Annotated in this window: 56 protein-coding genes, 1 other RNA gene and 1 pseudogene (1 of these 58 running past the window's edge); 31 read left to right on the top strand and 27 right to left on the bottom strand. The window is 68.4% G+C overall.

The window, feature by feature from the left end; genetic code table 11:
* Nucleotides 1–98: signal recognition particle sRNA small type (gene ffs / locus AC1RR5_RS03085), an RNA gene on the bottom strand.
* A 72-nt stretch (nucleotides 99–170) separates the two neighbouring features.
* On the opposite strand from ffs, the gene nudC reads away from it, so the two are divergent.
* Nucleotides 171–1112: an NAD(+) diphosphatase gene (gene nudC, locus AC1RR5_RS03080; protein WP_492919622.1), complete on the top strand. Its 942-nt coding sequence runs from the start codon at nucleotides 171–173 to the stop codon at nucleotides 1110–1112.
* A gap of 20 nt (nucleotides 1113–1132) precedes the next feature.
* On the opposite strand, the gene AC1RR5_RS03075 is transcribed toward nudC, so the two are convergent.
* Nucleotides 1133–2587: an AMP nucleosidase gene (locus AC1RR5_RS03075; RefSeq protein ID WP_492919621.1), complete on the bottom strand. Its 1455-nt coding sequence runs from the start codon at nucleotides 2585–2587 to the stop codon at nucleotides 1133–1135.
* A 309-nt stretch (nucleotides 2588–2896) separates the two neighbouring features.
* Here AC1RR5_RS03075 and AC1RR5_RS03070 point away from each other — a divergent pair, with 309 nt between their 5' ends.
* Entirely contained in the window at nucleotides 2897–4156 is a 1260-nt protein-coding gene (locus AC1RR5_RS03070; RefSeq protein WP_492919620.1) for a dicarboxylate/amino acid:cation symporter, read from the top strand.
* Between the two features lie 150 nt (nucleotides 4157–4306).
* The gene (locus AC1RR5_RS03065; protein ID WP_492919619.1) at nucleotides 4307–4732 is read left to right on the top strand and encodes a DUF6491 family protein; all 426 of its coding nucleotides are present in this window, start codon (nucleotides 4307–4309) and stop codon (nucleotides 4730–4732) included.
* Between the two features lie 22 nt (nucleotides 4733–4754).
* Here AC1RR5_RS03065 and AC1RR5_RS03060 read toward each other — a convergent pair whose 3' ends face one another.
* Together AC1RR5_RS03060 and AC1RR5_RS03055 are read right to left on the bottom strand one after the other, a co-directional pair.
* Nucleotides 4755–5627, bottom strand: a complete 873-nt coding sequence (locus AC1RR5_RS03060; RefSeq protein WP_492919618.1) for a 2-dehydropantoate 2-reductase — start codon at nucleotides 5625–5627, stop codon at nucleotides 4755–4757.
* Between the two features lie 131 nt (nucleotides 5628–5758).
* Nucleotides 5759–6796 carry a ribonucleotide-diphosphate reductase subunit beta gene (locus AC1RR5_RS03055; RefSeq protein ID WP_492919617.1) on the bottom strand — a complete coding sequence of 346 codons (1038 nt, stop codon included), beginning with the start codon at nucleotides 6794–6796 and terminating at the stop codon, nucleotides 5759–5761.
* Between the two features lie 142 nt (nucleotides 6797–6938).
* Here AC1RR5_RS03055 and AC1RR5_RS03050 point away from each other — a divergent pair, with 142 nt between their 5' ends.
* From AC1RR5_RS03050 to AC1RR5_RS03040, 3 genes are all read left to right on the top strand, one after another.
* Nucleotides 6939–7607 (top strand): glutathione S-transferase family protein, encoded by a 669-nt coding sequence (locus AC1RR5_RS03050; protein ID WP_492919616.1) that lies wholly within the window; start codon nucleotides 6939–6941, stop codon nucleotides 7605–7607.
* A 112-nt stretch (nucleotides 7608–7719) separates the two neighbouring features.
* A complete protein-coding gene (locus tag AC1RR5_RS03045) occupies nucleotides 7720–8052 on the top strand; it encodes a hypothetical protein (protein ID WP_492919615.1) in 333 nt (110 codons plus the stop codon).
* A 285-nt stretch (nucleotides 8053–8337) separates the two neighbouring features.
* Nucleotides 8338–9384 carry an aspartate-semialdehyde dehydrogenase gene (locus tag AC1RR5_RS03040; protein WP_492919614.1) on the top strand — a complete coding sequence of 349 codons (1047 nt, stop codon included), beginning with the start codon at nucleotides 8338–8340 and terminating at the stop codon, nucleotides 9382–9384.
* An 18-nt stretch (nucleotides 9385–9402) separates the two neighbouring features.
* On the opposite strand, the gene AC1RR5_RS03035 is transcribed toward AC1RR5_RS03040, so the two are convergent.
* Nucleotides 9403–10329, bottom strand: coding sequence for a LysR family transcriptional regulator (locus AC1RR5_RS03035; RefSeq protein ID WP_492919613.1), 927 nt, complete (start codon nucleotides 10327–10329; stop codon nucleotides 9403–9405).
* Between the two features lie 68 nt (nucleotides 10330–10397).
* Here AC1RR5_RS03035 and AC1RR5_RS03030 point away from each other — a divergent pair, with 68 nt between their 5' ends.
* A complete protein-coding gene (locus AC1RR5_RS03030) occupies nucleotides 10398–11591 on the top strand; it encodes an MFS transporter (protein WP_492919612.1) in 1194 nt (397 codons plus the stop codon).
* An 11-nt stretch (nucleotides 11592–11602) separates the two neighbouring features.
* Complete coding sequence (locus tag AC1RR5_RS03025) at nucleotides 11603–12616, top strand: aldo/keto reductase (RefSeq protein WP_492919611.1); 1014 nt, start codon at nucleotides 11603–11605, stop codon at nucleotides 12614–12616.
* On the opposite strand, the gene AC1RR5_RS03020 is transcribed toward AC1RR5_RS03025, so the two are convergent.
* Nucleotides 12613–13629: a cupin-like domain-containing protein gene (locus AC1RR5_RS03020; RefSeq protein ID WP_492919610.1), complete on the bottom strand. Its 1017-nt coding sequence runs from the start codon at nucleotides 13627–13629 to the stop codon at nucleotides 12613–12615. The genes AC1RR5_RS03025 and AC1RR5_RS03020 overlap by 4 nt on opposite strands.
* A gap of 139 nt (nucleotides 13630–13768) precedes the next feature.
* Between AC1RR5_RS03020 and AC1RR5_RS03015 the strand changes: the two genes are divergently transcribed.
* From AC1RR5_RS03015 to AC1RR5_RS02990, 6 genes are all read left to right on the top strand, one after another.
* Complete coding sequence (locus tag AC1RR5_RS03015; RefSeq protein ID WP_492919609.1) at nucleotides 13769–14539, top strand: sulfite exporter TauE/SafE family protein; 771 nt, start codon at nucleotides 13769–13771, stop codon at nucleotides 14537–14539.
* Nucleotides 14540–14655: 116 nt separating this feature from the next.
* Complete coding sequence (trhA, locus tag AC1RR5_RS03010; protein WP_492919608.1) at nucleotides 14656–15348, top strand: PAQR family membrane homeostasis protein TrhA; 693 nt, start codon at nucleotides 14656–14658, stop codon at nucleotides 15346–15348.
* Nucleotides 15349–15357: 9 nt separating this feature from the next.
* A complete protein-coding gene (locus AC1RR5_RS03005) occupies nucleotides 15358–16626 on the top strand; it encodes a patatin-like phospholipase family protein (RefSeq protein ID WP_492919607.1) in 1269 nt (422 codons plus the stop codon).
* Nucleotides 16627–16696: 70 nt separating this feature from the next.
* Entirely contained in the window at nucleotides 16697–16879 is a 183-nt protein-coding gene (locus tag AC1RR5_RS03000) for a hypothetical protein (RefSeq protein ID WP_492919606.1), read from the top strand.
* Nucleotides 16880–16980: 101 nt separating this feature from the next.
* Nucleotides 16981–17637 carry a DUF2799 domain-containing protein gene (locus AC1RR5_RS02995; RefSeq protein WP_492919605.1) on the top strand — a complete coding sequence of 219 codons (657 nt, stop codon included), beginning with the start codon at nucleotides 16981–16983 and terminating at the stop codon, nucleotides 17635–17637.
* A gap of 109 nt (nucleotides 17638–17746) precedes the next feature.
* A complete protein-coding gene (locus AC1RR5_RS02990; protein ID WP_492919604.1) occupies nucleotides 17747–17941 on the top strand; it encodes a hypothetical protein in 195 nt (64 codons plus the stop codon).
* On the opposite strand, the gene AC1RR5_RS02985 is transcribed toward AC1RR5_RS02990, so the two are convergent.
* From AC1RR5_RS02985 to AC1RR5_RS02945, 9 genes are all read right to left on the bottom strand, one after another.
* Nucleotides 17938–18279 (bottom strand): hypothetical protein, encoded by a 342-nt coding sequence (locus tag AC1RR5_RS02985; RefSeq protein ID WP_492919603.1) that lies wholly within the window; start codon nucleotides 18277–18279, stop codon nucleotides 17938–17940. The genes AC1RR5_RS02990 and AC1RR5_RS02985 overlap by 4 nt on opposite strands.
* A gap of 99 nt (nucleotides 18280–18378) precedes the next feature.
* Nucleotides 18379–19374 carry a lipid A-modifier LpxR family protein gene (locus tag AC1RR5_RS02980; protein ID WP_492919602.1) on the bottom strand — a complete coding sequence of 332 codons (996 nt, stop codon included), beginning with the start codon at nucleotides 19372–19374 and terminating at the stop codon, nucleotides 18379–18381.
* 225 nt (nucleotides 19375–19599) lie between these two features.
* Nucleotides 19600–21480: a ribonucleoside-diphosphate reductase subunit alpha gene (locus tag AC1RR5_RS02975; RefSeq protein ID WP_492919801.1), complete on the bottom strand. Its 1881-nt coding sequence runs from the start codon at nucleotides 21478–21480 to the stop codon at nucleotides 19600–19602.
* Nucleotides 21481–21999: 519 nt separating this feature from the next.
* Nucleotides 22000–23178 (bottom strand): OmpA family protein, encoded by a 1179-nt coding sequence (locus AC1RR5_RS02970; protein ID WP_492919601.1) that lies wholly within the window; start codon nucleotides 23176–23178, stop codon nucleotides 22000–22002.
* A 347-nt stretch (nucleotides 23179–23525) separates the two neighbouring features.
* Nucleotides 23526–24659 (bottom strand): ABC transporter permease, encoded by a 1134-nt coding sequence (locus AC1RR5_RS02965; RefSeq protein WP_492919600.1) that lies wholly within the window; start codon nucleotides 24657–24659, stop codon nucleotides 23526–23528.
* Nucleotides 24656–25576 carry an ABC transporter ATP-binding protein gene (locus tag AC1RR5_RS02960; protein ID WP_492919599.1) on the bottom strand — a complete coding sequence of 307 codons (921 nt, stop codon included), beginning with the start codon at nucleotides 25574–25576 and terminating at the stop codon, nucleotides 24656–24658. The genes AC1RR5_RS02965 and AC1RR5_RS02960 overlap by 4 nt, the downstream gene beginning before the upstream one ends.
* A complete protein-coding gene (locus tag AC1RR5_RS02955; RefSeq protein WP_492919598.1) occupies nucleotides 25573–26556 on the bottom strand; it encodes an HlyD family secretion protein in 984 nt (327 codons plus the stop codon). Before AC1RR5_RS02955 ends, AC1RR5_RS02960 begins: the two co-directional genes overlap by 4 nt.
* Nucleotides 26553–27194 (bottom strand): TetR/AcrR family transcriptional regulator, encoded by a 642-nt coding sequence (locus AC1RR5_RS02950; RefSeq protein ID WP_492919597.1) that lies wholly within the window; start codon nucleotides 27192–27194, stop codon nucleotides 26553–26555. Before AC1RR5_RS02950 ends, AC1RR5_RS02955 begins: the two co-directional genes overlap by 4 nt.
* 51 nt (nucleotides 27195–27245) lie before the next feature.
* Nucleotides 27246–28079 (bottom strand): class I SAM-dependent methyltransferase, encoded by an 834-nt coding sequence (locus tag AC1RR5_RS02945; protein ID WP_492919596.1) that lies wholly within the window; start codon nucleotides 28077–28079, stop codon nucleotides 27246–27248.
* Between the two features lie 72 nt (nucleotides 28080–28151).
* Between AC1RR5_RS02945 and AC1RR5_RS02940 the strand changes: the two genes are divergently transcribed.
* On the top strand, nucleotides 28152–28577 hold the full coding sequence (locus tag AC1RR5_RS02940; protein ID WP_492919595.1) for a helix-turn-helix domain-containing protein: 426 nt from the start codon (nucleotides 28152–28154) through the stop codon (nucleotides 28575–28577).
* Here AC1RR5_RS02940 and AC1RR5_RS02935 read toward each other — a convergent pair.
* Nucleotides 28574–29434 (bottom strand): DMT family transporter, encoded by an 861-nt coding sequence (locus AC1RR5_RS02935; RefSeq protein ID WP_492919594.1) that lies wholly within the window; start codon nucleotides 29432–29434, stop codon nucleotides 28574–28576. The two genes, AC1RR5_RS02940 and AC1RR5_RS02935, sit on opposite strands and share 4 nt — an antisense overlap.
* 102 nt (nucleotides 29435–29536) lie before the next feature.
* Here AC1RR5_RS02935 and AC1RR5_RS02930 point away from each other — a divergent pair, with 102 nt between their 5' ends.
* Entirely contained in the window at nucleotides 29537–30919 is a 1383-nt protein-coding gene (locus AC1RR5_RS02930) for an aminotransferase-like domain-containing protein (protein WP_492919593.1), read from the top strand.
* On the opposite strand, the gene AC1RR5_RS02925 is transcribed toward AC1RR5_RS02930, so the two are convergent.
* The 5 genes from AC1RR5_RS02925 to AC1RR5_RS02905 all read right to left on the bottom strand — a co-directional run bounded on the left by AC1RR5_RS02925 (nucleotide 30916) and on the right by AC1RR5_RS02905 (nucleotide 34404).
* On the bottom strand, nucleotides 30916–31257 hold the full coding sequence (locus tag AC1RR5_RS02925) for a DUF2200 domain-containing protein (protein WP_492919592.1): 342 nt from the start codon (nucleotides 31255–31257) through the stop codon (nucleotides 30916–30918). The genes AC1RR5_RS02930 and AC1RR5_RS02925 overlap by 4 nt on opposite strands.
* Nucleotides 31254–31904 (bottom strand): glutathione S-transferase family protein, encoded by a 651-nt coding sequence (locus AC1RR5_RS02920; protein WP_492919591.1) that lies wholly within the window; start codon nucleotides 31902–31904, stop codon nucleotides 31254–31256. Before AC1RR5_RS02920 ends, AC1RR5_RS02925 begins: the two co-directional genes overlap by 4 nt.
* A gap of 13 nt (nucleotides 31905–31917) precedes the next feature.
* Entirely contained in the window at nucleotides 31918–32265 is a 348-nt protein-coding gene (locus AC1RR5_RS02915; RefSeq protein WP_492919590.1) for a RidA family protein, read from the bottom strand.
* A gap of 15 nt (nucleotides 32266–32280) precedes the next feature.
* A complete protein-coding gene (locus AC1RR5_RS02910) occupies nucleotides 32281–34080 on the bottom strand; it encodes a cation:proton antiporter domain-containing protein (protein ID WP_492919589.1) in 1800 nt (599 codons plus the stop codon).
* A 75-nt stretch (nucleotides 34081–34155) separates the two neighbouring features.
* Nucleotides 34156–34404 (bottom strand): helix-turn-helix domain-containing protein, encoded by a 249-nt coding sequence (locus AC1RR5_RS02905; RefSeq protein WP_492919800.1) that lies wholly within the window; start codon nucleotides 34402–34404, stop codon nucleotides 34156–34158.
* A 71-nt stretch (nucleotides 34405–34475) separates the two neighbouring features.
* Here AC1RR5_RS02905 and ybaL point away from each other — a divergent pair, with 71 nt between their 5' ends.
* The 3 genes and pseudogenes from ybaL (at nucleotide 34476) to AC1RR5_RS02890 (ending at nucleotide 38559) form a co-directional block, all read left to right on the top strand.
* Nucleotides 34476–36140, top strand: a complete 1665-nt coding sequence (gene ybaL / locus AC1RR5_RS02900) for a YbaL family putative K(+) efflux transporter (RefSeq protein ID WP_492919588.1) — start codon at nucleotides 34476–34478, stop codon at nucleotides 36138–36140.
* A 45-nt stretch (nucleotides 36141–36185) separates the two neighbouring features.
* Nucleotides 36186–36641: a MaoC family dehydratase gene (locus AC1RR5_RS02895; RefSeq protein ID WP_492919587.1), complete on the top strand. Its 456-nt coding sequence runs from the start codon at nucleotides 36186–36188 to the stop codon at nucleotides 36639–36641.
* Nucleotides 36642–36709: 68 nt separating this feature from the next.
* Nucleotides 36710–38559 (top strand): annotated as a pseudogene (locus AC1RR5_RS02890) (M61 family metallopeptidase).
* A gap of 3 nt (nucleotides 38560–38562) precedes the next feature.
* On the opposite strand, the gene AC1RR5_RS02885 reads toward AC1RR5_RS02890, so the two are convergent.
* Nucleotides 38563–39237, bottom strand: a complete 675-nt coding sequence (locus tag AC1RR5_RS02885; protein WP_492919586.1) for a phosphatase PAP2 family protein — start codon at nucleotides 39235–39237, stop codon at nucleotides 38563–38565.
* A gap of 87 nt (nucleotides 39238–39324) precedes the next feature.
* Here AC1RR5_RS02885 and AC1RR5_RS02880 point away from each other — a divergent pair, with 87 nt between their 5' ends.
* Nucleotides 39325–39549, top strand: a complete 225-nt coding sequence (locus AC1RR5_RS02880; RefSeq protein ID WP_454718242.1) for a CsbD family protein — start codon at nucleotides 39325–39327, stop codon at nucleotides 39547–39549.
* A 54-nt stretch (nucleotides 39550–39603) separates the two neighbouring features.
* On the opposite strand, the gene AC1RR5_RS02875 is transcribed toward AC1RR5_RS02880, so the two are convergent.
* Together AC1RR5_RS02875 and rsgA are read right to left on the bottom strand one after the other, a co-directional pair.
* Nucleotides 39604–39936, bottom strand: a complete 333-nt coding sequence (locus AC1RR5_RS02875) for a hypothetical protein (protein ID WP_492919585.1) — start codon at nucleotides 39934–39936, stop codon at nucleotides 39604–39606.
* An 85-nt stretch (nucleotides 39937–40021) separates the two neighbouring features.
* Entirely contained in the window at nucleotides 40022–41098 is a 1077-nt protein-coding gene (gene rsgA, locus AC1RR5_RS02870) for a ribosome small subunit-dependent GTPase A (protein WP_492919584.1), read from the bottom strand.
* 165 nt (nucleotides 41099–41263) lie between these two features.
* Here rsgA and AC1RR5_RS02865 point away from each other — a divergent pair, with 165 nt between their 5' ends.
* From AC1RR5_RS02865 to AC1RR5_RS02845, 5 genes are all read left to right on the top strand, one after another.
* Nucleotides 41264–41668, top strand: a complete 405-nt coding sequence (locus AC1RR5_RS02865) for a DUF2946 family protein (protein WP_492919583.1) — start codon at nucleotides 41264–41266, stop codon at nucleotides 41666–41668.
* 67 nt (nucleotides 41669–41735) lie between these two features.
* Nucleotides 41736–43778, top strand: a complete 2043-nt coding sequence (locus AC1RR5_RS02860; protein ID WP_492919582.1) for a TonB-dependent receptor family protein — start codon at nucleotides 41736–41738, stop codon at nucleotides 43776–43778.
* Between the two features lie 10 nt (nucleotides 43779–43788).
* Nucleotides 43789–44295, top strand: coding sequence for a YcnI family copper-binding membrane protein (locus AC1RR5_RS02855; protein ID WP_492919581.1), 507 nt, complete (start codon nucleotides 43789–43791; stop codon nucleotides 44293–44295).
* Nucleotides 44296–44308: 13 nt separating this feature from the next.
* Nucleotides 44309–44788 carry a copper chaperone PCu(A)C gene (locus AC1RR5_RS02850; RefSeq protein ID WP_492919580.1) on the top strand — a complete coding sequence of 160 codons (480 nt, stop codon included), beginning with the start codon at nucleotides 44309–44311 and terminating at the stop codon, nucleotides 44786–44788.
* Between the two features lie 98 nt (nucleotides 44789–44886).
* Nucleotides 44887–47004 carry a M13 family metallopeptidase gene (locus AC1RR5_RS02845; RefSeq protein ID WP_492919579.1) on the top strand — a complete coding sequence of 706 codons (2118 nt, stop codon included), beginning with the start codon at nucleotides 44887–44889 and terminating at the stop codon, nucleotides 47002–47004.
* 229 nt (nucleotides 47005–47233) lie between these two features.
* Here AC1RR5_RS02845 and AC1RR5_RS02840 read toward each other — a convergent pair whose 3' ends face one another.
* Nucleotides 47234–47527, bottom strand: a complete 294-nt coding sequence (locus AC1RR5_RS02840; RefSeq protein WP_492919578.1) for a GIY-YIG nuclease family protein — start codon at nucleotides 47525–47527, stop codon at nucleotides 47234–47236.
* Between the two features lie 142 nt (nucleotides 47528–47669).
* Entirely contained in the window at nucleotides 47670–49340 is a 1671-nt protein-coding gene (locus AC1RR5_RS02835; RefSeq protein ID WP_492919577.1) for a hypothetical protein, read from the bottom strand.
* A 238-nt stretch (nucleotides 49341–49578) separates the two neighbouring features.
* On the opposite strand from AC1RR5_RS02835, the gene AC1RR5_RS02830 reads away from it, so the two are divergent.
* The 4 genes from AC1RR5_RS02830 (at nucleotide 49579) to AC1RR5_RS02815 (ending at nucleotide 52434) form a co-directional block, all read left to right on the top strand.
* Nucleotides 49579–50682 (top strand): sensor histidine kinase, encoded by a 1104-nt coding sequence (locus AC1RR5_RS02830; RefSeq protein ID WP_492919576.1) that lies wholly within the window; start codon nucleotides 49579–49581, stop codon nucleotides 50680–50682.
* The gene (locus AC1RR5_RS02825; protein ID WP_492919575.1) at nucleotides 50682–51410 is read left to right on the top strand and encodes a LytR/AlgR family response regulator transcription factor; all 729 of its coding nucleotides are present in this window, start codon (nucleotides 50682–50684) and stop codon (nucleotides 51408–51410) included. The genes AC1RR5_RS02830 and AC1RR5_RS02825 overlap by 1 nt, the downstream gene beginning before the upstream one ends.
* Before the next feature lie 299 nt (nucleotides 51411–51709).
* Nucleotides 51710–52219, top strand: a complete 510-nt coding sequence (locus AC1RR5_RS02820; RefSeq protein WP_492919574.1) for a hypothetical protein — start codon at nucleotides 51710–51712, stop codon at nucleotides 52217–52219.
* Complete coding sequence (locus AC1RR5_RS02815; RefSeq protein ID WP_492919573.1) at nucleotides 52216–52434, top strand: hypothetical protein; 219 nt, start codon at nucleotides 52216–52218, stop codon at nucleotides 52432–52434. The genes AC1RR5_RS02820 and AC1RR5_RS02815 overlap by 4 nt, the downstream gene beginning before the upstream one ends.
* A 22-nt stretch (nucleotides 52435–52456) precedes the next feature.
* Here AC1RR5_RS02815 and AC1RR5_RS02810 read toward each other — a convergent pair whose 3' ends face one another.
* Nucleotides 52457–52672 carry a DUF4287 domain-containing protein gene (locus AC1RR5_RS02810; protein WP_492919572.1) on the bottom strand — a complete coding sequence of 72 codons (216 nt, stop codon included), beginning with the start codon at nucleotides 52670–52672 and terminating at the stop codon, nucleotides 52457–52459.
* Nucleotides 52673–52820: 148 nt separating this feature from the next.
* Here AC1RR5_RS02810 and AC1RR5_RS02805 point away from each other — a divergent pair, with 148 nt between their 5' ends.
* Nucleotides 52821–53852: a winged helix-turn-helix domain-containing protein gene (locus tag AC1RR5_RS02805; protein WP_492919571.1), complete on the top strand. Its 1032-nt coding sequence runs from the start codon at nucleotides 52821–52823 to the stop codon at nucleotides 53850–53852.
* Nucleotides 53853–53920: 68 nt separating this feature from the next.
* Nucleotides 53921–54197: the 5' end (the start) of a glycoside hydrolase family 28 protein gene (locus AC1RR5_RS02800; RefSeq protein ID WP_492919570.1), read on the top strand. It continues 1127 nt past the right edge of the window; the window shows 277 of its 1404 coding nt (coding positions 1–277); its start codon is at nucleotides 53921–53923; its stop codon lies off the right edge, out of view.

The raw sequence follows: 54197 nt of genomic DNA, 5'->3' as shown, positions 1-54197 counted from the left end.
GGGTGGAGACCGGACAGTGACCCAGAGGTGATCTCGTTGTGGCTGCTGCCTCTCGGCCCTGACCAGGTTGGCGAGGCTTCCGTCCACGCCGATCTCCGAGGCCTATATCGCGACTCCGGACGAAGGATGCAAGGCTGACGAGTCCTTTAGTCCGCGCTAGAGAGTCGCGCATGCCTCTCTCGCTCATCACCAACACCTTCTCCGGCAACCCCCTGAACCGCGCCAGCGAGCGCCGAGGGGACGAGTCCTGGCTGGCCGAAAAACTGGCCGACGCCGAATCCCTGGCCGTGGCGCTGTGGAACGGCAAGCCGCTGGTCGAGGACATCCTGGGCGAGGACGGCCAGCCGTCCGGCGTCCAGATCGCCTATCTGCGCGCCGACCTGGCCCAGGACCTGGCCGGCGGCAACGAACGCCTGCTGTTCATGGGCCTGTGGAAGGACATCGCGGTCTTCGCCGTCGATATCGACACGGCCGCCGATCCGGCCGAAGGCCCGCTGAAGGGCCTGGGTCGTTTCGAGGAACTGCGCGGCGCAGCGGCCAGCATGCCGCCGGCCGACGCGGGCATCCTGGCCACGGCCAAGTCGATGTTCGAATGGCGCCGCCGCCACCGCTGGTGCGCGGCCTGCGGCCAGAAGACCGAGGTGTCGGACGGCGGCTGGAAGCGCATCTGCCCGTCCTGCGACGCCGAGCACTTCCCGCGCACCGATCCGGTGGTGATCATGCTGGCCGTGCACGAGGGCAAGTGCCTGCTGGGCCGCCAGGCCGCCTGGCCCGCCGGCATGTTCTCGGCCCTGGCCGGTTTCCTCGAGCCCGGCGAGACCATCGAGGAGGCCTGCGCCCGCGAGCTGAAGGAAGAGGCCGGCCTGACCGCCACGGCGGTGCGCTACCACTCCAGCCAGCCCTGGCCGTGGCCCTCGTCGCTGATGATGGGGCTGATGGCGGATGTCGACAGCGCCGACGCCGCGCCGGACCAGACCGAGCTGGAAGAGGTGCGCTGGTTCTCGAAGGAAGAGGCCGCGCAGCTGATCAAGGGCGAGCTGGAGGGGCTGTTCGCCCCGCCGCCGCTGGCGATCGCGCACCAGCTGATCAAGAGCTGGGCGGAGGAGGCGTAAGCCTCCTCCTCGCCGCCGGCTTACCGGAACGGCGGCTCGTCGAACGCCCGGAGCTTGCGCGAGTGCAGGTTCGGGCCTTCGGCGTGCAGCAGCTTGCAGGCCATGATGCCGATCTGCAGGTGCTGGCTGATCGCCCGCTCGTAGAACGCATTCGCCTGGCCGGGCAGCTTGATCTCGCCGTGCAGCGGCTTGTCCGACACGCACAGCAGTGTCCCGTACGGCACCCGGAAGCGATAGCCTTGGGCCGAGATGGTCGCCGACTCCATGTCGATGGCCACGGCCCGGCTCTGGTTGAAGCGCAGGGCCGAGAGGCTGTGGCGCAGTTCCCAGTTGCGGTCGTCGGTGGTGACGACGGTGCCGGTGCGCAGGCGCTTCTTCAGCTGGTCGCCGCTGTCGCCGCTGATCGCCTTGGCGGCGTCGTAGAGGGCGCGCTGGACCTCGGCGATCGACGGCACCGGGATCTCCGGCGGCAGCACGGCGTCCAGCACGTGGTCGTCACGCAGATAGGCGTGGGCCAGGACGTAGTCGCCGATGGTCTGGGTGTCGCGCAGGCCGCCGCAGTGGCCGATCATCAGCCAGGCCTGGGGCCGCAGCACGGCCAGGTGGTCGCAGATCGTCTTGGCGTTGGACGGGCCGACGCCGATGTTCAGCAGGGTCACGCCCGAGCCGCCCGGCGCCATCAGGTGGTAGGCCGGCATCTGGTGCTTGCGCCAGGTCGACTCCGCCACCGCCAGCTCCGGATTGGCCGTGTTGGCGGTGATGGTCAGGCCGCCCGCGCAGGACAGGGCCGTATAGGGGCTGTCGGGCTTTTGCAGCTGCTCGATGCTCCAGCGCACGAACTCGTCGACATAGCGGTTGTAGTTCGTGAACAGGATGAACTGCTGCACGTCCTCGGCCGGCGTGCCGGTGTAGTGCTTCAGGCGCGCCAGCGAGAAGTCGGTGCGCAGGCCGTCGAACAGCGACAGCGGGCGGGTGTCCTCCAGCGCCGGATCCCAGACGCCGTCGGCGATCTCGTCGCCGATGAAGGCCAGGTCCGTGGTCGGGAAGAAACGGGCGATATCCTCGCTGCGCACGTCGGCCTGGTTCAGGTCGATGGTGGCGTCCAGCACGTAGGGGTACGGGATCTCCTGGCGCGAGCTGTCGACCTCGATCTCGACCTCGAAGTCGTCCATCAGCAGGGTCAGCTGCTCGACCAGATAGTCCTTGAACTGGGCCGGCTTGGTCACGGTCGTCGAATAGACGCCGGGGCGGCTGACGCGGGCGTACGAACGGGCCAGCTTGGGCGGCAGGGCCTCGGGATCGTAGGTCAGGCGCAGCTCGGGATAGGCGAACGTACCGTCGAACCGCGCTTGCGGGTCGGGCCGGGTTCCGTTTTCGAGATAGGCGCGCAGGGCGGTCCGCAGGGCGTGGACGGCGCGTTCGTATTCGTCATTCAGCCGTTCAACGACGGCGATTGCTTTTTCTTGGTTTGACATGGGTCCTTATAGCGATGTTTCGCGACATTGGCGAGACGGCGAGCCCGCCCGTGAGAATGATTTATTACTTAGCCAAGATGAGGAAGCCGCGCGGGCATCCGTCTACAGGATGAGCCCGTATCTTCGGCTGTGCGCGGCGGAAGCCAGGTTTGACCACCTCAAGGGCATGGACGAACCCGCGTCGGTCGGCCACAAGGGCTGAAATGCTCAAGGAAGGAGCGAATGGCGGCGCGGGCGTTCTCGTGCGTCGTTCCTTCCGGAACCAGAACACACGCCGTCGACGCCCAGTAGAGGCGCCAGGGGGACTGAATGAACAAACGCTTCGCCTTCATGATCGTCGGGGCCATGGTCCTGGGCGTCGTCACCGGCTGGGCCTGCAACCAGTACCTGGACCCGACGCAGGCCGCCGAGGCCTCCAAGTGGTTCAAGCTGGGCACCGACCTCTTCCTGCGCCTGATCAAGATGATCATCGCGCCGCTGGTCCTGACCACGCTGATCGCCGGCATCGCCCACATGGAAGACGCCGCCTCGGTCGGCCGGATCGGCGTCAAGACCATGGGCTGGTTCATCAGCGCCTCGGCCGTGTCGCTGCTGCTGGGCCTGCTGATGGTCCACCTGCTGCAGCCCGGCGCAGGCCTGGTGCTGCACGACGCGGCCTCGACGGTCGCGCCGCCGGCGGCCTCGACCGAAGGCTTCACCCTTCAGACCTTCATCACCCACCTGGTGCCGACCTCGATCTTCGACGCCCTGGCCAAGAACGAGATCCTGCAGATCGTGGTGTTCAGCCTGTTCGTCGGCACGGCCGTGGCCTCGCTGGACAACAAGGCTCCGCACATCATGGAGCTGGCCGAGCAGGGCGCCCAGATCATGCTGAAGGTCACCGGCTTCGTGATGAAGCTGGCCCCGCTGGCGATCTTCTGCGCCCTGGCCTCGTCGATCGCCACCCAAGGCATCTCGATGCTGGTGGTCTACGGCAAGTTCGTGCTGGGCTTCTACGCCACCATGGGCGTGCTGTGGGCGCTGCTGTTCGTCGCCGCCTTCCTGGTGATCGGCAAGCGCGTCTTCCCGCTGTTCGGCGTGATCCGCGACCCGGCCCTGCTGGCCTTCTCGACCGCTTCGTCGGAAGCCGCCTATCCGCGCATCCTGGACGGCCTGCCCAAGATCGGCGTGCGCCGCCGCATCGTCTCGTTCGTGCTGCCGCTGGGCTACTCGTTCAATCTCGACGGCTCGATGCTGTACTGCACGTTCGCCACCATGTTCATCCTGCAGGCGCACGGCGTGCACCTGTCGATCCAGCAGCAGATCTTCATGCTGGCCCTGCTGATGGTGACCTCCAAGGGCATCGCCGGCATCCCGCGCGCCTCGCTGGTGGTGATCATGGCCACCCTCACCCACTTCGGCATGCCCGACGCCTGGATCGCCCTGGTCCTGGGCGTCGACCACCTGCTGGACATGGGCCGCAGCGCCACCAACGTCGTCGGCAACAGCGTCGCCGCCGCCGTGGTCGCCAAGTGGGAGGGCGAGCTGGACGACATCGTCCCCGACGAGGCCGAGCCGGCCAAGGCCTAAACCCTTTAGCCGCAAGGCTTTGACGAGAGCCCGCCTCCCCCTCGGAGGCGGGCTTTTTCGTGTACAGTTTCAAATGTACAGTAAAAACTTGACTTCGCCCCTCGGAGGCCCAATCTCTTGATCCGAGGGACCTTTTAGGACGACCACGCCATGAGCAAGCTCACCCACGTCACGCGCGCCGCGCTGATCGGGCTGGCTATCGCCGCCGGCCTGGGCGCGACGGCCGCTTCGGCGGCTCAAGGCGACGCCCCGACCAAGGCGACCAAGCCCGCCCGCCAGTGCTTCTACCTGTCCGACTGGCGCGGCTGGAGCGCCCCGGACAAGAACACCCTGTATCTGAAGGTCCGCAACCGCGAGGTCTATCGCGTCGACCTGTCGTACGGCTCCAACCAGCTGACCTGGCCGGGCAACCACCTGGTCTCGGTGGTGCGCGGCACCGACAGCATCTGCAACCCGCTGGACCTGGATTTGCGGGTGTCGGACGGCACGGGCTTCTCCATCCCGATCCGCGCCAAGTCCATCACCAAGCTGACGCCGGAACAGATCCAGGCGATCCCCAAGAAGGACCGGCCCTAGGCCTGACCAACGGCCGTCTCCGTCAGGAGGCGGCCGCGTTCAGCAAAGCCACGATCATGGCGTTGGCGGGCGTCTCGATGCCGTGCGCCGCGCCCTTGCGCACGATGACGCCGTTGCGGGCGTCCAGCTCCATCGGCCGGCCGGCGGCGCGATCGGCGTGCAGCGAGTTCATCGAGTCCGCCGCCTGGCCGCGATAGCCGGCGATCACCGCGTCCGGCAGGTCGTCGGACAGATCCGCGCCCTCGGCCCGGCCCACCAACACGCACTCGCGCACCAGGCTCCGCATCACCGCAGCGGCGCCCTCGTCATGGGCGACGACAGCCGTCTTCAGGACCAGCGCATTGACCGCCCCGGCGCAGTTCAGCGCCAGCTTCTTCCAGGCCTCGGTGACGAAGTCGTCGACTGCGTCGAGCTGGATCGGCGTATGGGCGAACAGGGCCGCGAAGCCCTCGCCGGCCGCGCCCGCCGGGACCTTGATCCAGCCATTGCGCCGCTGCAGCACCCGCCCCGGCGCCGAGCGCTCGGCCGGGATGTCGACCACCGCCGGGACCAGGTTCTCGGCCGCGACCTTGCCGGCGAACGGAGCTGTGTGCTCGACGCCGTTGCGCAGGATCGCCACGCGGGTCTGCGGACCGACCAGCGCTGAGAGCCACGCCATCGTGCTGTCGGTGTCGTAGGTCTTGGTCGCGACCAGCACCCAGTCGACGGGCGCGAGCCCCTCCGGCGAGGTCGCCACGCGCGGACTGGCCGTGATCGGCCCCTCGGGCGTCTCGACCGCCAGGCTCTCGAACGGCGTGCGCACACAGACCGTCACCGCATGCGCTGGATTCTGCGCCAGCCACGCCGCCACCGTGCCGCCCACGGCCCCCGGGCCGATCACCGCGATGCTGGTCATGCTGAAGCTCCGTTCGACGCAAACCTCCTGATAGGTCGCGATCACGACGGGGTCACGAACTTCCATACGCCCAGAACGACGAAGGGCGGGACCTCACGGCCCCGCCCCTCACCACGCCCCTCGTAAAAGGCTTATTCCGCCGGCGTCAGGTCCGAGCGCTTCTTCATCATCTCGTCGAAGCTGCCCCACACGCCCTCGGCGCCGTGCCATTGGCCCTTGGTCGCGGCCTTCGAATACTCGGTCGCCCGGGCTTCGAAGAAGTTGGCGTGCTCGACGCCCGACAGCAGCGACTGCAGCCAGGGCAGCGGGTTTTCCTTCACGCCGTACACTTCCGGCAGGTGCAGCTGGCGCAGGCGCCAGTCGGCGATGAAGCGGATGTACTGCTTGATGTCGTCGGGCGTCATGCCCTGGATCTCGCCGGCCTCGAAGGCCAGGTCGATGAAGTTGTCTTCCATGCCGACCACGGTCTTGCAGCAGTCGACGATGTCGGCGGCCACGGCCGGCGTGACGCACTGCGTCTCGGCGTTGAACGCGTGGTACAGCTTGATGATGCCTTCGCAGTGCAGGCTCTCGTCGCGGATCGACCACGAGACGATCTGGCCCATGCCCTTCATCTTGTTGAAGCGCGGGAAGTTCATCAGCATCGCGAACGAGGCGAACAGCTGCAGGCCTTCGGTGAAGCCGCCGAACATGGCCAGGGTGCGGGCGATGTCGGCATTGGTCTCGACGCCGAACTTCTGCATGAAGTCGTGCTTGTCGCGCATGGCCTGGTATTCCATGAACGCGCCGAACTCGCTTTCCGGCATGCCGATGGTCTCAAGCAGCAGCGCGTAGGCCGCGATATGGATGGTCTCCATATTGGCGAACGACGACAGCATCATCTTCACTTCGGTCGGTTTGAACACCCGGCCGTAGCGCTCCATGTAGTTGTCGGCGACCTCGATGTCCGACTGCGTGAAGAAGCGGAAGATCTGCGTCAGCAGGTTCCGTTCCTTGTCGTTCAGCTTGACGGCCCAGTCCTTGAGGTCCTCGCCCAGCGGCACCTCTTCCGGCATCCAGTGGACCTGCTGCTGCTTCTTCCAGAAGTCGTAGGCCCACGGATAGCGGAACGGCTTGTAGGCGCCGGAAGGGGTCAGGAGGCCGGGCAGGATGAGCGAGGAAGCGGACATGGCGAACCCTGGGCGCGAGAATCGTGGAGGAGCGATATGGTGCTCTTACCCTACCAAAGCCCTCCCGTTCATCTAGTGGTTCTGATGTCGCAGCCACACAAGATGTTGTGAGCGGCGTGTGGATAAGTCGGAGAGCTTGACCATGTCGACCTATCGGATTTTCAGCGCCCTGGGCTCGGGCGGCGTGCCCGTCGAGGCCGCTATGTCCTTGATCGGCCTGCCCTACGAGATCGTCGAGGCCCCCACCTGGGAAGGCGAAGCCGAGCAGGCCAAGGTCGCCACGGTCAACCCGCTGAAGCAGATTCCGGCCCTGGTCACGCCCGACGGCGAGACCATCACCGAGAGCGCCGCGATCCTGATCTGGCTGGCCGACCGCTACCCCGAGGCGAAGCTCGGCCCGACGATCGACGACCCGCGCCGCGCCCAGTTCCTGCGCTGGATGACCTTCATCCCGGCCTCGATCTATTCGCTGTTCTGGGTGCGGGATGACCCGTCACGCCTGGGCGGACCGGATCCCGAGGTCGGCGCGCGGATCAAGGCCGCGACGGCCGAGCGGATCCTCGACTGCTGGGCGATGATGGAGAGCCAGCTGACGCCGGGGCGGTACCTGCTGGGCGACGAGCTGACGGTGCTGGACCTCTACGTCACGGTGGTGAGCCGCTGGGGGCCGCGCCGGGTGCGATTCTACGAGGCGGCGCCGAGGATGGCGGAGGTGGTGCGCCGGGTAGACGCCGATCCGAGGCTGGCGGAATTCTGGCCGAAGCGGTTCCCGTTCTTCGAAGGCTGGGAGCGGCTGGGGCAGCAGGCCTAGGCGCTGTGCGTCCTTCGAGGCGCGCTCCTGAGCGCGCCTCGAAGGACGCACAGCGCTAAAGCTTCGCAAACCAACCCTGGGTTATGCTCGCGCATCTGCTCGGGAGGGTCCCATGGAATTCATGCTGACGATCCTGGTCATCGTGACCCTGTGCATGCTGCGTCCCGTCTATGCCGAGTTCAAGTCCGGCGAGTACGCCGTGGGCAAAACCGTCGGCGTCGTGGTCCTGCTGGGCGGCTACTGCGCCCTGGCCTGGGTCGGTTCAATGGCCTGGAGCAACACCCTGCCGCCTGACCTGGCCGAAGGCCCGATGGCCGTGATCGCCGGCTTTTGCGGCTTCCTGATCTTCCCGGCCCTGTTCGTCGTCCCTTGCTTCCTGGCGATGATCCTGGCTCAGGTTCTGACCGGCGCGTGGTGGCTGATGCGGGGACGGCCGACGACCTGAGGCGGGTGTTTTATTGCGCCGGAGCGAGCCCTGCGCCGCCTCGCCGCATCATTCTTCCCCGGCCCACCCTTTACGCAGCCCAGCTTCGCCGCTAGAAGCACCCTCGATGCAATTCGCCGCGACCCCAATTATTACCCGCAAAACGACCCGCTTCGGTGGGGCGGCGGGTATGCGCGCGATCTAAGCGGCATCCTCGAACCAGCCCCGCCGAATGGCGCGGGGCGGCTCTCCTTCACGAGATCTAACAGCTCCCCGCGCTCCTAAACACCAGGAGTACGCACCGCTATGAGCTTCAAGTTTTCCCGATCCAATCCGCCGCGCGTCGGCGTCGTCGGCGCCACCGGCCTGGTCGGCGGCATGATGCGTGAGCTGCTGGCCGAGCGGGACTTCCCGCTGGCCCAGCTTCGCCTGTTCGCTTCGGCCCGCTCGGCCGGCACCAAGGTCGACTTCAAGGGCGCCGAAGTGGTCGTCGAGGACGCCTCGACCGCCGACTTCGCCGGCCTGGACATCGTGTTCTTCTCGGCCGGCGGCGACACCTCGCGCGTGCTGGCGCCCAAGGCCGCCGCGGCCGGGGCCGTGGTGATCGACAACAGCTCGGCCTGGCGCTCGGACCCGGACGTGCCGCTGGTGGTGGCCGAGGTCAATCCGCACGCGCTGAACAACATCCCCAAGGGCATCGTCGCCAACCCCAACTGCACCACCATGGCCGCCATGCCGGTGCTCAAGCCCCTGCACGAGAAGGCGGGCCTGAAGCGCCTGACCGTCAGCACCTATCAGGCCGCGTCGGGCGGCGGGGTCGAGGGCATCCAGGTGCTGTCCGAGCAGCTGCGGGCCGGCGCCGAGGGTGACCTGGACGGCCTGGCCGCCTCGCCGAACGCCGCGCCGCTGCCCGAGCCGCGCAAGTGGGCCGTGCCGCTGGCCTACAACGTCGTGCCGCTGAACTACGTGCTGGGCGAGGACGGCTACACCGAAGAAGAGCTAAAGCTGCGCGACGAGAGCCGCAAGATCCTCGAGATCCCCGGCCTGCCTGTCAGCGGCACCTGCGTGCGCGTGCCGGTCTTCACCGGCCACTCGCTATCGATCAACGCCGAGTTCGAGCGTCCGCTGTCAGTGGCTGAAGCAACCGAGCTGCTGGGCGCCGCGCCGGGCGTGGTGGTCGAGGCCGTGCCGAACCCGCTGGCCGCCACCGGCCAGGACCCGGTGTTCGTCGGCCGCATCCGTCCGGACCCGACCGTCGCGCACGGCCTGGCCCTGTTCGTGGTCGGCGACAACCTGCGCAAGGGCGCGGCGCTGAACGCGGTGCAGATCGCCGAAGTGATGCTGGACGCCTAAGGCTCAAGGGGCGAGCGGCTAGACCGCTCGCCCCATCGGCCAGTGCACATCGACCTCCGCCGCCAGGAAGTCGATGAACGCCCGCACCCGCGCCGGTAGCGGGCCCGCATGCCCGACATAGACGGCGCTGACCGTCTCCAGCTCGCCGGAATTGAACTCGTCCAACACCGGGACCAGCCGGCCGGCCCGGATGTGGTCGATGATGTGGAAGATGCCCAGCTTGGTGATCCCCTGCCCGGCCAGGGCCAGGTGCGTGGCGCTCTCGCCGTCGCCGACCAGAGCGCTGCCTTGGGCGGGGTAGCTGACCCGCTCGCCACCGATCACGAACGGCCATTCATCGGACTGGCGCGAGAAGTTGAAGGTGATCAGGTCGTGGTCGGCCAACTCATCCGGATGCTTCGGCGTCCCTCGTCGCGCCAGATAGTCGGGCGAGGCGACCAGGACTGTGCGGCTGTCGCCCAGCTTCCTGGCCACAAGTTGCGAAGGCCGCATCGGCCCCACCCGGATCGCCAATTCAGCGCGTTCGTCCAAGAGATCGATCACCTGGTCGGTCAAGGTGACGTCGACTTGCACCTGCGGGTTCAGGGCCACGAACTTCGGGACCAGGGGCAGCAGGTGATGCAGACCGAACGGCACGTTGGAATTGATCCGCAGCCGGCCGCGCGGCACGGCGCAGGCGGCGACCGAACGCTCGGCCTCGTCCAGATCGGCCAGCACCCGCAGAGAGCGCTCGTGGAAGATCAGGCCCTCGGCCGTTAGCTGCAGCTTGCGCGTCGAGCGCATCACCAGGCGCGAGCCCAGCCGCGCCTCCAGCCGCGCCACGAGCTTGCTGACCGCCGAAGGAGTCATCGCCATCGCCTTGGCGGCGGCGGTGAAGCCGCCCTCTTCGACGACGCGGGCGAAGACTTCCATCTCGCCCGACCGGTTGATGTCCGAGCGCGCCATCATGCCCTCAAGTCACAAGTGAAGTTCCTGACCGCAATCTAATTCATCGAACAGAAAGGCGCCATCTGATGGTCCGCACCAAACCGGAGCCGGCCGCCATGCCCCTCGCCCTCTATGCCCTGACCGTCGGCGCCTTCGGCATCGGCGTCACCGAATTCATCATCATGGGCCTGCTGGTGCAGGTCTCCGCCGATCTCGGCGTCTCGATCCCAACCGCCGGCCTGCTGATCACCGGCTACGCCCTGGGCGTCTTCGTCGGCGCGCCCGTCCTGACCCTGGCCACCCGCCGCCTGCCCCGTAAGACCACCCTGCTGGTGCTGATGGCGATCTTCACCCTGGGCAACATCCTGGCCGCCATCGCCCCGACCTACGGGATCCTGATGGGCGCGCGCCTGGTGACCGCCCTGGCGCACGGGACCTTCTTCGGCGTCGGCTCGCTGGTCGCCGTCTCGCTGGTCCCGCCCGAGCGCAAGGCCTCGGCCATCGCCATCATGTTCACCGGCCTGACCATCGCCACCCTGCTGGGCGTGCCGTTCGGCGCGTGGCTGGGCCTGGCCTTCGGCTGGCGGATGGCCTTCTGGGCCGTGGCCGGCGTCGGCGCCGTGGCGCTGATCGTGCTGGCCGCCGTGGTGCCCAGCGTCCAGGAGAAGGTCGAACCCGCGCCGCTGCGCGAGGAGTTCGCCGTCCTGGCCCGTCCGCAGGTGCAGCTGGGCCTGGCCATGACCGTCCTCGGTTTCGGCGGCGTGTTCGCGGTCTTCACCTACATCCAGCCGATCCTGATGGAGCTGGCCGGGTTCTCGAAGGAGGCCGTGTCGCCGATCCTGCTGGTGTTCGGCGCGGGCCTGGTGGCCGGCAACCTGGTCGGCGGTCGCTGGGCCGACAAGGGGCTGAACGCGGCCCTGGTCGGCACCCTGATCGCGCTGACCGTCGTGATGGGCGGCTCGGCCCTGGCCTTCCATAGCCAGGTCGGCGCGGTGATCGCCGCCTTCCTGCTGGGCGCGGCCGCCTTCGCCACCGTCGCGCCGCTGCAGATGCGGGTCCTCTCGCAAGCCGGCGGCGCCGGTCAGGGCCTGGCGTCGAGCCTGAACATCGCCGCCTTCAACCTCGGCAACGCCTTCGGCGCCTGGCTGGGCGGGACGGTGATCGCCCACGGCCCGGGCCTGTCGGCCGTGCCCCTGATCGCCGCCGCCGTGCCGCTGTCGGCGCTGGCCCTGGCCTTCTTCAGCCTGTCCCTCGAGCGCCGCACGCCGGCGCTGGCTTAGGAGAAACTCCGATGGAATATCGCACGCTGGGCCGTTCAGGCCTGAAGGTCCCCGCCTTGTCGTTTGGCGCCGGCACGTTCGGCGGCCAGGGCCCGCTGTTCTCGGCCTGGGGCGATACCGACGTCGCCGGCGCCCGCCGCATCGTCGACATCGCGCTCGACGCCGGCATGACCCTGTTCGACAGCGCCGACGTCTATTCGAACGGCGCGTCCGAGGAGATCCTGGGCGCCGCCCTGGACGGCCGCCGCGACCAGGCGCTGATCTCGACCAAGCTGGGCCTCAACGGCGGCGCTTCGCGCAAGGCCCTCATCCCGGGCGTCGAGGCCGCGCTGAAGCGCCTGAAGACCGACCGCATCGACCTGCTGCAGCTGCACGCCTTCGACGGCACGACGCCGGTCGAGGAGACGCTGTCGGCGCTGGACGACCTGGTCCGGACGGGGAAGGTCCTGTACGTCGGCGCCTCCAACTTCTCCGGCTGGGAGCTGATGAAATCCCTGGCCGCCGCCGATCGTGACGGCCGGCCGCGCTATGTCGCCCACCAGGCCTACTACTCGCTGGTCGGCCGCGACTACGAGTGGGAGCTGATGCCGCTGGCCGCCGACCAGGGCGTCGGGGCCATGGTCTGGAGCCCGCTGGGCTGGGGACGCCTGACCGGCAAGATCCGCCGCGGCCAGCCGCTGCCGGAAACCAGCCGCCTGCACGACACCGCCGACGCCGGTCCGCCGGTCGACGACGAGCGCCTCTACCGCGTGGTCGACGCCCTGGACGCCATCGCCGCCGAGACCGAGAAGACCGTGCCGCAGGTGGCCATCAACTGGCTGCTGCAGCGCCCCACGGTGTCCAGCGTGATCATCGGCGCCCGCACGGAAGAGCAGCTGCGTCAGAACCTGGGCGCGGTCGGCTGGAACCTGACTCCCGAGCAAGTCGCGCGCCTGGACGCGGCCAGCGCCGTGACGCCGGCCTATCCCTACTACCCGTACTGGCGCGAGGGCGGCTTCAAGACGCTCAATCCGCCGCTGGTTTAGTCTCGCCCCAGCACCTTACGCAGGAAGGCGGTCATCTCGGCCTCGCGGCGGGCGTCGGGCTTGTCCTCGAGCACGCCACGGCGACCTTGCGGGATGTGCTCGGCGGGGTCGCCATTGGCGTGGAAGACATAGTGCTCGAAGAAGGCCCGCCAGGCGTTGCGCCGCTTGGCGGGCAGCCGGCGCACGTTGCGCAGGGCGTGGACGAAGGCGTCGAACGGTTGGCCGCCCGGCATGTCCGCCGGCTCCCACCAGTAGTTGACCAGCATGTTCAGCGGCCCGGTGGCCTGGACGTGGTGCCACCACAGGGTCGGGATGTAGATCGCGTCGCCAGGCTCGAGGTCGGCGACCAGGGCGGCCTCCAGCGCCTCGGCGAACTTGGGGAAGCGCTCCAGGTCCGGGTTGTCCAGCGCGACCATGCTGACCGGCCGCCCGGCGGGCGTGAAGTCCAGCGGACCGATATAGAGGTTGCCGACCTGGTCGGGCGGAAACAGCGTGAAGCGTCGCCGGCCGCCCACCACCACGGCGATGTTGTCGGACATGTCGTGGTGGGTCTGGATGATCGAGGCGTTGCCCAGCCACAGGCGCGGCTGGATCTTGTCGTCCAGCAGATCGAGCGCGTTGTCCCGCTCGAAGCCCGGCAGCACCGGCCCGATCGGGGTCGAGCCTACATAGATGGCCGGTGGCTCGGGATGGTCGGCCAGCCGCAGCAGCTCGTCCAGCGCCTTGCCCAGCGGGGCCGAGCGGCGGTCGAAGTTCATGCCCCGACCGCTGTCGTCATAGAAGAACCGCCCGCCGATCGCCGGCGCGCCCAGCATGGCCTCGACCACGGCGCCCTTGTCGAAGCGCTTGAGATAGTCGGCCAGGGCCTGGGGCGAGGTCCGCGCGGCCTGCACCGCCGGCCAGTCGCGGGCGATCCCGCGCAGCACCGTGGGCTGATAGAGGGGCGTCAGGTCGCGGGCGAAGGTCTCGGCGTCGACCTCGAAGATTTCGGACGGCCGACCGGGCGGAGACATCAGGGGACGCGACTTTTCGACAGGGTGAGCAGCGGCACGCTAGGGTCAGAAATCGGTGAAGGCGTTACCGAACGTTGCAGTCGCGCAAAGAACCGCCGATCCGCCTCGCCAACGTCCCGGAAACTGCTAAGCAGCGCGCATGCTGACCGATCCGTTCTTCTATGCGGTGGCGATCCCCGCCGTGATCCTGTTGGGCCTGGCCAAGGGCGGGTTCGCCGGCATCGGGGTGGTGGCCGTGCCGCTGATGGCCCTGGCGGTGTCGCCGGTCATGGCCGCCTCGATCACCCTGCCGATCCTGCTGGTCCAGGACGTGGTCAGCGTCTGGGCGTTCCGGAAGAGCTGGGACAAGGGCCTGCTGATCCTGATGCTGCCGGCCGCAGCCGTCGGCATCTTCCTGGGCTGGGCGCTGGCCGCCTTCGTCAAGGAGGCCGCCGTCGAGCTGGCCGTGGGCGCGATCTCGGTGGTGTTCGCCCTGCAGCGCCTGTGGGCCGAGCGCGCGGTCAAGGCCGCCGCCCAGGTAGAGGCCGGGCCCGCAAGGCCGTGGCTGGGCGCCCTGTGCGGCGCGGCGGCCGGCTTCACCAGCCAGATCGCCCACGCCGGCGGCCCGCCCTTCCAGATCTACGTCCTGCCCCGCCGCCTGGCGCGCGACACCTTCATCGGCACCAGCGCCATCTTCTTCGCCGTCGTGAACTGGATGAAGGTCCCGGCCTATGTCGCCCTGGGCCAGTTCACCCCCAAGGTGCTGGCCACCGCCGGGGTGCTGCTGCCCCTGGCCATCGCCTCCACCTGGGCCGGCGTCTGGCTGGTGCGCCGCGTGCCCGCCGAGGGCTTCTACAAGGTCATCTACGTCCTGCTGGTCGCCGTCGGCGGCAAGCTGGCCTTCGATGGCGCGCGCGGCCTGTTTTTTTGAACGCTTTTCTGGCCGATCGTGTCGCCGAAGCCCTTTCCCCGCCACGATGATCAACGCTTATATGTCACGGAACCGTCCTAGGGTTCGGACGTAGTTGCCATACGAATGGGCGGGCTATGACTGCGAGCACCAACACCGACATGGCCGTCACGACGGCTCCCGTTACGACGCACTATCCCACGCCGGCCGCCAAGTGCGCCGACCTGATGGTGCACCTGGCCGGCCTGGCCTTCGCCCTCCTGGGCGGCGGCATCCTGCTGGGCCTGGCCTTCGGCATGGGCGATCTCAAGCAGGTCGCCGCGGTCAGCGTCTACACCGTGGGCCTGATCCTGATGCTGTCGCTGTCTACCGCCTACAACTTCGCCAAGGCCCGCTGGCGGCCGCTGCTGCGCCGCTTCGACCATGCCGGCATCTTCGTGATGATCGCCGCCTCGTACACGCCCTTCACCACCCAGAACCTGCATGGCTGGTGGGCCATCGGCATGACCTCGGCGGTCTGGACCGTCGCCGTCGTCGGCGTGGCGGCCAAGCTGTTCCTGCCTGGCCTGGACAAGCGTTTCTGGGTCGGCCTGTACCTGGCCCTGGGCTGGCTGGTCCTCGTGGCCATCAAGCCGATGATCGAAGGCCTGTCCTGGGTGGCCCTGCTGCTGCTGGCCATCGGCGGCCTGGTCTATTCCACCGGAACCATCTTCTACCTGATGCGTCGCCTGAAGTTCCGCCGCGCCATCTGGCACGGCCACGTGATCGGCGGCGCCGGCCTGCACTATGCGGCCGTCCTGGTGGGCGTGGTGCTGGCCAGCACGCACTAGAGGACCGCCTTGGACAAAGACCCGAACGGCAAGATCAGCCTCCAGGGCTTCTTCAAGGATTGGAAGGCCGCCGATCCGCTGCGGGGCAAGCGCCTGCCCGCCCCGCCGTCCGACCGCCATGTCGAGGCCGCCGGCTTTCCGGGCGTGCGCCTCTCGGTCGACCAGGCCGATGACGCCCTCAAGAGCGCCGCCGACCGCCTGGCGCCGCTGCGTTCGCTGATCGGCCGCGACGAGTTCAACATCCTGGCCCTGTCGGGCGGCGCGGCCGGCGGCGCCTATGGCGCGGGCGTGCTGACGGGCCTGTCCAAGAGCGGCCGCCGTCCCGACTTCGCCATCGTCACCGGGGTCAGCACCGGGGCCCTGATCGCCCCGCTGGCCTTCCTGGGCGCGGCCTGGGACGAGCGCCTGACCGACGCCTATGTCGGCGGCCACGCCACCGAGCTGCTCAGCCTGCGCCGCCTGGCCCCGGCGCTGGGCCCCAGCATCTTCAAGGGCGAGAGCCTGGACGCCCTGGTCGAGACCTTCGTCGACCAGGAGATGGTCGAGGCCGTCGCCGTCGAGCATGCCAAGGGCCGGCGTCTGCTGATCGCCACCACCAACCTGGACAGCCAGCGGGCCGTGGTCTGGGACATGGGCGAGATCGCCACCCACGGCGGCGACAACGCCCTGAAGCTGTTCCGCAACCTGCTGGTCGCCTCGTCCTCGGTGCCGGGCATCTTCCCGCCCAAGCTGATCGAGGTCGAGGTCGATGGTCACGTCTATCAGGAGATGCATGTCGACGGCGGGGTCGCCGCGCCGCTGTTCCTGATGCCCGACGCCCTGCTGCACTGGCGCAACCTCGGCCCCCGCTTCCGGCGCGGCCGGGTGCACGTGATCGTCAATACGGTGTTGGATCCCTCGACCCAGTCAACGCCGCCGGGTGTGGCCTCGATCATGAGCCGCAGCTTCGACACCATGCTGCGGTTCTCTTACCGCCAGGCGCTGAGTCTGGCCGCCGGCTTCTGCTCGCGCCACAACCTGCCGCTCAGCGTGGCCTCGATCCCCAACAGCTTCGAGGGCTTCAACCTCCTGAAGTTCGAGACCGACCTGATGCGCGGCATCTACGACGCCGGTCACCAGCTGGCGCTGGACGGCGGGGTCTGGACCAACGCCGTCGAGGAGCAAAGCCTGTGGCGCGGCCTGTTCCGCAAGCAAGCGCCTCCGATCTCAGCCGGCGCCGGCGTCATCATCCGCGACGAACCCGGCCCGGTCGGCATCGAGGCGCCGCTGGAGCCTTAGGGGCGAGGTCGCTCTTGGGTGGAAATTCGACGTTTGTTCTGGCAAACTTCCGCCGTTGGGAGATGTCGAGATGGACGGTTGGTATGACGGCTTCGGGCTCTACCACGGCCGCAACGACTCCCGGTTTATCGTGCCGAAGCGCATCCCCATGATGGGGTGGACGATCAATGTGTCGCATCCCTTCGCGCCTGTGTTCTTGGTTGCACTAGGCGTCCTGTGCGGCGTGGCGATAGTGGCGCAGGCGCTCGCTTAGGTCTGGCAAGGGTCGAAAGCCGACGTCCCAAACATCGTTCAGCCACGGTTCACACGGCCAAGCTCTAAGCTCGCCCAAGCACAGCCTTGGGGAGCCGCCAGATGCGTCGTTTGCCGATACGGAGCCTGGTCGTCGCGGCGGGCGTCACGGTCGCCGCGATCGTCGTCGCCAGCTGCGCGACCATGAGCCAGGAGCAGTGTCTGCAGGGCGACTGGCGCGGGGTCGGCTATGGCGACGGGGCCAGCGGCTATCCGATGAGCCGCATCGAAAACCACGCCAAGGCCTGCGCCAAGAGCGGCGTCACGCCCGACGCCTCGCTCTATGCGCAGGGTCGCACCGAGGGCCTGGTTCGCTACTGCACCGAGATGAGCGGTTTCGCCGTCGGGCGCGACGGCGGTGTCTATTCCAATGTCTGCCCCATACCGGCCGAGAGCGCGTTCCTGGGCGGCTATGCCGATGGCGAGCGGGTCTATCGGGCCACCCAGCGGCTGGAGTCGGCCAGGTCCGACCTCAGCTCGGCCGATAACCGGGCCGACAAGCGCGCGCGTCAGGCCGACGGTGTCGAGGACGAGCTGCGCAATCCCAAGCTCACCGACGAGCAGACCCGCGAGCTGCGCGACCGCCTGCAGCGGCTGCGCCGCGAACGCCGCGAGGCCATCGAGGACGGCCGCCGGGCCGAGGCCGCGATCCGCGACGCCGAGCGCGAGGTCGACGACCTGAAGGCGCAGCTGTCACCGCACTACGGACGCTGGCTCTAGGCGCCGCACGCTCCAACATCCGAAAGGTTCCAGAGCCGGTCCTGAAATTTTCGTGTGTTGTCGCCGGCGACACGCGCGGCAGTATCGCGCCCGGAGAGGGAGCCCATTCATGAACACCGACTTTCGCCAAGGCGATCTGCTGATCCGCACCGGGATCGACCTGCCGCACCTGGGCGTCTTCGCCGGCCAGGTCTATGAGGTCGAGGCGTTCGAGGCGCACCAGTCCGAGGGACTGTTCCTGAAGGGCTGGATCGAAGGCTTTGATCCGCTGAACTTCCGCCCGCATCAGGCGGTGGCGAGCTAGGCCTTCTTCAGCCAGCGCGCGCGCAGCTTGGCCACGTTCGGCGGGTCGCTGCGGAAATCCGACGCCAGGCCCAGGCGGGCGTTGCACGACGGGCAGCGCACCGACTCCTCGTCGGGGATGTCGGTCGGCGGGTCGAAGCGCGTGCCGCACGGCTTGCACTTCCAGTCGCCGACCACGGGCGCCGGAGGCGGCGGCGCGACCGGTTGCGCGGACGGCGTGAAGACCGTGGTGCGGGCCGACGGCTTGACCATGCGTTCGAGCGGCGGCGGACCGCCAGGCGCGGCGACCGCGCTCTTGAGGCTCAGGGTCTTGCGGCGCGGGGGCTCGCTCTCGCTCATGGTCTCGCTAATCTTAAGGGAATGGGGGGCTTGAGAATAGGACCCGGGCTTGCTGCATGAAAGCGGCCGGAAACACAAGCTTTATAGGGCGAAAGCCTTTTACCAGTGCGGTTTCAGGCTGAACGACAGGGCCACCACGTCGTCCTTTTGCGTGGCCAGGCCCATGATGCCTTCCTTGGCCTTGATCTCGCGGTGGATGTAGCCCAGCGAGGCCTGCATGGGGCCACGTCGCCAAGCCACGCCCGCCTGGCTGTCGCCGATCAGCTTGCTGGTGACGTCCTGGGTCAGGCCGCCACGGCTCCAGTCGCCGTTCTGGCCGCGCAGCATGTTGAGGCCCACGGCCCGGCCGCTGGCGGCGGCGAAGATGTACCAGCGCCCGCGGTCGCCATAGGCCTCGCCGCCTTCACGCACGCCCAGGGCCTGGTTCACCCGGTCGCCCATGTTCTTCTTCTTGCCCAGGCGCACGGTGGCGCCGGCCTCGGCCGAGCCGCCGGCTCCGCCATAGCCGATGCCGGCGTGCGGGGTGACGTCGAGGGCGAACCTGCGGCCCTGCAGCGACACCGCCGCCGGCCAGCCGCGCGTGAGGGTCACGTCGACGTCCTGGACGTCGTAGGCGTCGCTGTCAGGGCGAACGAGGGTCAGGGGCGCGACGGCGGCGGTCTTGGCCACACCGGCCATCGAGACGCGCACACTGTCGATCGGGCCGCCGGCCTGGGCCTGGCGGGTGAAGGCGTTCGAGCGCCAGGTCACCGGACCCGCGCCGTCATAGTAGCGGTCGGCGTCGAGGATGCGGGCGTCGCCGGCGATGCTGGCGGCCGGCGAGAGGGCAAAGCCCCCTTCGAGCTCGGCCTCGGGGGCGTCGATCTGGCGGGCCATGAAGCCGGTCGCGCTGCCGGGATCCAGCGGGCGCAGGCTTTCGGGTTTCACCTGGAAGGAAATCGGTGTGGTGGGCTTGTCGGAGGCCGAAGCGGCCTTATCTGACGGCTTGAGCTTGGCGGTCTTGGTGGCCGCGCAGGCCGTCCCCGCATGAGCGGAGACCATGGCCATAAGCATGGCCACGAGACAAAACACGCTACGCTCCCCAGCGCTCCGCATCGCGGATTCCCCAATCCAACACAGGTTCAGCCTACGCGCTTCGTGGGATGTGTCCATCGTGACGAATGCGCACATGGTGAACCCGCCATAAACCTCCGAGGTTCCGCCCGATTTCGGACACAAAGGAGAATTGGAGGCGCGATCGCTGGCGCCCCAATGGGCACAAACGAAAACGGCGGCGCGATCGCTCGCGCCGCCGTCATCAATGTCGTCGTGTCGCCCAGCCTATTGGCAGGCCAGGCACTCGTCGTAGTCGGTCTTTTCCGGCGTATCGAAGCCGCCGATCACTTCGGCCTTCTCGCCGGCGCCGGCATAGGCCGCGCGCTGAACCGACTTGGAGCGCAGGTAGTACAGCGACTTCACGCCGCGCTCCCAGGCCTGCCAGTGCAGCATGTGCAGGTCCCACTTGTCGACGTCGCCGGGCAGGAAGATGTTCACCGACTGGCTCTGGCAGATTTCCGGCGTGCGGTCGGCGGCCAGCTCGACCACCCAGCGCTGGTCCAGTTCGAAGGCGGTCTTGTAGACGTCCTTCTCGTCCTGGCTCAGGAAGTCCAGGTGCTGGACCGAGCCCTCGTGCTCCAGGATCGAACCCCACACCGCGTCGGTGTTCTGGCCCTTCTCGGCGAGCAGGCTCTCCAGATAAGGGTTCTTCACCGCGAACGAGCCCGACAGGGTCTTGTGGGTGTAGATGTTGGCCGGGATCGGCTCGATGCCCGCCGACGTGCCGCCGCAGATGATCGAGATCGAGGCGGTCGGGGCGATGGCCAGCTTGTGCGAGAAGCGCTCGACCGAGCCGCGATCGGCGGCGTCCGGGCACGGGCCCTTCTCTTCACCCAGCGCGATCGAGGCCTTGTCGGCCTCGCGGCGCAGGTGCTTGAACATCCGCATGTTCCAGCTCTTGGCCAGGGCGCTCTCGAACGGCACGTTCTGGCTCTGCAGGAAGCTGTGGAAGCCCATCAGGCCCAGACCCACCGAACGCTCGCGCATGGCGGCGTAGGCGGCGGTCGAGGCCGCATCCGGGGCGCGGTCGATAAAGTCCTGCAGGACGTTGTCGAGGAAGCGCATGACGTCCTCGATGAACGTCGGGTGGTCGCGCCACTCCAGATAGGTCTCGGCGTTGACCGACGACAGGCAGCAGACGGCGGTGCGCTCCTGGCCCAGGTGGTCGGTGCCGGTGTGCAGCATGATCTCGCTGCACAGGTTCGACTGGCGCACCTTCAGGCCCAGCTCGCGCTGGAACGAGGGCATGGCGCGGTTCACCGTGTCGGAGAAGATCAGATAGGGCTCGCCGGTCTGCAGGCGCAGCTCCAGAACCTTCTGCCACAGGGCGCGGGCGTCGACTTCGCGCAGGACCTCGTTGGTCTTGGGCGAGCGCAGGCCGAACTTCGCGCCGTCACGCACCGCGTGCATGAACTCGTCGGTGATCGACAGGCCGTGGTGCAGGTTCAGGGACTTGCGGTTGAAGTCGCCCGACGGCTTGCGGATCTCGAGGAACTCCTCGATTTCCGGGTGGTGGATGTCGAGATAGACGGCGGCCGAGCCGCGACGCAGCGAGCCCTGCGAAATCGCCAGGGTCAGCGAATCCATCACGCGAATGAAGGGAATGATACCCGAGGTCTGGCCCTGGCCCTTGACCTTCTCACCGATGGAGCGGACGCCGCCCCAGTAGGTGCCGATGCCGCCGCCGTTGGCCGCCAGCCAGACGTTCTCGTTCCAGACGCCCAGGATGCCGTCCAGGCTGTCGTTGACGGCATTGAGGAAGCAGCTGATCGGCAGGCCGCGATCCGCGCCGCCGTTCGACAGCACCGGGGTCGCCGGCATGAACCACAGGCGGCTCATGTAGTCGTAGACGCGCTGGGCGTGCTCGGCGTCGTCGGCGAAGGCCGTCGACACGCGGGCGAACATGTCCTGATAGGACTCGCCCGGCAGGAGATAACGATCTTCCAGGGTGGTCTTGCCGAAGTCGGTCAGCAGGGCGTCGCGCGAGCGATCGACCTCGACCTTCTGCACCAGCGCCAGCTGCGGGCGCTTGGCGGGCTTGATGGCCGCCAGTCGGGCCTCGTTTCGGACGCTCGTCTTCGCCGCTTCACTGCCGTTCATGACCAAATCCATTGCTCAATCAGCGTGTTCCGGAGAGAGAAACGCCCCGTCCAGCCGCTATATCTTGTGGCTGAGGAGCCCCCTCAACCCACATATGGGGCCATACTGGTGAATGACTCGTCAACGGCTCCACCCCGAGTTTTTCGTTAACAACCTGTGAACGGCCTGAACTTGCGTAGGTGGGACAAGGGGTTGCCTGGGCGAACTTTTTTCAGCCGCGACAGGACGCCGCAAGTGGCCTCGAGACATCCGCCCCCGGACAACGCCGTTCGTTAACAGGACGACCACAAGGGATAGTGGTCGGCGGTGGATAGCGCCCGCCAGGTCGCCTGCTGGGCGACCACGGCCAAAGCCCCGGAAACCGGGCCTTCCGCTCCAATGTGGGGTCAACGGACCCGGCCGCCAAGCGTCGCCGAGGGTCCGGATGCGAAGATTCGGACCCCCGCGTTCGAACTTGGGGTCGCGACATAGAGAAAGGGCCCGGCGTCGCCGCCGGGCCCTCCCAAGTCTTCAGTCGATTCGATCTTAGAAGTTGATCGAGATCGTCGAACGGCGGTTCAGCGGTTCCTTGACACCATCGCCAGTGGCGACGGCCGGAGCGCTTTCACCCTTCCAGTCGACGGCCAGGGCCGTCGTCGGGACGCCTTGCGACGCCAGGGCGTCGGCGACGGCGCGAGCGCGACGTTCCGAGAGCTTGGCGTTGTACTTCGGCGAGCCCGAGGTGTCGGTGTGACCGACGACCACGATCTTGGTCGCGTGACCGTCGTTCGAGTACTTCGCAGCTTCCGAGACCACCGATTGGGCTTCCGGCGTCAGGACCGATTGGTCGAACGGGAAGTACACGATGAACTCGCGGGCCTCATACTGCGGCGGCGGCGGAGGCGGCGGCGGCGGGGGAGGCGGCGGCGGCGGCGGGGGCGGCGGAGGCGGCGGCGACGCGAACGAGTAGCGGAGACCCACGGTCACCGACTGGTCCTTGTACTGGCCTTCGAACGCGCCCGGCTGCAGCGAGTTCGAACCCAGCGACTGCCAGGTGTGCTCGCCGCCCGTGATGTAGCGGTAGGTGAAGTCGACGTTCAGCTTGTCCGTCGCCTTGATCGAGACGCCGGCCAGAGCTTGCCAAGCGATGGCGAGATCGTCGTCGTCAACGGTCAGGTTCTGGATGGCCGGGTTGGTCGCCGTGATGGCGCCCGGAACGCTGCTGAATTGACCCAGGGTCTTGACGTCCAGGCGGTTGATGCCGACGCCAGCGCCCACGAACGGGTTCAGCCACGAGCCCGGAGCGAAGTCATAAATGACGTTCGCCATCAGGGTCCAGGATTCGATCGAGCCGTCCGGCGAGCCGCAGGTCGGAGCGGCGGCGGTGCGGGTGACGCCCGGGGTGCAGAGGCCGACCGGCAGACGCTGGGCCGGGCCGTGGACGCTCTTCAAGTCGCCGGGGCGATAGCCGCCCTCGACTTCAGCGCGCCAGTTCGGGTTGAACTGGTAGCCGAGGCGAACGAAGCCGGTCCAGTCCTTCTCGGACTTCCAGGCCCAGTGATAGTGAGCGCCGTCCGGAGCGTTTTGATCCGACTCGGTCTTCACGCTCTGGGGCCAGTGATAGCCAAGGTCGACCGCGCCGTACCAGCCGGTCTCTTGGGCCGAAACGCCCGACGCGGCGAACACCGCGGCCAGAGCAGCTCCTGCCAGGAGGTTGAGTTTCATAATTGAAGAGCCCTCTATTGCCCTGCCCAGGCCGGAGACCGACCGAGCACTGTTATACCAAGGCGAACGCCACGGGAAAGTGTCAGCAAAGACACACTCGTCAGGTTTCGCCCCCCTGCCCTTTGCTCAGGAAAGCTACACATGACCGCCCCTCAGAATCAACTTCCGAGCGTGCCCGCCGTCATCCACGGAAGATAAGCGTCTGCTCCGCTGGGTTCGCACGTGAACCGTTTGCACGCAAGGGCTTGCAGCCAGGAAATGGTCAAGCATTCGCAGATCGTCGCCGAAAAACCTCACCTTTTGCAGGCGTTGGTCAGGTCCTCGACCAACCTTGAGCGGATGACGCCCTAATCCAGAGTGGTCCGATAGCGCGCCATGGCCAGGGCCGAGATGGCCAGGACGAACACGCCGAGCGCGGAGAGACTTGGCCACAGCTGGGCGACATCCAGCCCCTTCAGCAGGGCGCCGCGCACCACTCTGAGGAAGTGTGTCACCGGTATCACGCTGCCCAGGCCCTGCGCCCAGTCGGGCATCCCACGGAATGGGAACATGAAGCCCGACAGCAGGATCGACGGGAAGATATAGAAGAACGACATCTGCATCGCCTGCAGCTGGGTCCGGGCCACGGTCGAGATCAGGAAGCCCAGGGCCAGCGAGCCGACGATGAACAGCACGACGCCCAGGCTCAGCGCCGTCCAGCCGCCGGCCATCGGGATGTCGAACAGCGCCCGGGCCAGCATCAGGATCACCGCCGTCTGGACGATGCCGACGACGACATAGGGGGCCAGCTTGCCGATCATCACCTCGATCGGCCGGGCCGGCGTGGCCAACAGGCTCTCCATGGTGCCGCGCTCATATTCCCGCGTGACGCCCAGCGAGGTCATCATCACCAGGGTCATCGACAGGATCACGCCCAGTAGGCCCGGCACGATGTTGTACGAGGTGATGGCCTCGGGATTGTAGCGCCGGTGGATCACCACCGAGAACGGATCGCCGCCCGGCCTGGCGACCGCGCCCACCAGGTCTCGCGTCAGCGCCGTGCGCGGCAGGTTGGACAGCGCCGCGATCGCCCCGCCGGTGGCGGCGGGATCCGAGGCGTCGGCCTCGATCAGGATCTGGGCGTCGTCGCCGCGCACCACCTTGCGGGTAAAGTCGGCGGGAATGGTCAGGGCGAACTGCACCTCGCCCCGCGCCACCGCGTCGTCCAGCTCCTTGGGCGAGGTCGCGGTGCGGACGATCTCGAAATAGCCGCTGTTGACCAGGGCCGAGAGCGTCGAGCGCGCCATCGGCCCCTGGTCCTGCACCAGCACCGCCATCGGCAGGTCGCGCGGGTCGTTGTTGATGGCGTAGCCGAACAGCAGCAGCTGCACGATCGGCATGACCAGGATCATGGCGTAGGTCAGCCGGTCGCGGGTGAGCTGGATGAACTCCTTGATCAGCACCGCCAGGATGCGGGCCCCGGAGAGACCTTTCGCACTCATTGGAAGTTGTCCGAGGACTGGCCCATCAGCCGGATGAAGACGTCCTCCAGGGTCGGCTGGACCTCAGTCCAGACCAGGGGCGGCTTTCTATAGGGCGCGATGGCGGCTTCCAGCGCCGCGCGGTCGGTCCCGCTGACGTGCAGGGCCGCGCCGAACGGGGCGGCCATGATCACGCCGGGTTTGCCGGCCAGCTCGCGGGCCAGGCGGTCGGCCCCCTGCCCTTCCGCGCGGAAGGTGACGAGCTGCGACTGGGCGATGACCTCGTCGGCCGTGCCCCGCGCCATCAGCTTGCCGTAGGCGATATAGGCGATGTCGTGGCAGCGCTCGGCCTCGTCCATGTAGTGGGTCGAGACCATCACGGTCAGGCCCTCGGCCGACAGGGCGTGGATCTCGTCCCAGAACTCACGGCGGGCCTTGGGGTCGACGCCGGCGGTGGGCTCGTCGAGCAGCAGGAGCTTGGGCTCGTGCATGACGCTGGCGGCCAGAGCCAGGCGCTGCTTCCAGCCGCCGGACAACGATCCGGCCAACTGCTTCTTGCGCGCGGTCAGGCCCAGGCGGTCCAGGCTCTCCTTCACCCGCTCGCGGCGGCGATCCAGCTCGTGGACCCGCGCCACGAAGTCGAGGTTCTCCTCGATCGACAGGTCCTCATAGAGCGAGAACTTCTGGGTCATGTAGCCGGTCTGGCGCTTGACGGCCTCGGCGTCCTTGCGGAAGTCCAGGCCCAGCACCCGGCCATCGCCACTGTCGGGGGTCAGCAGGCCGCACAGCATCCGCAGGGTGGTGGTCTTGCCCGAGCCGTTGGGCCCCAGGAAGCCGGTGATGCGACCCTTCTCGACCTGGATCGAAACGTCCTGCACCACGTGGCGCGGACCGAAACTCTTGTTCAGCCCCCGGACATCGACGGCGAGGTCGCTCACCGGCCGTCCTCCAGCGGGACGATGTCGACCGGCTGACCGACCGCCAACGGCGTGCCGGGATCCGGCCGCGCCTCGACCAGGAACACCAGCCGCTGGCGAGCCTCGCGGCTGTAGATCACCGGCGGGGTGAACTCCGAGCGCGGCGAGACATAGTTGATCCGCGCCGTCCGCTCCGCCCCGCAGCCGTCGCACGCAAACCGCACGGCCGCGCTGGCCCGGTACCGCGCCACCTCGGCTTCCGGCACGAAGAACCGCAGGCGCACGCGGTCGTCGGCCAGCAGGGCCACGACCGGCTGGTTGGCGGCGGCCCATTCGCCGGGCTGGTAGAAGACGTCCTGCACCCGGGCGGCCTTGGGCGACCGCGGGCTGATCTGGTCCAGGCGATCCTGGGCGGCGGCCAGAGCCTCGCGGGCCGAGGCGACGGCCGATTGGGCGGCGTTCACGGCGTCGGGCCGCGCGCCCAGGGTCCCGACATCCTTGCGGCGGGCGACGGCGGCGGCGTTGGCGCGAGCGGTGTCCAGGGCGGCCTTGACCTGGTCGAGACGGGCCGGGGCGTAGATACCCTTCTTCACCAGCGGCGCGATACGGTTGTAGTCGGCCTGGGCCTGACGCACCTGAGCCTCGGCGGCGGCGCGCTCGGCGTCGTAGACGGCCAGCTCCTGCGGGCGCTGGCCCTTCTCGGCGTCGCGCAGCTGCGCCGTGGCGATGGCCACCTGGGCGGCGGCCTGGTCGCGGGCGGCGGTCAGCTGGGCGGCGTCGAGGGCGAACAGAGGCTGGCCAGCCTTGACCCGGTCGCCGCGCTGGACAGTCACGGCGCTGACCAGGCCGGCGTTCGAGGCCCCGACATAAAGCGTCTCGCCCTCGACATAACCCGACAGGCGATGCGGCCGATGAGCGTCGGGGCCGAGCAGCTTCCAGCCCAGGAAACCGACCACGCCGACAGCCGCGACGGCGGCGATGATGCGGACAGTTGGCTTCATGGCTTGGCCTCCAGACGCGGCGTCAGGCCCAGCAGCACCGTGTCGGCATGCTGCGCGATCAGCGCCTCCAGATCGACGTCGGGCGCGCCAACAGGGGTGAAGGTCTCGCGCCAGATTACGCCTGTCAGGATGGGACCCATGATGCTGAGGGCGTAGAGGCGCGGATCGCCAGGCCTGACCTCGCCGCGCTCCTGGCCCCACCGGATCGCGTTGCTGATCGCTGTCAGAGCGCGACTGACCACCTCATCGTGCCAGACACGCGCCAGCTCGGGGAAGTTTCGCGACTCGCCAATCACCAGCTTGGCCACCGCGCCCAGACGGGTGGTCGCGATCACTTGGGCTATGCGGCCGAACATCAGACGCAGCAGATCGGGAAAAGGCATCGTGGCCTGGGCCAACATCGCTTCGACCATGTTCAGATTAGGCGCCACCGCCTCGCGGACCACCGCGCGGAAGATGTCCTCTTTGGTCTCGAAATAGAGATAGAGCGCGCCCTTCGAGATCCCGGCCTTGGCGGCGATCTCGTCCAGCTTCGCGGCCGCGAAGCCTTTCTCCGCGAACACGTCGAACGCCGCCTGGACGATCTCGCCCGGGCGGGCTTCGGCGCGTCGGCGCCACTTGGGGGATCCGGCCTGCATGTTCTCGCCTCTAATGACCGAGAAGTCATTAGAGGCATATCGGCCGAAAACTCAAGCCTTGGCGGTCACCAGCCAGGACGCCGAGTTCATCGTCGCCATGCCATTGTCGGCATAGGGCTCGAGCGCCTTCGTCACCGCCGCGACGACCTTGGCCCGCGTCGCCTCATCGGCGTCCTTCAGGATCGGGTTCAGCGGACCGACCCGCAGGCTCATGGTCAGCAGTTCGTCGAAGCTCAGCGGAGCCTCGGTATCCAGCGGCGCGATCTCGATCTCGCGCCAGCCGGCGTCCGCCAGGATACCCCGCACGCGGTCGGGATCGGCGAAGGCGAAGCGGCCCGGCGCGTCCTTCTCGAACCTGGGCGTCTCCGGCAGGAACGGCGCGGCGGCCTGCAGCGGGACCTGCGACAGCGGGTTCTCCTCGGGCGAGCGCCAGGCAGCGAAGGCCAGCTTGCCGCCGGACTTCAGCGCCGTGCGCAGATTGGCGAAGGCCGCGACCGGATCGGGGAAGAACATCACCCCGAAGCGCGAGACCATCGTGTCGAACTCCGGCTGGAAGGCGTGGGTCTGGGCGTCGGCCAGCAGGAACTCCACGCCCTCGATCCCGTCCTCGCCCGCGCGGTGACGGGCCAGCTCGACCAGGGCCGGCGAGATGTCGACCCCGACCGCGCGGCCCGTGGGCCCGGTCCGCCAGGCCGCCGCGAAGGTGGTCGCGCCCGAGCCGCAGCCGACGTCCAGCACCGCGTCGCCATTCACCAGCCCAGCAGCGTCGACCACCGCCTGTGCGATCGGGGCCATGATCCGGTCCAGCAGCGCCTGGTGCTCGACCCAGACCCGGCCGGCGCGGTCCCAATAGGCCGCCATGTCGCGTTCGGGGGTATTGGTCATCGTGGTCTCCGTCATTGCCAGCATCGGCCTGCCCGCGCATCCTGCAAGTTCAAGCGCACTTGAGGTCAAGCGGTGTTCGACATCGACATTTCAGAACTCTCGAAACGCTCGGGCGTGCAGGCCTCGGCCCTGAGATTCTACGAGGAGAAGGGCCTGATCGTCTCGACCGGCCGGCGGGGCCTCAAGCGCCTGTTCAGGCCCGACACGACCGAGCGGCTGTCACTGATCGCCCTGGGCCGCGCGTCGGGTTTCTCGCTGGAGGAGATCGCCGCGATGCTGGCCAATACTTACAAAGGGGGCCCTGACATCGACCGCGACCGCTTGCGCTCCAAGGCCGACGACCTGGATCGCCGGATCGAGCAGCTGGCCCGCATGCGCGACGGCCTGCGCCATGCCGCCGACTGCAAGGTCCCGGTGCTGACCGACTGCCCGCACTTCCTGCGCATCGTGAAGGCGGCCGGTCATCGCCGCCGGCGGTATCGGGCAGAAGCCGTTTAGGCGAAGCGCTTGGCGCCGGCCACGCACAGCACGATCACGGCGGTAACGGCCAGCATGCCGATGGCGACCGGCTCATGCAGCAGCAGGCCGGCCAGGGCCAAGCCGAAGAACGGCTGCAGCAGCTGCAGCTGCCCGACCTTGGCGATGCCGCCCAGGGCCAGGCCCCGGTACCAGAACACGAAGCCGATCAGCATGGAGAACACCGAGACATAGGCCAGGCCCAGCCAGGCGCTGGTCCCGACGCCGCTCCAGCGCATGGGCAAGGTCACCACCGCGATGATCGCCATGACCGGCAGGGCCAGAACCAGCGCCCAGCAGATCACCTGCCAGCCGCCCAGCCGGCGCGACAGCACCGCGCCCTCGGCATAGCCCAGGCCGCAGACCACGATCGCCGCCACCATCAGCAGGTCCCCGACCACCGATCCCGAGCCGCCGCGCGAGAGGGCGAAACCGGCCACCGACAGGCTGCCGATGATCGAGAAGATCCAGAAGGCGGGCTTGGGCCGCTCACCGCCGCGCAGCACGCCGAAGAGCGCGGTGGCCAAGGGCAGCAGGCCGACGAAGACCACCGAGTGGGCAGTGTCGATGTGCTGAAGAGCCAGCGCGGTCAGCAACGGAAACCCGACCACCACGCCCAAGGCCACGATCAGCAACGGCTTCAGGTCCGAGGCGGCCGGCCGCTTCTGCCGCAGCGCCAGCAGCAGCAAGACGCCCAGCAAGGCCGCGATCACGGCGCGGGCGCTGGTCAGGAACACGGGCCCGAAACCGCCGATCGCCACCCGCGTGGCCGGCAGCGAACCGCTGAAGATGATTACGCCCAGGAGCCCGCTGCCCCAGCCTTTGGATGTCTGTTCCATCGCCGTGCTTTAGGGACACCGCCGCGCCTCACCCAGGAACGGTCGTTACGATTTCGACCGAACTGTATGCTACTGATAGCCATACAGTTAAGGAGCGATCCCATGGCCAAGGCCGCGCGCCGGACCGGCGAGGTGATGCAGGTGATCCAAGGCCGGATCGCCAGCCGCGCCCTGGCGCACGGCGACCGGCTGCCGTCGATCCGCGTCCTGGCCGCGACCCTGAAGGTCTCACCGTCCACCGTGGTCGAGGCCTATGACCGGCTGGCGGCCGAGGGCGTGGTGCGCTCGCGACCGGGAGCGGGCTTCTATGTCTCGGCGGGCGTGGCGACCCCGGCGGTCAATGCGCTGCAGCCTCGCACCGACCGCGCCATCGATCCGCTGTGGGTCTCGCGCCAGTCGCTGGACGCGACGCCGCAAGCCTTGAAGCCCGGCTGCGGCTGGCTGCCGCCGGACTGGATGCCGGGCGCCATCCTGCGCCGGGCGATGCGCGGCCTCTCGCACGCCGACGACGCGGTGCTGGTCGACTACGGCAATTCGCGAGGCCTCTTGGACCTGCGTCAGCTGTTGGCCCGCCGCGCCGCCGCCGACGGGCTGGACGTCGGGCCCGAGCAGATCCTGCTGACCGCCTCGGGCACCCAGGCCATCGACCTGATCTGTCGTTTCATGCTCAAGCCCGGCGACGCGGTGCTGGTCGACGATCCCTGCTACTTCAACTTCCAGGCCCTGCTGCGCGCCCATCAGGTGCGGATCGTCAGCGCGCCCTACACGCCGACCGGCCCGGACGTGGCGCGCTTCGCCGAGCTGCTCGCCGCCGAGCGGCCGCGCCTCTACATCACCAATTCGGCGATCCACAATCCGACCGGCGCGACCATGTCGGCCCAGACCGCGCACAAGCTGCTGACCGTCGCCTCCGCCCATGGCCTGGTCATCGTCGAGGACGACATCTTCGCCGAGTTCGAGCCCGAGCCCTCCCCGCGCCTGGCGGCCTTCGACGGTCTGACCAACGTCATCCGCATCGGCAGCTTCTCCAAGACCCTGTCGGCCTCGGTGCGCTGCGGCTACATCGCCGCGCGGCCCGACTGGATCGAGGCCATGGTCGACCTGCAGGTCGCCACAAATTTCGGCGGGGCCAGCCCGGTGGCGGCCAAGCTGATCTTCGACAGCCTGATGGACAGCGGTTATCGCGGGCACGTCGAGGCCCTGCGCCGGCGGCTGTCTGGCGCGCGGCGGGACGCGACCACGCGACTGGCCAATCTGGACGTGGAGCCTTGGGTGACACCGCGCGGTGGCTTCTACCTTTGGGGCCAGCTGCCGGACGGCAAGGACGCCTCGGACATCGCCCGCACAGCCCTCGAACAGGACGTGATCCTGGCCCCCGGCAACGTCTTCAGTGTCGCCCAGGCGGCCGGCGACTTCATGCGTTTCAATGTCGGCCAGATGCAGGACCCGCGCGTGTTCGCGGTGCTGAAGACGGCCTTGGCCTAACGCAGGATCTTGGCCATCGCCTTGCCCTTGGCCAGCTCGTCGATCAGCTTGTCCAGGTAGCGGATCTCGCGCATCAGCGGCTCTTCGACAGTCTCGACGCGCACGCCGCAGACCGTCCCCGTGATCAGGCTCCGCGCCGGGTTCAGCCGCGCCTGGGCGAAGAAGGTCTCGAAGTCGATCTTGTCGGCGATCCGGGCCTCCAGCTCGGCCTGGCTGAAGCCGGTCAGCCAGAGGATGATCTCGTCGACCTCTTCCTTGGTCCGCCCCTTCTTCTGCGCCTTGGCCACGTAGAGCGGATAAACGCTGGCGAAACTCATCGTGTAGATGCGGTGGCTCATGAGACCACTTCCCCCATGGACTCCGCCCAGCCCTTGGTGGCCGCGCACACGTCCATCGCCCGCCGATAGCCTTCACGCGCCGTGGTGCGGGCCACATAGGCGCGCTCGGCGTCATTGAGCACATAGCCGCCGGCCCGCTTGGCGAATTGCAGGGCGTAGGTCACCGAGATGTCGGCCGCCGTGAACGCCTCGCCGGCCATGTAGGGCGCGCGCTCCAGCTGGCGGTTCACCAGCTTCAGGCGGCCCTTGAACATCGTCAGCCCCTTGCGGGCGCCCCAATTGTCCTTCTCGTCGTCGGGCGCGAGGATCCGGCTGACCACCTGCATGAACATCGGCACGGCCAGGCCCGCCTCGCCCAGATGCAGGAACTGCTGATAGTTCGGGAAGCTCGCATCCTGCGGATCGGGCGCCAAGGGCGTGGGCCCATACCGGCCCATCAGATATTCCAGGATGGCGATCGACTCGACCATCACCACGTCGCCGTCCTGGAGCGCCGGGATGAAGCCCGCCGGGTTGAGGGCCATGAACTCGGTATCGTTCTCGACCCCGGCCAGCATGTCCACCGGCCGCAGCCTATAGGGCAGCCCCATCTCCTCCAGCAGCCACGCGACCCGAAAGCCCCGGCCCTCGCCGTACAGGGTGATCATGTCCTTGAGTTCCTTACCGCGCCGCGACCCCGACGATCTCCACCGCATAGTCCGGCCGGGCCAGGCGGGCCTCGACCGTCGCCCGGGCCGGCGGGTTGTCGGTGTCGACCCACGCGTCCCAGGCCTGGTTCATCTCGTCGAAGCCGGCGATGTCGGCCAGGTAGATGGTGACGCTGACCAGGGCCGCCTTGGTCACCCCGGCCTGGGCCAGGGTGTCGTCGATCTGGGCCAAGACCTCCTGGGTCTGGATCAGCACGGACTGGCCGCGCGTCTCCTCGGCGACGTGGCCGGCCAGGAACACCAGGCCATGGGCGGCGACCGCGTCGCTCCAGCGGGCGGCCTTGCCGATGCGTTCGATCATCTGAGACTCCCAAGTCTACCGCAGGGTTGCATCACGCAGGCGGCGGCGTCTTCCCCCAAGCGCATCCGGACGGTTCAGCACCTTGCGGTACTCATCGCGGCGTTCGTGGATCGAGGCGATGACCAGGCCCATCGGCACGCCGATGTCGACCAGCACCGCTTCGGACAACTGCAGGGAGGCCTCGATGGTTTCGGGCACGGCGTCGGTGGCGCCCAGCTCGTATAGGCGGGCGGCGTGGCGGGCGTCGCGGGCGCGGACCACGATCGGCACGTCCGGCCGGGCGCCGCGCGCCGCAGCGACCACCGCCTCGGCGACCTCGAAGGCGTCCATGGTCACGACCACCGCCCGGGCCGTGGCCAGGCCGCAGCGTTCCAGCAGCTCCAGCCGCGAGGCGTCGCCGTAATAGATGCGCGAGCCGTCGCGGCGGCCCTGTTCGACCAGGCGGGCGTCGCGCTCGACGGCGATCCAGGGCAGGTCGTGGCGCCCCAGCATGTCGCCGACCAGCTTGCCCACGCGACCATAACCGACGACCAGCACCTGGCCGGCCGGTTCGGGACCGACGCGGTCGGGCTCGCGCTCGGTGGACGGCGGCGTCTCGCTGATCGGCAGGGGCGCGGTCTTGCGGCCCAGATAGCCGCCCAGCGCCGCCAGGCCCGGGATCAGGAACATGGTCAGGGTCGCCGAGACCAGCACCGCCTGACCGATGGCCGGGGAGACGACCTCGGCCCCGATGGCGTTGTCCAGCAGCACGAAGGCGAACTCGCCGCCGGCCGCCAGGATCAGGGCCGCCTCGATCGCCGCGCGCTTGTTCAGGCCCATGACCAGGCCGCTGCCGAACACCACCGCCGTCTTGAGCACCAGGAGGCCCACGGCCGTGGCCAGGATCGCGGCCGGCTGGGCCGCCAGCAGGGAGAGGTCCAGGCGGATACCCAGCGACACGAAGAACAGGCTGAGCAGCAGGCCCTTGAACGGCTCGATCTTGACCTCGACCTCGTGGCGATACTCGGTCTCGGCCAACAGGATGCCGGCCACGAAGGCGCCCAGCGCCATCGACAGGCCCGACAGGGCCGCGACCATGCCCGCGCCGATGATCACCAGCAGGCAGGCGGCCATGAACATCTCTTCGCTCTTGGCCTTGGCGACGGACTTCAGCATCGGCCGCAGGGCCAGGCGCCCGACCAGCACGATCGCGCCCAGGCCGATGGCGGCCGGCGCCAGGGCGAGCAGGTCTTGCAGCTGGAAGCTGCCGTGGCCGCGTCCCAGGATCGCCAGGGTGATCAGGATCGGCGCGACGGCCAGGTCCTGGAACAGCAGCACCGAGAAGGTGGCGCGGCCGGCCTCGGAATGCAGGCGGCGACGCTCGGCCAGCACCGGCACGGCGATGGCGGTGGACGACAGGGTCAGGGCCGCGCCCAGGGTCAGGGCCGCCACCGGGTTCTGGCCCAGCATCATGGCGCCCGCGCCCAGGGCCAGCGAGCAGCCGATCACCTGGATCGCACCCAGGCCGAACACCCACTTGCGCATCAGCCGCAGGCGCTCCCACGAGAGCTCCAGCCCGATCATGAACAGCAGGAACACCACCCCGAACTCGGCCAGCTGGGCGATTTCGTCGGGGTTGTCGACGGTGACGTAGTCCAGCCACGGGGCGTAGGGAATGAACCGGCCCAGGCCGTACGGGCCCAGGATCACCCCGGCCAGCAGGTAGCCTAGGATCGGATTGATCTTAAGGCGTTTGAACAGCGGCGCGACAATGCCGGCGGTCGCCAGGAACAGGACCAGGTCCTTGTAGCTCTCTGGTGAAACCTCGTGCTGCACGCGCCCTCCTGCTGTGTCTTCCTTTGTTGCGCGTCCGGGCGGCGAACCGCTCACACTTCGCCTGACGCGCTCGCCTTAAACCGGTCGCTTGAACCGCACGCCGGCCCCCGCCTCGTCCGCCACGATCAGCGACACCCCGCCGGCCTCGATCGCGTCGATCAGGAGGCGTTCGGTGCTATGGTGCAAGGCGTGGCGCTCGGTCTCGAAGTCCTTGACCGTGCTCCGTGACACGCCTGCCTTGTCGGCAAGCTCGCCCTGGGACCAATTGATCAGCCCGCGGGCGGCCCGGCATTGCGCCGGAAGGAGAATTTTTGCGTGCGGCATCTGGCGTACCTGGGTTTTATCACCCATATTGGTTGAGTACGCCCGAAAAAGCTGATCGTCAAGGAGAGCCTTTGCACCACACCTCGCTGATCGCCACCATCGTCGCGGGTCTCGGCCTCGCCTTCATCTTCGGCGCCATCGCCAACCGGCTGAAGCTGCCGGTGCTGGTCGGCTACCTGCTGGCCGGCGTGCTGGTCGGGCCGTTCACGCCCGGCTACGTGGCCGACCAGGAGCTGGCCCCGCAGCTGGCCGAGATCGGCGTGATCCTGCTGATGTTCGGCGTCGGCCTGCACTTCTCGCTCAAGGACCTGATGGCGGTGAAGAACATCGCCATCCCCGGCGCGGTCGTGCAGATCGCGGCGGCGACAGTGATGGGTCTGGGCCTGGCGGTCGCGCTGGGCTGGAGCGTCGGGGCGGGGATCGTGTTCGGCCTCGCTTTGTCGGTCGCCTCGACCGTGGTGCTGCTACGCGCCCTGCAGGAGCGGCGGCTGATCGAGACCGGGCGCGGCAAGATCGCGGTCGGCTGGCTGATCGTCGAAGACCTGGCCATGGTGCTGGCGCTGGTCCTGCTGCCGGCCCTGTCGGGCGTGCTGGGCGGCGAGCCGCCGGCCAATGCCAGCGGCGGCGTGGCGATGGCCTTCGCCGTCACCATCGGCAAGGTCGTGGCGTTCGTGGCCTTCATGCTGATCGTCGGCCGCCGGGTGATCCCCTGGATCCTGCATCGCATCGCCCACACCGGCTCGCGCGAGCTGTTCCGCCTGGCCGTGCTGGCCATCGCGCTGGGCGTGGCGTTCGGTTCCGCCGCCCTGTTCGGCGTGTCGTTCGCCCTGGGGGCCTTCTTCGCCGGCATGATCATGGCCGAGAGCGAGCTGTCCCAGCAGGCCGCCAACGAGACCCTGCCGCTGCGCGACGCCTTCGCGGTGCTGTTCTTCGTCTCGATCGGCATGCTGTTCGACCCCAGCGTCCTGCTGCGCGAGCCGCTGGCGGTGCTGGCCACCCTGGCGATCATCGTGGTCGGCAAGTCGATCGCCGCCCTGGTCATCGTCCTGGCCTTCCGCCGCCCGATGAGCACGGCCCTGACCATCTCGGTCAGCCTGGCCCAGATCGGCGAGTTCTCGTTCATCCTGGCGGGCCTGGGCGTCTCGCTGAAGCTGCTGCCCGACAACGGCCGCGACCTCGTCCTGGCCGGCGCCATCCTGTCGATCCTGGTCAATCCGCTGCTGTTCGCCTGGCTGGACCGCATCCTGCCCAAGATGATCGCCAAGGAGCGCGCCGCGGCCGGCGAGCCGCCGCTCACCGCTGCCGCCAAGCCGCACGCCCTGCTGATCGGCTACGGCCGGGTCGGCAAGGCCGTGGCCGAGGGCCTGAAGGGCAAGACGCCGCTGGTGGTGATCGAGGACGATCCCGAGCGGGCCGAGGAACTGCGCAAGGCCGGCTACGAGACGATCGGCGGCAATGCGGTCAAGCCCGAGGTGCTGCTGAAGGCGGGCCTCGACAAGGCCACCCACCTCTTCGTCGCCGTGCCCAATCCGTTCGAGGCCGCCCGCATCATCGAGCAGGCCCGCGCCGCCAATCCCAAGTGCGAGATCGTCGCCCGCGCCTATACCGACGCCGACGTCCTGCTGCTCAAGCAGATGGGCGCCACCCACGCGCTGATCGGCGAAGAAGAGATCGCAAAAGGCATGCTGTCGCGAGCGCCGAAGAAGAAACCGGCGGCCAGTTCAACGCATCACTGACCGATTTTACTGGTCACGGCGCCTCATGAGCGGTAACCGCCCCGGATGATCGAACGTCACCCCTCCGGCGGCTACATCCTGGAAGAACTGTCCGTCGGGATGGTCGCCGAGAAGCACGTCCCCGTCACCGAAGAGCGCATCGGCCTGTTCGCCGAGGCTTCGGACGACTTCAACCCCGTCCACATGGACGAGGCCTTCGCCAGCAAGACCGCCTATCGCGGCCGCATCGCCCATGGCCTGCTGTCGGCCTCTTTCGGTTCCGCTGTGGTCGGGACGATCCTGCCGGGCGCCGGGGCGATCTACCTGTCGCAGACCCTGGCCTTCCACAAGCCGGTGCGGATCGGCGACGTCGTCACCGCCCGCGTCACGGTCGCCGCCATCGATCTCGAGAGCGCCCGCGTCACCCTGCGCTGCGAAGGCCTGGTCGGCGACGAGCCGATCATGGACGGCGAGGCGGTCGTCCGCGTGCCGCGCCGCCGCAAGCCCGCCAGCCGGGGCTGACGCCCGCCCGCCTTGCGGCGACGCACGGGCTTGGCCATGGTGCGCCCTTCGATTTTTCGGGGGAGCGCATGCGTAAAGTTCTGATCGGCCTCGTCGGCCTGGCCTGTTCCGCGACCACCGCCATGGCTGCTGACCCGGGCGCCAACGCGCCCGTCCAGTACGAGGTCTCGTTCGAGAACGCCGCCCACCACGAGGCCCAGATCACGGCGACCTATCGCGGCGCGCCCAAGGGGCCGCTGCATCTGCGGATGTCGCGCTCGTCGCCGGGCCGCTACGCGATCCACGAATTCGCCAAGAACGTCTACAAGGTCACCGCCGTCGACGGGGCCGGCAAGCCGCTCCAGCTCGAGCGCACCGATCCCTACGGCTGGACGGTCAACGGCCACGACGGGACTGTACGGGTGAGCTACACCCTGTACGCCGACCGGGGCGACGGCACCTATTCCCAGGTCGACGCCACCCACGCCCACCTGAACATGCCCGCCACCTTCCTGTGGGCCGACGGCTATGACGACAAGCCGATCCGCGTGGCCTTCAAGCGCGCCGATCCCAGCTGGAAGATCGCCACCCAGCTGCCCGCCGCCAGCGGGGCGGACACGTTCTGGGCCCCGAACCTGCAGTATTTCATGGACAGCCCGACCGAACTGTCGGCCTTCACCCTGCGCGAATGGCCGGTCACGGACAACGGCAAGACCTACACGTTCCGTCTGGCCCTGCATCACCCCGGCACGGACGCCGACGCCGACAAGTTCGCCGAGAAGCTGAAGGCTATCGTGCCCGAGCACATCAAGGTGTTCGGCGAGCTGCCGAAGTTCGACCACGGGACCTACACCTTCATCGCCGACTACATGCCGCAGATCACCGGCGACGGCATGGAGCATCGCAACTCGACCTTCATCAGCCAGCCGCGCTCGCTGTTCCGGGGCAATTTCAGCCAGCTGGGCACGGCCAGCCACGAGTTCTTCCACGCCTGGAACGTCGAGCGCATCCGCCCCGCCGAGCTGGAGCCGTTCGATTTCACCAAGGCCAACCCGACCCCGTCGCTGTGGCTGGCCGAGGGCTTCACCCAGTACTACGGCCCGCTGCTGATCCGCCGCGCCGGCCAGTCGACCACCGACGAGTTCCTGACCAGCCTGTCGGGCACGCTGAACGGCGTCGTCACCGGCCCGGGGCGCCTGTACGGCTCGCCGCAGGAGATGAGCCTGCGCGCCCCGTTCGTCGACGCCGCCGCCGCGCTCGACCCGACCAATCCGAACATCTTCACCTCGTACTATCCGTACGGCGCGATCATCGGCCTGGCCCTGGACCTGCAGCTGCGCGGGCGCGAAAAGCCGCTTAGCCTGGACGACTTCATGAAGCGGATGTGGAAGACCCACGGCGCGCCGGAAAAGCCCTACAAGCCCGTCGACATCCAGGCCGCCCTTGCTCAGACCACCGGCGACGCCAAGTTCGCGGGCGACTTTTTCAAGGCCAGCATCGAAGGCTCGGCCCTGCCCGACTTCGGCCTGCTGCTGGAGCAGGCCGGCCTGAAGCTGCGCCCCAAGTCACCCAAGAAAGCCTGGCTGGGCGCGTCGCGCGTGAAGGTCACGGCGCCGAGCTGATCCTGGATCAGCCGCCCGTCCCGAACAGCCCGCTCTACGCCGCCGGCCTGGAGGTCGGCGATCGCATCGTCGGCATCGGCCGGTTCGAGTTTACCAATGAGGCCGACTGGACCGACGCGCTGGATCGCCTCAAGCCAGACGAGGCCACCACGGTGAAGTTCGTCCAGCGCGGCCAGACCCGCGAGGCCCCGTTGAAGGTCGCCGCCGACCCGACGCTGGAAGTCGTCCGTTTCGAAAAGGCCGACCTCAAGCCGACCGACGCGCAGCTGGCCTTCCGCAAGGCCTGGCTGGGCGCGGAGAGCGAACCGGCGAAATAGGCGTCAGTCTCGGCGGCGGCCCAGCAGCCAGCAGGTCGCCGCCCAGGCCGAGCCCGCGGCCCAGCCGCCCAGCACGTCATTGGCCCAGTGGACGCCCAGATAGACCCGGCTGAAGCCCACGGCCGCCGCGCCCGCCGCGCCGCAGGCCAGGGCGTAGGCGCGCATCGCCGAGCCCTTGGCGCCCTGGGCTACGACGAGGCCCAGCGACAGGAAGGTCGCCGCCGACAGCAGCGCGTGGCCGCTGGGGAAGCTCTCGTTGACCGCCTCGGCGGCGCGATACTCGGCCGGCGGCCGTCCGCGCTTGAACAGGTTCTTGAGGCCTTCGCTCAAGGCCAGCGCTCCGGCGAACGACGCCGCCAGCACCAGCGCCTCGCGCCGCTTGCCCGCGATCAGCAGGCCGCCGGAGACCACGCCCGTCGCCCCCGCCAGCACGGCGAGGCCGCCCAGGGCGCTGACCTCGGTCAGGCCGTCCTTGACCCACTCGCCACCCACGGGCTGGGCCGGATCGCCGCCCCGCCGCAGGCCTTTCAGGATCGCCCAGTCGGACGCCTGGCCGTCGGCCTCGTTCTGGTCGTCGGCGACGTCCTGGAACACGGCCAGGGCCACGCCGAGACCAAGCATGGCCGCCAGGGCGAAACCTTCGGTGCGGGGATTCAGGAGGTGACGGGCCTTGTGCATCAGGCGTCAATCCCGAGCTCCGCCGGTCGTTCCGAAGGATCTCAAGCTGCGCCGCTTGCGTTGTGAAGGTTCAACCGGAGCCAACACATGACCCGCACCCTTCTGACCCTGACCGTCGCCCTCGCCCTGACCGGCCTCGCCGCCTGCGACAAGGAAGCCGGCCGCAAGCAGGAGACCGTGGGCAAGGTCGAGTCCGGCGTCGGCACGCTGGTCGGCGACAAGGACCTCAAGGCCGAAGGCAAGAAGGACAAGGTCGCCGGCAACGTCAAACAGGGCGACCTGAAGGACGCCGTCAAGGACGCGAAGAAGTAGGCGCCAAACACCGCTCATCCCCGCGAAAGCGGGGTGAGCGGCTGTCATGGATCGTTACGCCTCGGGCGCTTCGTCGTCGCTCGGGCCTTCGCGGAACTCGTCCGCGCCGACGAAGGCGACGCCCTCTTCGTCCAGGACCCAGGCGCCCAGGAAGGCCTCGTGGGTCGGATCGAGCTCTTCGTCGATCAGGTCGCCGTCATAGAGGCCGACCGTGCTGAAGTCGAAGTCCAGCGACAGCTGGTGGGCCATGCCGACCATCTCTTCGGCCATGCGGCGCGAATAGCCCAGGGCCTCGCTGTCATTGGTGAACTCGTCGCTCAGCGTACTCACTTCCGCCGCATCGCTGCCTTGGGTCGCACTGGTCGTGACGATGGTGAACGCGGGCATGGGCATCTCTCGTAAGGCTGGATCTTCCACCTAGCCCTGTTTGTACGCGTCGCGGACCAGGTTTCTCAAAAAACCTTTCGTTACGTCAGGTTCCGTCGCCGCCCCGGGCATTGCGCTTCGTGGCGCGATAGGTCTTCTGCAGCGCGGCCAGGCGGCGGCGCTCGGCGTCCCGGGCAAGGCGCTCGGCCTTGTTCTCGGCCTCGGCCAGTTCGGCCTCCAGCTTCTGGAAATTGGCCCAGCGGGCAGGGTCGAGCTCGCCGTCCGCCATCGCCTTGCGCACCGCGCAGCCGGGCTCGTTGGCGTGGCCGCAGTCGTTGAACTTGCAAGCCTCGATCAGGCGCTCGATGTCGTCGAACGCCACGCCCAGGCCCTCCTCGGCGTCGATCAGCCCCACCTCGCGGATACCAGGCGTGTCGAGCATCAGCGCGCCGCCGGGCAGCAGCACCAGCTCGCGGTGGCTGGTGGTGTGGCGGCCCTGGTCGTCGGCCTCGCGGATCGCCTGGGTCGCCATCCGGTCCTCGCCGAGGAAGGCGTTGACCAGGGTGGACTTGCCCACGCCCGACGAGCCGATCAGCACGCAGGTCTCGCCCGGCGCCACCTGGGCCAGCAGGCCGTCGACGCCCACCCCCTGCTTGGCCGAGACCAGCAGCGCCTGGCAGTCACCGGCCAGGGCGGCGATGGCGTCGAGCTGCTCTTTCGGATCGTCGACCAGGTCGGACTTGGTCAGCACCACCACCGGCCGCGCGCCGCTCTGCCAGGCGGCGGCCAGGTAGCGCTCGATCCGGCGCGGATTGAGGTCGGCGTTCAGCGAGGTGACCACGAAGACCACGTCGATATTGGCGGCGATCACCTGCAGGCTCTGGACGCTGTCGGCCGCCTTGCGCACGAAGGCGGTGCGGCGCGGCAGGCTGGCGTGGACGGTGGCGACGCCTTCGCGCGGGTTCAGCGACAGCGCCACCCAGTCGCCGACGGCCGGCTGGTCGGCCTCGCGCGCCTCGTGCATCAGGCGGCCGGCGGACTTGGCGCGCAGCTCGCCCTCGTCGGTGACCACCTGATAGCTATCGCGGTGCTGGGCGACGATGCGGCCGGGGATGTGGCCAGCAAGCGCATGCGGCGCGAAGGCCTGCTGCAGCGTATCGGACCAGCCATAGGATCGGATCAAGTCACGGGCCTTCTCATCGCCGGCGACGATCGCGGCGGGCCCTTTCTAGGGCTCTAGGTCCCCGGCCGCCAGCGATCAGTGACCTTCCTTAAGTACCCACGCTTCCATCCGCCTCACCCCGGCCCGATTGACCCCGCCGCGCCCGCGCCCTACTCAGCCAACACCATGACCGCCCGTCCCGGACAGTTCCGAGCCTTGCTCGCCGCGCTCGCGGCGATGCTGGCCGTGTTCGTGATGGGGCTGACGCCGGCCGCCGCCATGGCCCATGACCTGCGCGAGAGCGGGTCGGCGATGGTGATCTGTACGGCCGACGGCTCCAAGGTCGTGGTCATCGACGAGAACGGCCAGGTCCGCACGGCGCCCGCCAAGGGCTTCATGGGCCTGAAGTGCTCCAACTGCGTGGGCCCGACCCTGGCGGCCACGCTGGACACGCCGGTCCCGGCCATCACCCCCGTCCGCTACGCCGAGTATGTCGAGACGCCGGTCGAGCGCGTCCTGGGCGTGCGTGGCCATGCCCGCGCGCCACCCCGTCCGCCCAGCCAGGGCCCGCCCTCTTTCCTGAACGCCTGACCCTTTTGCCGCCGCGCCGCGTTTGAGACGCCGCGCGCCTCGTCACGCTTTCAGGACGCCTTCGTTCATGTCGACCTTCCGCCACGCCCTGCTGGGCGCCGCCACGCTTGCCTGCTTCACCTCCACCGCCCACGCCGAAGAGGCCGACCAGGTTTCGTCGGTCATCGTCACCGCCCGCCCGAACCCCGAGGATCCGCCCGTCGTCGCCGACGCGCGCCGGCGGCTGTCGGAGACGCCCGGCGCGGTGTCGGTGATCTCGCAGGAGAGCTACATCAACCGCCAGGCCCTGGCCCTGGACGACATGCTGCGCGACGCGCCCGGGGTGTACGCCCAGCGCAAGTGGGGCGGAGACATCCGCATCTCGATCCGGGGTTCGGGCATCGGCAACGCCAACCATAACCGGGGCCTCCTGCTGGCCCAGGACGGCGTGCCGCTGAACGAGGCCGACGGCTATGGCGACAGCCAGGTCGCCGACCCGCTGAACACACGCTATGCCGAGGTCTATCGCGGCGGCAACGCCCTGCGTTTCGGCGGGGCGCTGCTGGGCGGGGCGATCAACATGGTGACGCCGACGGGCAAGGACGCGGGCTTCACCGGCCAGGTGCGGCTGGACGGCGGTTCGTTCGGCCTGGCCCGCGAGCACATCGCCATTGCCCGCCAGTCGGGTGACTGGGACGTCTTCGCCGCCGCCACCAACCAGACCAGCCAGGGCTGGCGCTCGCAGAGCCAGCAGAACATCCAGTTCGGCGCGCTCAATATCGGCCGCAGCTTCGGCGAGGACCGCGAGGTGCGGTTCATCATCAACGGCTCCAACATCAACCAGGAGATCCCCGGATCCCTGACCCTGGCCCAGTTCGAGGCCAATCCGCGCCAGTCGGCGGCCGGCAACCTGTCGGGCGACCAGGCGCGCGGCCAGCGCGGCCTGCGCGGCTCGCTGCGCACCACCTGGCGGCTCTCCGACCAGCTGGTCTTCGAGGGCGCGGTGTATGCGGTGTGGAAGGACCTGGACCACCCGATCTTCCAGGTCATCGACCAGCAGAGCCGCAACTACGGCGCCTTCGGCCGCTTCGACTGGGACGGCGAGCTGGCCGGCAAGCGGGCCGACGCCTTCTTCGGCGCCTGGTACCGGACCGGCGACATGGACAGCAATTTCTACGTCAACAACCGGGGCGCCCGCGGCGCGCCGACGTCGCGGACGCTGCAGAACGCCAAGGCCATGGACGTCTTTGGCGAGGGGCGCGTCTTCGTCAGCGAACACGTCGCCATGGTGGCCGGCGCGACCTGGGGCCAGGCCGAGCGCGACTACACCAGCTTCGCGATCCCCGGCCAGACGGGAACCTTCAACCTCAAGGCCGACAAGACCTACAACTGGGTCTCCCCGCGTGTCGGCCTGCTGTGGCAGGGCGAGGCGGGCGACCAGGTCTTCGCCAATCTGACTCGCTCGGTCGAGCCGCCGAACTTCAGCTCGATGAGCCCGACCAACACCGGCTTCGCCCCCGTGAAGGCGCAGAAGGCCTGGACCGGCGAGGTCGGCGCGCGCGGCCATCGCGGGCCGTTCACCTACGACCTGACCCTGTACCGCGCCGAGCTGCGCGACGAGATGCTGCAATATGCGGTGACCTCGTCGATCCCGGCCGCGACCTTCAATGCCGACAAGACCCTGCACCAGGGGATCGAGGCGGCGCTGGACTGGGCCGTGGCCCCGCATTGGCGGATCCGCCAGACCTGGACCTATTCAGACTTCCGCTTCCGGGGCGACGTCCAATTCGGCGACAACCGCCTGCCGATCGTGCCCAGGCACTTCTACCGCTCGGAGGTTCGGTACGACGACCCGCGCGGCTGGTTCGTGGCCCCATCGCTGGAATGGTCGGCGACCGACCAGTGGATCGACTACAAGAACACCAAGACCGCGCCGGGCTATGCCATCCTGAACCTGAACGCCGGCTGGAAACTCAGCCCGGCCGTCTCGGTGTTCGTCGATGCGCGGAACCTGGCCGACAAGGCCTATGTGTCCAACACCCAGGCCGCCGTGGCCTGGACCGCCGCCACCGCGACGCTCTGGCCCGGCGACGGCCGGTCGGTGTTCGGCGGCGTGACCGTCAGCTTCTGAGGAGGATGAGATGAAAACCCCGCTGATCGCCCTCCTGACGCTGCTAGCGACACCGGCCGCCGCCCACGTGGTGGCCGTGCCCGACACCGCCAAGGCCGGCTCCTATTCGGCCATCGCCTTCCGCGTCGGCCATGCCTGCGCGGCCGGCGACGTGACCCTGAAGGTCCGCATCGAGATCCCCGACGGCGTCGCCTCGGCCCGGCCGCAGGTGAAGCCCGGCTGGACCTACAGCATCGAACGGCCGGCCGATCCGAAGGCGGCTCCCACCGCCGTCACCTTCGAGGGTCGCCTGCCCGACGAGGCGTTCGACGACTTCGCGGTGCTGATGAAGCTCCCAGCTCAAGGCGACAAGCTCGTCTTCCCGATCGTCCAGACCTGCGAGAAGGGCGAGAGCCAGTGGACGGAAGTCCCCAGCCCCGAAGCCCCGGACGCCAAGCTGAACCGCCCGGCTCCGACCATCACCCTGATCCCCGTCTCGCCTTCCATTGGGGCGGCCGCCACCGCCCACCATCACTAAGAAAGGAGCGCCCATGTCGCGCCTGTTCGCCATCGCCCTGACCGCCATCCTCGCCGCTTCCGCCGCCCAAGCTGGCGACTACAAGCTGGGCGCCCTGACCATCCGCCAGCCTTGGAGCCGGCCTGCCCAGGCCGGCATGAACGGCGTCGGCTTCTTCACCGTCGTCAACGCCGGCAAGACCCCGGTGACGCTCAAGAGCGTCGAGACCCCCGCCGCCGGCAAGGTCGAGATCCACCAGTCCTCGACCGCCAACGGCGTGATGAGCATGCGCCGCCAGGACAACGGCGTGGTGATCCCGGCCGGCGGCCAGGTGGCCTTCGCGCCTGGCGGCTATCACCTGATGCTGCTGAGCCTGAAGACCGCCCAGGCCCAGGGGCAAAAAGTTCCGGTAACGCTGGTCTTCGATAATGGCCGCAAGGTGCAGGTCGACCTGGCCGTCCAGTTGGTTCCGCCCAGCGGACAGGCCGCGCCGGCCGGTGAGCATCACCACTGAGGACTCAAAAAATGGGTCACATGAACTTTTTTTAAGGGAGCAAATTTTCCGCGTCCGTGCAGATTGCCGCCAGCTCACACCAACGGATGCGACTTTCCATGAAAAGAGTTTTGCTCGGCGCTGCAGCGGCGGCTGCCTTGTCGATGTCGGCCTTCGGGGCCCAGGCCCACGAACAACATGCCTGCATCGATGATGCGTGCACGGTGCAATCGCTGCTGCCGCAAGGCGTGGCGGCGGCTGCCGACGCCACGACGTCGCTGGAGTCGCCCCGTTACGGCGCGTGGGGCTTTGACCTCACCGGCATGGACACCTCGGCCAAGCCGGGCGACGACTTCTACAAGTTCGCCAACGGCGCCTGGGAAACCCGCACGGTGATCCCGTCGGACCGCACCCGCTACGGCAACTTCGACAAGCTGGCCGAACTGTCGGAAGCCCGCACCAAGTCGATCATCGAAGGCTCGGCCGCCGACAAGGCCGCGACCGGTGAGAAGGCCAAGATCGGCGCCGCCTATCGCGCCTTCATGAACGAGGCCGCGATCGAGGCGCTGGACGCCAAGCCGATCCAGCCGTGGCTGGCCGGCGTCAAGAAGGTCAAGACCAAGGACGAGTTCACCGCCCTGATGGGCAAGAGCTCGGTCACGCCCTATGCCAGCCTGATCAGCCTGGGCATCTCGACCGACGCCAAGAGCCCGCAGCGCTACGCCGTCTACGCCCAGACCGGCGGCCTGTCCCTGCCCGACCGCGACTACTATCTGGACGCCAAGTTCGCCGACAAGAAGACGGCCTATCTGGCCTATGTCGAGAAGATGCTGACCCTGGGCGGCTGGGAAAAGCCGGCCGAGAACGCCAAGGCCATCGTCGAGTTCGAGACCAAGCTGGCCGAGGCCTCGTGGACCCGCGTCGAGCGCCGCAACCGCGACAAGACCTATAACCCCGCCACCCTGGCCGAGCTGCAGGCCCAGACGCCGGGCTATGACTGGAACCGCTACCTGGTCGGCACGGAACTGCCGAAGGTCGACCGCTTCATCGTGACGACCAACACCTCGTTCCCGAAGTACGCCAAGATCTATGCCGACACCCCGCTGGAGACCCTGAAGGCCTGGCAGGCGTTCAAGGTCATCGACGGCGGCGCGACCCTGCTGTCCAAGCGCTTCGTCGACGCCAGCTTCGAGTTCCGCAACAAGACCCTGTCGGGCCAGCCCGAGCAGCGCCCGCGCTGGAAGCGTGGCGTCGCCCAGGTCAACACCATGCTGGGCGAAGCGGTCGGCAAGGAATATGTCGCGACCTACTTCCCGCCGGAGTCCAAGGCCAAGATGGTCGCCCTGGTCGGCGACATCCGCACCGTCCTGGGCACGCGCATCACCGCCTCGGACTGGATGGGTCCGGAGACCAAGGCCAAGGCTCAAGACAAGCTGGCCAAGTTCACCGTCAAGATCGGCTATCCCGACAAGTGGCGTGACTACTCCAAGCTGGAGATCAAGGAAGCCGACGCCTACGGTAACCTGATGCGCACCGGCGCCTGGGACTATCGTCACGACGTCGAGCGCCTGAACCAGCCGGTCGACAAGTCCGAGTGGGGCATGACCCCGCAGACGGTCAACGCCTACTACAACTCGGTCAACAACGAGATCGTGTTCCCGGCCGCCATCCTGCAGGCCCCGTTCTTCCATCCGGACGCGGACCCGGCCGTCAACTACGGCGGCATCGGCGGCGTGATCGGCCACGAGATCGGTCACGGCTTCGACGACCAGGGCCGCAAGTCCGACGGCGACGGCGTGCTGCGCGACTGGTGGACGGCCGAAGACGCCGCCAAGTTCGACGCCCAGAAGGTCAAGCTGGGCAAGCAGTACTCGGCGTTCGAGCCCTTCCCGGGCGTGCACGTCAACGGCGACCTGACCATGGGCGAGAACATCGGCGACCTGTCGGGCCTGGCCTTTGCGCTGGACGCCTACCGCGTCTCGCTGCACGGCAAGCCCTCGCCGGTGCTGGACGGCTTCACCGGCGACCAGCGCGTCTATCTGGGCTGGGCCCAGGTGTGGCGCGGCAAGTCGCGCGACGACGCCCTCAAGCAGCAGATCGCCAGCGATCCGCACTCGCCGGGCTACTACCGCGTCAACGGCACCATCCGGAACCAGGACGGCTGGTACTCGGCCTTCGACATCAAGCCGACCGACAAGCTGTACGTCGCCCCGGCCGACCGCGTGAAGATCTGGTAGCTCGCGCTACCTGCTCCCTGAAGACAGGAAGGGCCGCCGGGTAACCGGCGGCCCTTTTTGTTGGGTGGACTAGGGTTGGGCCGGATCGGCCTTACCCACCCCCGATCATCCCCGCGAAGGCGGGGACCCAAGCCGAGTCAGCAGATTGACTGCGGCCGCGCCACACCCTGAAAGCCCGCTTGGGTCCCCGCCTTCGCGGGGATAGTCGGGGGTGGGGGCAGGGCTGTGATCAACAGTTCAGGGTCTCGTACAGATCCGTCCAGTCTGGATTCAACGCCTCGATCAACCTGATCTTCCAAGCGCGGTTCCATTTCTTGATCTGCCGCTCCCGAATGAGCACGCCTTCTCGCGTTTCGCACAGCTCGTACCAGACGAGCCGATCGACGCCATACTTGGCCGTGAACCCTTTCCGAACCTTTTCCTTGTGCTCCCAAGTGCGGCGAGCAAGGTCGTCAGTGTGGCCACAATAGAGCGTGCCATAGGGGCTGCTTGCCAGGATATAGACGGCGAATATCCGGTCCATGGCAAGAACATATCATGAACATATTCTGCTCGAAAGCGCCGCTTGGACAAAAAATGAAGGGCCGCCGGATCACTCCGGCGGCCCTTTTCTCTGGTCAGCGTGTTCGGGGGACGACCAGAGAAAACCGTCTCTGCGCTAGGCGTCAGAGATTGTATTCGGGCTTGCCGTACTGGCCGATCAGGTCGACGCCGAACGCCGCGCCGTCGGCCAGGTCGGCGAAGTAGGCGTTGCTGGCCCCGGCGTACTGGCCGACATCGGCCTTCATGGCCTCGGCCAGCAGCCAGCCGACCATGGCCGCCTTGGTCCCGATGTCGGTCTTGCCGTAGGCGGTGAAGTAGTCGACCCGCGTGTCCAGCAGGGCATGGACCTTGGCGTCGTCCGGCGCGGTCCCGAAGATCTCGGCATAGGCGCTTCGGGTGGCCTCGAACAGGCTCTTGGCCCCGTACTCGGCCTGGAAGGCGGCCTTGCCCTCGCCGTCGCGGCCCAGATTGACCGCGAAATTGATGTAGCGGTTCTCGGCGTTGAAGGTCTGGTAGTAGGCGCTGTTGAGGTTGTTCGGGTTCGGACCGATCGGCGACAGCAGGTAGTCCATGCCGCCCTCGCCCGGCGTGTGGCCGGTGAAGAAGGCGTAGGACGTGGTCGCCACAGCGGCCGAGGCGTCGGCCAGGTTGATGATCGTCTTCAGCGCATTGGCTTCGGTGATCTGGCCGCCGGCGACCTTGTCGGCCAGCCCCTGCACATAGGCGCGGTCAGCGTCGTTGGCCGGGGCGTAGCGCAGGATATTGTCGAAGGCGTTGGTCAGCCGCACCAGGGTGTTGGCCCCGGTCGTCACCAGGGCGTTCCACTCGGCCAGCGTGCCGGTGACCTTCTCGACCCGGATCGTGCCGCCCTCCCAGGTCAGCAGCGAGCCGCCGGCCCCGTCGCTGGCCACGGCCGTGAATTGCTTGCCGTCCAGGTCGAAGCGGTCCTCGGCCTTGGAGAAGTCGCGGATCAGGTCGTTGCCCTGCCCCAGGCCCGAGAACGCGAAGCGGTCGGCGCCCGCGCCGCCCCACAGCTCGTCATTGCCAGTCCCGCCGACCAGGATGTCATTGCCGCCCTGGCCGTACAGGTAGTCGTCGCCCGCGCCGCCATCCAGTTGGTCGGCGCCGTCGGTCGCCAGCGCGGCGTCCTGGTCGCCCGCCAGGGTGTCGTTGCCGTCGCCGCCGATCAGGCGGTCATGGCCGCCGTCGCCGCGCAGGCTGTCGATGCCGGCCTGGCCGCGGAGGGTGTCGTTGCCGGCCTGGCCGTAGATGAAGTCCGCGCCGTCGCCGCCATAGATGGCGTCGTGGCCGTCCCCGGCGTGGATCTTGTCGTCGCCCGCGCCGCCCTTGATGCGGTCGCTGGCCGAGCCCGACCAGAGCTCGAACTGCTCGACATTGACGATGCTGCCACCGCCGGTCAGGGCCTGGACGCCGGTCGCGCCCAGGTCGACGATCACCGACGACGTCAGGCCGGTCAGGTTCAGATAGGCGTAGTCGCCCAGGGCCCCGTTCGCGCCGCCGTCGAAGTGGTCGCCGACGCCGCCGTACAGGCGGTCGAAGCCGGCCCCGCCCTTCAGGGTGTCGCTGAAATTGTCGGAATCGTTCGTGCCGCCGCCATAGACATAGTCGTCGCCGTCGCCGCCATCGAGGCTGTCAGCCCCATCGTCGCCATAGAGGGCGTCATTGCCGTCCAGGCCGGTCAGGGTGTCATTGCCCTTGCCGCCGATGATCGTGTCGCCGGCCGCCGTGCCGGTCAGGATGTCGTCGCCGTCTGTGCCACGGATATTGGCCACGTTCGCCTCGCTGTCTTTGTGGGAAAGGGATGGCGGTCGGGGCCGCCTCGCTTTCCGAAAGCCACGGGAACGGCGGCGGCGAAATTCCACTGCGACGAGCGCGCGGACGATTTCGACCAGGGGTCGCTCCTGGACGACGAACCGCCCGGATCGCGCCGCGCCGGCCGTCGACGAACCCCGGGTTTGGGACGACGGACCGCGATGGGCGCGCCCCCCGGGCTTTGCTAGGCTGAGCGCCATGAAACTTCCGACCGCTCCACGGTCGAGGGCCTGGGCGATCGCCGCCCTGCTCTGGATCGTGAACATTCCGATTCTGCTGGCCCCCGCCCTGGCGAGCGGCGGGGTCACGCCCGGCGCGCTGGTCACCGTCGCGATCTTCATCGTGGGCGGCTGGCTGCTCTGCGCGGGCCTGTACGAAGGGCTGCGGGGTCCGTCGCAGGACACCCCCAGGCGTTATGTCGTCTCGGCCGTGATCGGCGCGGTCGTCGCCGCCCTGCTGCTGGGACTGATCGACGGCCTGGGCGGCCTGGTCCTGGCCAAGACCGGCCTGACGCCGCCCCGCCCCTTGAGCTACGTCGCCCTGCGCGCGGTCACCAACACGATCTTCTTCGGCTGGATGTTCGCGATCTTCGTGGCCGCCACCATGCTGATCGAGTTCAGCGCCCGCCTGCACCGCCGCGAGGAACAGCTCGTCCTCGCCGAGAGCCAGACCGCCCAGGCCCGCGCGACGGCGACGGCCGCGCGCCTGGCCGCGCTGCGCTACCAGCTGAACCCGCACTTCCTGTTCAACACGCTGAACGCCGTCAGTTCGGCCGTGGTCACCCAGCGCGTCGCCGACGCCGAGGCCATGCTGGCCCGCCTGGCCTCGTTCCTGCGCATGACCCTGTCGACCGACGCCAGCGCCTTCATCAGCCTCGAGGACGAGCTGGGCACGGTCGAGGCCTATCTGGAGATCGAGGCCGAACGCTTCCGCGAGCGCCTGTCGATGGAGATCGTCTGCCCCGAGCGGCTGCGCGACGCCCAGGTCCCCAGCTTCGTGCTCCAACCCCTGGTCGAGAACGCCATCAAGCACGGCGTCTCGCGCAGCCGGAACCGCGTCAGCCTGGTCATCCGCATCGAGGCGCGGGACGGCGACCTGGTGATCACCGTCTCCGACGACGCCCGCCCGCTCAGCTCCAGCCTGCCCGCGCCCAGCAGCGGCATCGGCCTGGCCGCCATCCGCGAGCGCCTGGAGGTCCTCTACGGTCCGCGCGGCGTCCTCGTGGCGCAGCCCAAGGATCCGGGCTTCACCGTCGTCCTGCGCCTGCCGCTCAGCGGCGTCGCCAGCCAGGCGGCGGCGTGATGCGGGTGCTGATCGTCGACGACGAACCGGCCGCCCTGGAGCGGCTGGAGGTGCTGATCCGCCAGATCCCGGGCGTGGAGCTGGCGGGCTCGGCCAGCGACGGCGAGAGCGCCCTGGCGGCGATCAGCGACCTGCGGCCCGACCTGGTGCTGCTCGACATCCAGATGCCCGATCTCAACGGCCTGACGGTGGCCAGCCTGCTGCCGATCCAGCAGCGCCCCGAGATCGTCTTCGTCACCGCCTTCGAGATCTTCGCCGCCGACGCCTTCGAGGTCGAGGCGCTGGACTATCTGCTCAAGCCCGTCCGCTTCGACCGGCTGCGCCAGGCGATCGAACGGGCCAAGCGCCGGCGCGAGAAGTCCGCCCAACCCGCCGACCCGATGATCGACGGCCGCGCCATCTGGGTGCAGACCCGGACGGGCTCGGTGCGGGTGTCGCTGTCGGAGATCGACTGGATCGAGGCGGCCAAGGACTATGTCCTGCTGCACACCTCGACCCGCAGCTACCTGCATCGCTCGACCATGTCGGCCTTGGAAAAGGAGCTGCGCGGCGCCGGCCTCCTGCGCGTCCACCGCTCGGCCTTCGTCCGCGCCAGCCGCGTCCGCGAGGTCAAGGGCCACGGCCGCGCGATCACTGCCGTCGTGCTCGCCGACGACATCAAGGTCCCGGTCGGCTCGACCTACGCCTTCCAGGTCATAGAGACGCTGAGCCTGGCGGCGCCGGAGTAGGGCGAGGCGAGGGCCGGATCGAGGTCATGCTCAGGGTCTAGACCCTGAGCAACGCCGAGCAGGTCCGAGCCCGCCCCGAGACATCACAGGTGCAGTTAACCAAACTGCCGCAGATTCTTCTTGTAAATCCGCCTAATCCCACTACAGACTAAGGCCGTATTTGCTCGCTATTGGTCGAGCCGAAAAATACTTGCCCCATATTTTATAACGCTATTTGCCATCGCCGTTTCGGATGGGCCGCAATCGTGTGCGTTCGCCCGGCGGCTAACCCAGTGGAACGAACGAACATGACTGAGCCTATGAGTATCTTCGACGCACCGTCGGCGTCGATCTACGAGACCAAGACGACCTACAAGGGCGTCGAGGTTCCACCGCCGCAGCCGGGCGAAACGTCTGCGAACTATCGGACGCGCGGAGCTGAATTCCGCGCCGAGGTCGATGCGGAAGAGGCAAAGCGCAACGCAAGGCGCGCGGCGCGCGCCAACCGGCCGAAACCCGTAAAGCCACCGTTCGTCCGCCTCGAAAAGGCTGCGCGGGGTTTCGCCAAGCGGCATTTCCGCAAGTCGATGAACGGCAGCGAACTTCGCAACGCGCTTAACTTCAAGGGCGCAACGGTCGGCATCGATGACCAAAACCCCATCGAGGTGTTCGTCACCATCAACGGCGGCGCCTGGTCGGTGGAATTCGTTGTCTCCAGGGAGGCGATCCAGGGCGGTCGCTGGCGCCCCACCTCCTCCCGGCCCAAAGCCCTTCGATTGGACAAAGACACCGATGCCGATAACGCCGTGGCCTGGCTAGACGCGGCATGACCGGGTTCGAGTTGGAACTGACCCACGACGCCGTAGTTGGCTGGTCTGACGTCAAGGTGTGGCTGGACGAAAACGACCCCGACCATGAGGTCGTGTACCGCGCGGAACGTGAACACGGGAACTTCGCGGAGTTCCCTCACCTCGTGCGGCTCACGAGCGAAGATCAGCGCCTGCTGTTCAAGCTGACCTTCAACGGGATCTGCCCAGGATACTAGACGTCGACGCCGCCTCGTCGCCCTACTTCAAGCCATCCTCGGCCAAGGTATGGGCGACGATCGCGTTGGCGTGGCCGTGTCCCAGGCCGTGGTCGGTCTTCAGGACCGCCACCAGGTCCATGTGCTTGGCCGGATAGGCGGCGCGGACGATCGTCTTCCAGTCCGCGATCGGACGGCCGTACGTCTTTTCGATCGAGGGGAAGTAGGACGCGGGGCCCTTCACCTTGTCGTCGGCCATCGAGGTCTCCCATCGGTTCCAAGGTCCCGTTGATGCCTTGATCGCGCGGGGTCCGCAACGGGCGGCGCATTGCCTTTCCCGCGTCCATGCAAGAGTCTGCCGCTTCGGCTTTCGCATCGGCGCGAAAGCCCCTGAGGTTTCGCCGCTCTTGGCTTGCGACAGCTACCGTTTCGACCGCTTCACGCTGGACCTGGCCGACCGCCGGCTGGCGCGGGACGGCGTGGTCGTGGCGCTGAACGCCCGCTATTTCGACGCGCTGGCGCTGCTGGTCCGCGAGCAGGGCCGGCTGGTCACCAAGGAACGGTTCCTGGACGAGGTCTGGCGCGGTGTTCCGGTCACCGACGAAGCCCTGACCCAGTGCGTCCGGACCCTGCGCAAGCTGCTGGACGACGACGCCGGCGCGCCACGGCTGATCCAGACCGTGCCCAAGCATGGCTACCGCTTCATCGCGCCGATCCAGGCGGAGGATGCTCCGGCGCCGGATCGTCCGGTCGCCGATTGGCGCCGCGTGCTGACCCTTGGCGGCGCCGGGACCCTGGGCGCGGTCGCCGCCGGCGCGATCGGCGGCCTGGCCTATGGCTTCGCGGGCGCGGCCCAGACTGGCGTCTCGGCCCTGGCCGTCCTGCTGTGCGTCACCGTCCTGGTCGCCCTGCTGGGCGGGGCGGGCGTGGCGTTCGGCATCGCCCTGGCCGAGTTCGCGCCCGGCCGACCCTGGTGGCGCGCGCCGTTCGGCGGGGCGATCGGCGGCCTCGTCGTGGGCGCGGCCGTCAAGCTGCTGGGCCTGGACGCCTTCACCCTGCTGCTGGGCCACGCGCCGCAGGGCATCACCGGCGGTGGCGAGGGCGTGCTGCTGGGCGGCGTGGTCGGCCTAGGCGCTTGGCTGGCCGGCAAGGTCTCGGGCGGTCTGCCGCGCCGGATCGCCGTGGCCGCCGGCGTCGGCGGCGTCGCGGGCCTGGCCATCCCGCTGCTGGGCGGACGCCTGCTGGGTGGCAGCCTGGACCTCTTGGCCCGCAGCTTCCCGGACTCCCGCCTGAAGTTGGCGGCGATCGGCGGCCTGTTCGGCGAGCCCGGCTTTGGCCCGCTCGGCCGGGCCGTCACCGGAACCCTGGAAGGCGCCCTGTTCGCCGCCGGCCTGGTCGGAGCGATGCTGCTGGTCGAGCGCGCGCGTCCCACGCTTTGACTTTCCGGCCCATCGGCCGATAAGCTCCCATTTATAGAGATAATAATCCACATAGTGGGGGAATGATCGTGAGCGCGGTTTCGCGACGCCATGTCCTGGGCTCGGCCGCCCTGGTCCCGCTGCTGGGCGGTTGCGCCGGCCTGGCCCAGCGCCGGTCGCCGCTGACCACGACGCGCCCCGCCGCACCGTTCGACATGCCCGCGATCGGCGTCCCCGACTTCCGCGCCGCCCGGCCCTTCCCGATCACCGACTTCGGCGCGGTCCAGGGCGACCAGGCCTTGACCAGCCGCGCCATCGCCCTGGCCATCGACGCCGCCCACCAGGCCGGCGCGGGCGTGGTCATCG

Source organism: Caulobacter sp. GW821-FHT11E11 (assembly GCF_058808315.1).
This window is presented reverse-complemented; position numbering and strand designations above follow the sequence as displayed.

Bases quoted from the DNA above. Each gene is read 5' to 3' on its own strand.
- nudC (WP_492919622.1), top strand. From the start codon at position 171: ATGCCTCTCTCGCTCATCACCAACACCTTCTCCGGCAACCCCCTGAAC.
- AC1RR5_RS03075 (WP_492919621.1), bottom strand. From the start codon at position 2,587: ATGTCAAACCAAGAAAAAGCAATCGCCGTCGTTGAACGGCTGAATGAC.
- AC1RR5_RS03070 (WP_492919620.1), top strand. From the start codon at position 2,897: ATGAACAAACGCTTCGCCTTCATGATCGTCGGGGCCATGGTCCTGGGC.
- AC1RR5_RS03065 (WP_492919619.1), top strand. From the start codon at position 4,307: ATGAGCAAGCTCACCCACGTCACGCGCGCCGCGCTGATCGGGCTGGCT.
- AC1RR5_RS03060 (WP_492919618.1), bottom strand. From the start codon at position 5,627: ATGACCAGCATCGCGGTGATCGGCCCGGGGGCCGTGGGCGGCACGGTG.
- AC1RR5_RS03055 (WP_492919617.1), bottom strand. From the start codon at position 6,796: ATGTCCGCTTCCTCGCTCATCCTGCCCGGCCTCCTGACCCCTTCCGGC.
- AC1RR5_RS03050 (WP_492919616.1), top strand. From the start codon at position 6,939: ATGTCGACCTATCGGATTTTCAGCGCCCTGGGCTCGGGCGGCGTGCCC.
- AC1RR5_RS03045 (WP_492919615.1), top strand. From the start codon at position 7,720: ATGGAATTCATGCTGACGATCCTGGTCATCGTGACCCTGTGCATGCTG.
- AC1RR5_RS03040 (WP_492919614.1), top strand. From the start codon at position 8,338: ATGAGCTTCAAGTTTTCCCGATCCAATCCGCCGCGCGTCGGCGTCGTC.
- AC1RR5_RS03035 (WP_492919613.1), bottom strand. From the start codon at position 10,329: ATGGCGCGCTCGGACATCAACCGGTCGGGCGAGATGGAAGTCTTCGCC.
- AC1RR5_RS03030 (WP_492919612.1), top strand. From the start codon at position 10,398: ATGGTCCGCACCAAACCGGAGCCGGCCGCCATGCCCCTCGCCCTCTAT.
- AC1RR5_RS03025 (WP_492919611.1), top strand. From the start codon at position 11,603: ATGGAATATCGCACGCTGGGCCGTTCAGGCCTGAAGGTCCCCGCCTTG.
- AC1RR5_RS03020 (WP_492919610.1), bottom strand. From the start codon at position 13,629: ATGTCTCCGCCCGGTCGGCCGTCCGAAATCTTCGAGGTCGACGCCGAG.
- AC1RR5_RS03015 (WP_492919609.1), top strand. From the start codon at position 13,769: ATGCTGACCGATCCGTTCTTCTATGCGGTGGCGATCCCCGCCGTGATC.
- trhA (WP_492919608.1), top strand. From the start codon at position 14,656: ATGACTGCGAGCACCAACACCGACATGGCCGTCACGACGGCTCCCGTT.
- AC1RR5_RS03000 (WP_492919606.1), top strand. From the start codon at position 16,697: ATGGACGGTTGGTATGACGGCTTCGGGCTCTACCACGGCCGCAACGAC.
- AC1RR5_RS02995 (WP_492919605.1), top strand. From the start codon at position 16,981: ATGCGTCGTTTGCCGATACGGAGCCTGGTCGTCGCGGCGGGCGTCACG.
- AC1RR5_RS02990 (WP_492919604.1), top strand. From the start codon at position 17,747: ATGAACACCGACTTTCGCCAAGGCGATCTGCTGATCCGCACCGGGATC.
- AC1RR5_RS02985 (WP_492919603.1), bottom strand. From the start codon at position 18,279: ATGAGCGAGAGCGAGCCCCCGCGCCGCAAGACCCTGAGCCTCAAGAGC.
- AC1RR5_RS02980 (WP_492919602.1), bottom strand. From the start codon at position 19,374: ATGCGGAGCGCTGGGGAGCGTAGCGTGTTTTGTCTCGTGGCCATGCTT.
- AC1RR5_RS02970 (WP_492919601.1), bottom strand. From the start codon at position 23,178: ATGAAACTCAACCTCCTGGCAGGAGCTGCTCTGGCCGCGGTGTTCGCC.
- AC1RR5_RS02965 (WP_492919600.1), bottom strand. From the start codon at position 24,659: ATGAGTGCGAAAGGTCTCTCCGGGGCCCGCATCCTGGCGGTGCTGATC.
- AC1RR5_RS02955 (WP_492919598.1), bottom strand. From the start codon at position 26,556: ATGAAGCCAACTGTCCGCATCATCGCCGCCGTCGCGGCTGTCGGCGTG.
- AC1RR5_RS02950 (WP_492919597.1), bottom strand. From the start codon at position 27,194: ATGCAGGCCGGATCCCCCAAGTGGCGCCGACGCGCCGAAGCCCGCCCG.
- AC1RR5_RS02945 (WP_492919596.1), bottom strand. From the start codon at position 28,079: ATGACCAATACCCCCGAACGCGACATGGCGGCCTATTGGGACCGCGCC.
- AC1RR5_RS02935 (WP_492919594.1), bottom strand. From the start codon at position 29,434: ATGGAACAGACATCCAAAGGCTGGGGCAGCGGGCTCCTGGGCGTAATC.
- AC1RR5_RS02930 (WP_492919593.1), top strand. From the start codon at position 29,537: ATGGCCAAGGCCGCGCGCCGGACCGGCGAGGTGATGCAGGTGATCCAA.
- AC1RR5_RS02925 (WP_492919592.1), bottom strand. From the start codon at position 31,257: ATGAGCCACCGCATCTACACGATGAGTTTCGCCAGCGTTTATCCGCTC.
- AC1RR5_RS02920 (WP_492919591.1), bottom strand. From the start codon at position 31,904: ATGATCACCCTGTACGGCGAGGGCCGGGGCTTTCGGGTCGCGTGGCTG.
- AC1RR5_RS02915 (WP_492919590.1), bottom strand. From the start codon at position 32,265: ATGATCGAACGCATCGGCAAGGCCGCCCGCTGGAGCGACGCGGTCGCC.
- AC1RR5_RS02905 (WP_492919800.1), bottom strand. From the start codon at position 34,404: ATGCCGCACGCAAAAATTCTCCTTCCGGCGCAATGCCGGGCCGCCCGC.
- AC1RR5_RS02895 (WP_492919587.1), top strand. From the start codon at position 36,186: ATGATCGAACGTCACCCCTCCGGCGGCTACATCCTGGAAGAACTGTCC.
- AC1RR5_RS02885 (WP_492919586.1), bottom strand. From the start codon at position 39,237: ATGCACAAGGCCCGTCACCTCCTGAATCCCCGCACCGAAGGTTTCGCC.
- AC1RR5_RS02880 (WP_454718242.1), top strand. From the start codon at position 39,325: ATGACCCGCACCCTTCTGACCCTGACCGTCGCCCTCGCCCTGACCGGC.
- AC1RR5_RS02875 (WP_492919585.1), bottom strand. From the start codon at position 39,936: ATGCCCGCGTTCACCATCGTCACGACCAGTGCGACCCAAGGCAGCGAT.
- AC1RR5_RS02865 (WP_492919583.1), top strand. From the start codon at position 41,264: ATGACCGCCCGTCCCGGACAGTTCCGAGCCTTGCTCGCCGCGCTCGCG.
- AC1RR5_RS02860 (WP_492919582.1), top strand. From the start codon at position 41,736: ATGTCGACCTTCCGCCACGCCCTGCTGGGCGCCGCCACGCTTGCCTGC.
- AC1RR5_RS02855 (WP_492919581.1), top strand. From the start codon at position 43,789: ATGAAAACCCCGCTGATCGCCCTCCTGACGCTGCTAGCGACACCGGCC.
- AC1RR5_RS02850 (WP_492919580.1), top strand. From the start codon at position 44,309: ATGTCGCGCCTGTTCGCCATCGCCCTGACCGCCATCCTCGCCGCTTCC.
- AC1RR5_RS02845 (WP_492919579.1), top strand. From the start codon at position 44,887: ATGAAAAGAGTTTTGCTCGGCGCTGCAGCGGCGGCTGCCTTGTCGATG.
- AC1RR5_RS02840 (WP_492919578.1), bottom strand. From the start codon at position 47,527: ATGGACCGGATATTCGCCGTCTATATCCTGGCAAGCAGCCCCTATGGC.
- AC1RR5_RS02830 (WP_492919576.1), top strand. From the start codon at position 49,579: ATGAAACTTCCGACCGCTCCACGGTCGAGGGCCTGGGCGATCGCCGCC.
- AC1RR5_RS02825 (WP_492919575.1), top strand. From the start codon at position 50,682: ATGCGGGTGCTGATCGTCGACGACGAACCGGCCGCCCTGGAGCGGCTG.
- AC1RR5_RS02820 (WP_492919574.1), top strand. From the start codon at position 51,710: ATGAGTATCTTCGACGCACCGTCGGCGTCGATCTACGAGACCAAGACG.
- AC1RR5_RS02815 (WP_492919573.1), top strand. From the start codon at position 52,216: ATGACCGGGTTCGAGTTGGAACTGACCCACGACGCCGTAGTTGGCTGG.
- AC1RR5_RS02810 (WP_492919572.1), bottom strand. From the start codon at position 52,672: ATGGCCGACGACAAGGTGAAGGGCCCCGCGTCCTACTTCCCCTCGATC.